The 57,671-nt window shown below is 59.8% G+C and carries 48 protein-coding genes and 2 pseudogenes (2 of these 50 running past the window's edge); 30 read left to right on the top strand and 20 right to left on the bottom strand.

Annotated features, from left to right (window positions below):
* On the top strand, window positions 1-1,423 hold the end of the coding sequence (locus RGR602_RS14795; protein ID WP_039845734.1) for an efflux RND transporter permease subunit. Its footprint begins 1,751 nt before the window's first position; 1,423 of the gene's 3,174 nt are visible here — the last part of the coding sequence; the start codon falls outside the window, past its left edge; its stop codon occupies window positions 1,421-1,423.
* A gap of 3 nt (window positions 1,424-1,426) precedes the next feature.
* Here the strand turns inward: RGR602_RS14795 and RGR602_RS14800 are convergent, their stop codons facing one another.
* From RGR602_RS14800 to RGR602_RS14815, 4 genes are all read right to left on the bottom strand, one after another.
* Window positions 1,427-2,434, bottom strand: a complete 1,008-nt coding sequence (locus tag RGR602_RS14800) for an acyltransferase family protein (protein ID WP_039845735.1) — start codon at window positions 2,432-2,434, stop codon at window positions 1,427-1,429.
* A 45-nt stretch (window positions 2,435-2,479) separates the two neighbouring features.
* Window positions 2,480-3,745, bottom strand: a complete 1,266-nt coding sequence (locus RGR602_RS14805; RefSeq protein WP_039845736.1) for an O-antigen ligase family protein — start codon at window positions 3,743-3,745, stop codon at window positions 2,480-2,482.
* Between the two features lie 11 nt (window positions 3,746-3,756).
* Window positions 3,757-5,022: a polysaccharide biosynthesis/export family protein gene (locus tag RGR602_RS14810; RefSeq protein WP_052451573.1), complete on the bottom strand. Its 1,266-nt coding sequence runs from the start codon at window positions 5,020-5,022 to the stop codon at window positions 3,757-3,759.
* A gap of 76 nt (window positions 5,023-5,098) precedes the next feature.
* The gene (locus RGR602_RS14815) at window positions 5,099-5,779 is read right to left on the bottom strand and encodes a sugar transferase (protein ID WP_039845737.1); all 681 of its coding nucleotides are present in this window, start codon (window positions 5,777-5,779) and stop codon (window positions 5,099-5,101) included.
* A gap of 769 nt (window positions 5,780-6,548) precedes the next feature.
* Here RGR602_RS14815 and RGR602_RS14820 point away from each other — a divergent pair.
* Complete coding sequence (locus RGR602_RS14820; RefSeq protein WP_039845738.1) at window positions 6,549-6,836, top strand: exopolysaccharide production repressor protein; 288 nt, start codon at window positions 6,549-6,551, stop codon at window positions 6,834-6,836.
* Between the two features lie 134 nt (window positions 6,837-6,970).
* Complete coding sequence (locus RGR602_RS14825) at window positions 6,971-7,972, top strand: glycosyltransferase family 2 protein (RefSeq protein ID WP_039845739.1); 1,002 nt, start codon at window positions 6,971-6,973, stop codon at window positions 7,970-7,972.
* Window positions 7,973-7,978: 6 nt separating this feature from the next.
* Here RGR602_RS14825 and RGR602_RS14830 read toward each other — a convergent pair whose 3' ends face one another.
* Window positions 7,979-8,938: a glycosyltransferase family 2 protein gene (locus RGR602_RS14830; protein ID WP_039845740.1), complete on the bottom strand. Its 960-nt coding sequence runs from the start codon at window positions 8,936-8,938 to the stop codon at window positions 7,979-7,981.
* 526 nt (window positions 8,939-9,464) lie between these two features.
* Between RGR602_RS14830 and RGR602_RS14835 the strand changes: the two genes are divergently transcribed.
* From RGR602_RS14835 to RGR602_RS14860, 7 genes and pseudogenes are all read left to right on the top strand, one after another.
* Window positions 9,465-10,583 carry an acyltransferase family protein gene (locus RGR602_RS14835; RefSeq protein WP_039846901.1) on the top strand — a complete coding sequence of 373 codons (1,119 nt, stop codon included), beginning with the start codon at window positions 9,465-9,467 and terminating at the stop codon, window positions 10,581-10,583.
* Between the two features lie 3 nt (window positions 10,584-10,586).
* Window positions 10,587-11,378 (top strand): endo-1,3-1,4-beta-glycanase ExoK, encoded by a 792-nt coding sequence (gene exoK, locus RGR602_RS14840; protein WP_039845741.1) that lies wholly within the window; start codon window positions 10,587-10,589, stop codon window positions 11,376-11,378.
* Between the two features lie 63 nt (window positions 11,379-11,441).
* A pseudogene (locus RGR602_RS37205) lies at window positions 11,442-12,593 on the top strand (glycosyltransferase); the annotation flags it as partial.
* Window positions 12,594-12,632: 39 nt separating this feature from the next.
* Entirely contained in the window at window positions 12,633-13,628 is a 996-nt protein-coding gene (locus tag RGR602_RS37210; protein WP_063856003.1) for a glycosyltransferase family 2 protein, read from the top strand.
* A gap of 14 nt (window positions 13,629-13,642) precedes the next feature.
* Window positions 13,643-14,554 carry a glycosyltransferase gene (locus tag RGR602_RS14850; RefSeq protein WP_407692030.1) on the top strand — a complete coding sequence of 304 codons (912 nt, stop codon included), beginning with the start codon at window positions 13,643-13,645 and terminating at the stop codon, window positions 14,552-14,554.
* Window positions 14,551-15,558 (top strand): glycosyltransferase family 2 protein, encoded by a 1,008-nt coding sequence (locus tag RGR602_RS14855; protein ID WP_039845744.1) that lies wholly within the window; start codon window positions 14,551-14,553, stop codon window positions 15,556-15,558. The genes RGR602_RS14850 and RGR602_RS14855 overlap by 4 nt, the downstream gene beginning before the upstream one ends.
* A gap of 4 nt (window positions 15,559-15,562) precedes the next feature.
* Window positions 15,563-17,911, top strand: coding sequence for a polysaccharide biosynthesis tyrosine autokinase (locus RGR602_RS14860; RefSeq protein ID WP_039845745.1), 2,349 nt, complete (start codon window positions 15,563-15,565; stop codon window positions 17,909-17,911).
* Here the strand turns inward: RGR602_RS14860 and RGR602_RS14865 are convergent, their stop codons facing one another.
* Window positions 17,912-18,652, bottom strand: a complete 741-nt coding sequence (locus RGR602_RS14865; RefSeq protein ID WP_052451574.1) for a metallophosphoesterase — start codon at window positions 18,650-18,652, stop codon at window positions 17,912-17,914.
* Between the two features lie 221 nt (window positions 18,653-18,873).
* Between RGR602_RS14865 and RGR602_RS14870 the strand changes: the two genes are divergently transcribed.
* The gene (locus tag RGR602_RS14870; protein WP_039845746.1) at window positions 18,874-19,953 is read left to right on the top strand and encodes an acyl-CoA dehydrogenase family protein; all 1,080 of its coding nucleotides are present in this window, start codon (window positions 18,874-18,876) and stop codon (window positions 19,951-19,953) included.
* A gap of 1 nt (window position 19,954) precedes the next feature.
* On the opposite strand, the gene RGR602_RS14875 is transcribed toward RGR602_RS14870, so the two are convergent.
* Window positions 19,955-20,422: an RrF2 family transcriptional regulator gene (locus RGR602_RS14875; RefSeq protein WP_039845747.1), complete on the bottom strand. Its 468-nt coding sequence runs from the start codon at window positions 20,420-20,422 to the stop codon at window positions 19,955-19,957.
* A gap of 924 nt (window positions 20,423-21,346) precedes the next feature.
* On the opposite strand from RGR602_RS14875, the gene RGR602_RS14885 reads away from it, so the two are divergent.
* From RGR602_RS14885 to RGR602_RS14940, 11 genes are all read left to right on the top strand, one after another.
* Entirely contained in the window at window positions 21,347-24,388 is a 3,042-nt protein-coding gene (locus RGR602_RS14885) for a GAF domain-containing protein (protein WP_223843946.1), read from the top strand.
* Window positions 24,385-24,774 carry a response regulator gene (locus RGR602_RS14890; RefSeq protein ID WP_039845750.1) on the top strand — a complete coding sequence of 130 codons (390 nt, stop codon included), beginning with the start codon at window positions 24,385-24,387 and terminating at the stop codon, window positions 24,772-24,774. The genes RGR602_RS14885 and RGR602_RS14890 overlap by 4 nt, the downstream gene beginning before the upstream one ends.
* Entirely contained in the window at window positions 24,771-26,018 is a 1,248-nt protein-coding gene (locus RGR602_RS14895) for an adenylate/guanylate cyclase domain-containing protein (RefSeq protein WP_039845751.1), read from the top strand. The genes RGR602_RS14890 and RGR602_RS14895 overlap by 4 nt, the downstream gene beginning before the upstream one ends.
* Before the next feature lie 392 nt (window positions 26,019-26,410).
* Window positions 26,411-27,142 carry a FadR/GntR family transcriptional regulator gene (locus RGR602_RS14905; RefSeq protein ID WP_039845753.1) on the top strand — a complete coding sequence of 244 codons (732 nt, stop codon included), beginning with the start codon at window positions 26,411-26,413 and terminating at the stop codon, window positions 27,140-27,142.
* Window positions 27,139-28,722, top strand: coding sequence for an ABC transporter substrate-binding protein (locus RGR602_RS14910; RefSeq protein ID WP_039845754.1), 1,584 nt, complete (start codon window positions 27,139-27,141; stop codon window positions 28,720-28,722). Before RGR602_RS14905 ends, RGR602_RS14910 begins: the two co-directional genes overlap by 4 nt.
* Before the next feature lie 58 nt (window positions 28,723-28,780).
* Window positions 28,781-29,740, top strand: a complete 960-nt coding sequence (locus RGR602_RS14915; RefSeq protein WP_039845755.1) for an ABC transporter permease — start codon at window positions 28,781-28,783, stop codon at window positions 29,738-29,740.
* A gap of 3 nt (window positions 29,741-29,743) precedes the next feature.
* Window positions 29,744-30,619 (top strand): ABC transporter permease, encoded by an 876-nt coding sequence (locus RGR602_RS14920; protein WP_039845756.1) that lies wholly within the window; start codon window positions 29,744-29,746, stop codon window positions 30,617-30,619.
* Window positions 30,620-30,638: 19 nt separating this feature from the next.
* Complete coding sequence (locus tag RGR602_RS14925; RefSeq protein ID WP_039845757.1) at window positions 30,639-31,556, top strand: dihydrodipicolinate synthase family protein; 918 nt, start codon at window positions 30,639-30,641, stop codon at window positions 31,554-31,556.
* Window positions 31,557-31,564: 8 nt separating this feature from the next.
* Entirely contained in the window at window positions 31,565-32,581 is a 1,017-nt protein-coding gene (locus RGR602_RS14930; protein WP_039846903.1) for an ABC transporter ATP-binding protein, read from the top strand.
* Window positions 32,582-33,535, top strand: coding sequence for an ABC transporter ATP-binding protein (locus RGR602_RS14935; protein ID WP_039845758.1), 954 nt, complete (start codon window positions 32,582-32,584; stop codon window positions 33,533-33,535).
* Window positions 33,536-33,554: 19 nt separating this feature from the next.
* A complete protein-coding gene (locus RGR602_RS14940; protein ID WP_039845759.1) occupies window positions 33,555-34,493 on the top strand; it encodes a dihydrodipicolinate synthase family protein in 939 nt (312 codons plus the stop codon).
* On the opposite strand, the gene RGR602_RS14945 is transcribed toward RGR602_RS14940, so the two are convergent.
* From RGR602_RS14945 to RGR602_RS14975, 7 genes are all read right to left on the bottom strand, one after another.
* Window positions 34,490-35,521, bottom strand: a complete 1,032-nt coding sequence (locus RGR602_RS14945) for an L-idonate 5-dehydrogenase (protein WP_039845760.1) — start codon at window positions 35,519-35,521, stop codon at window positions 34,490-34,492. The two genes, RGR602_RS14940 and RGR602_RS14945, sit on opposite strands and share 4 nt — an antisense overlap.
* A gap of 14 nt (window positions 35,522-35,535) precedes the next feature.
* Window positions 35,536-36,942 (bottom strand): TRAP transporter large permease, encoded by a 1,407-nt coding sequence (locus RGR602_RS14950; protein ID WP_039845761.1) that lies wholly within the window; start codon window positions 36,940-36,942, stop codon window positions 35,536-35,538.
* 4 nt (window positions 36,943-36,946) lie between these two features.
* Window positions 36,947-37,519 carry a TRAP transporter small permease gene (locus tag RGR602_RS14955; RefSeq protein WP_039845762.1) on the bottom strand — a complete coding sequence of 191 codons (573 nt, stop codon included), beginning with the start codon at window positions 37,517-37,519 and terminating at the stop codon, window positions 36,947-36,949.
* Window positions 37,520-37,582: 63 nt separating this feature from the next.
* Window positions 37,583-38,557 carry a sialic acid TRAP transporter substrate-binding protein SiaP gene (locus tag RGR602_RS14960; protein WP_039845763.1) on the bottom strand — a complete coding sequence of 325 codons (975 nt, stop codon included), beginning with the start codon at window positions 38,555-38,557 and terminating at the stop codon, window positions 37,583-37,585.
* Window positions 38,558-38,580: 23 nt separating this feature from the next.
* Window positions 38,581-39,333: a FadR/GntR family transcriptional regulator gene (locus RGR602_RS14965; protein ID WP_039845764.1), complete on the bottom strand. Its 753-nt coding sequence runs from the start codon at window positions 39,331-39,333 to the stop codon at window positions 38,581-38,583.
* Between the two features lie 113 nt (window positions 39,334-39,446).
* Window positions 39,447-40,523, bottom strand: a complete 1,077-nt coding sequence (locus RGR602_RS14970; protein WP_039845765.1) for an Ldh family oxidoreductase — start codon at window positions 40,521-40,523, stop codon at window positions 39,447-39,449.
* A 14-nt stretch (window positions 40,524-40,537) separates the two neighbouring features.
* On the bottom strand, window positions 40,538-40,969 hold the full coding sequence (locus tag RGR602_RS14975; protein WP_039845766.1) for a winged helix-turn-helix transcriptional regulator: 432 nt from the start codon (window positions 40,967-40,969) through the stop codon (window positions 40,538-40,540).
* 99 nt (window positions 40,970-41,068) lie between these two features.
* On the opposite strand from RGR602_RS14975, the gene RGR602_RS14980 reads away from it, so the two are divergent.
* Window positions 41,069-42,508: an MFS transporter gene (locus tag RGR602_RS14980; RefSeq protein ID WP_039845767.1), complete on the top strand. Its 1,440-nt coding sequence runs from the start codon at window positions 41,069-41,071 to the stop codon at window positions 42,506-42,508.
* 34 nt (window positions 42,509-42,542) lie between these two features.
* On the opposite strand, the gene RGR602_RS14985 is transcribed toward RGR602_RS14980, so the two are convergent.
* Together RGR602_RS14985 and RGR602_RS14990 are read right to left on the bottom strand one after the other, a co-directional pair.
* Window positions 42,543-44,378, bottom strand: coding sequence for a hypothetical protein (locus RGR602_RS14985; RefSeq protein WP_052451575.1), 1,836 nt, complete (start codon window positions 44,376-44,378; stop codon window positions 42,543-42,545).
* An 81-nt stretch (window positions 44,379-44,459) separates the two neighbouring features.
* Entirely contained in the window at window positions 44,460-45,080 is a 621-nt protein-coding gene (locus tag RGR602_RS14990; protein WP_170250802.1) for a nuclear transport factor 2 family protein, read from the bottom strand.
* A 325-nt stretch (window positions 45,081-45,405) separates the two neighbouring features.
* Here RGR602_RS14990 and RGR602_RS14995 point away from each other — a divergent pair, with 325 nt between their 5' ends.
* Together RGR602_RS14995 and RGR602_RS38355 are read left to right on the top strand one after the other, a co-directional pair.
* Window positions 45,406-48,681: an adenylate/guanylate cyclase domain-containing protein gene (locus RGR602_RS14995; RefSeq protein WP_407692031.1), complete on the top strand. Its 3,276-nt coding sequence runs from the start codon at window positions 45,406-45,408 to the stop codon at window positions 48,679-48,681.
* A 458-nt stretch (window positions 48,682-49,139) separates the two neighbouring features.
* A pseudogene (locus tag RGR602_RS38355) lies at window positions 49,140-49,326 on the top strand (ISNCY family transposase); the annotation flags it as partial.
* Window positions 49,327-49,393: 67 nt separating this feature from the next.
* Here the strand turns inward: RGR602_RS38355 and RGR602_RS15000 are convergent.
* From RGR602_RS15000 to RGR602_RS15015, 4 genes are all read right to left on the bottom strand, one after another.
* Complete coding sequence (locus RGR602_RS15000) at window positions 49,394-49,702, bottom strand: HigA family addiction module antitoxin (RefSeq protein WP_039845769.1); 309 nt, start codon at window positions 49,700-49,702, stop codon at window positions 49,394-49,396.
* A gap of 8 nt (window positions 49,703-49,710) precedes the next feature.
* Window positions 49,711-50,007: a type II toxin-antitoxin system RelE/ParE family toxin gene (locus RGR602_RS15005; RefSeq protein WP_039845770.1), complete on the bottom strand. Its 297-nt coding sequence runs from the start codon at window positions 50,005-50,007 to the stop codon at window positions 49,711-49,713.
* 740 nt (window positions 50,008-50,747) lie between these two features.
* On the bottom strand, window positions 50,748-50,939 hold the full coding sequence (locus RGR602_RS15010) for a DUF3008 family protein (RefSeq protein ID WP_022716877.1): 192 nt from the start codon (window positions 50,937-50,939) through the stop codon (window positions 50,748-50,750).
* A 114-nt stretch (window positions 50,940-51,053) separates the two neighbouring features.
* Window positions 51,054-52,073 (bottom strand): Gfo/Idh/MocA family protein, encoded by a 1,020-nt coding sequence (locus tag RGR602_RS15015; protein ID WP_039845771.1) that lies wholly within the window; start codon window positions 52,071-52,073, stop codon window positions 51,054-51,056.
* Between the two features lie 531 nt (window positions 52,074-52,604).
* Here RGR602_RS15015 and RGR602_RS15020 point away from each other — a divergent pair.
* The 5 genes from RGR602_RS15020 to RGR602_RS15040 form a co-directional block, all read left to right on the top strand.
* Complete coding sequence (locus RGR602_RS15020; RefSeq protein ID WP_039845772.1) at window positions 52,605-53,582, top strand: TRAP transporter substrate-binding protein; 978 nt, start codon at window positions 52,605-52,607, stop codon at window positions 53,580-53,582.
* A 145-nt stretch (window positions 53,583-53,727) separates the two neighbouring features.
* Window positions 53,728-54,306 carry a TRAP transporter small permease gene (locus RGR602_RS15025; RefSeq protein WP_039845773.1) on the top strand — a complete coding sequence of 193 codons (579 nt, stop codon included), beginning with the start codon at window positions 53,728-53,730 and terminating at the stop codon, window positions 54,304-54,306.
* 4 nt (window positions 54,307-54,310) lie between these two features.
* Entirely contained in the window at window positions 54,311-55,591 is a 1,281-nt protein-coding gene (locus tag RGR602_RS15030; RefSeq protein WP_039845774.1) for a TRAP transporter large permease, read from the top strand.
* Window positions 55,592-55,600: 9 nt separating this feature from the next.
* The gene (locus RGR602_RS15035; protein ID WP_039845775.1) at window positions 55,601-56,374 is read left to right on the top strand and encodes a FadR/GntR family transcriptional regulator; all 774 of its coding nucleotides are present in this window, start codon (window positions 55,601-55,603) and stop codon (window positions 56,372-56,374) included.
* Between the two features lie 189 nt (window positions 56,375-56,563).
* A protein-coding gene (locus RGR602_RS15040) for an adenylate/guanylate cyclase domain-containing protein (RefSeq protein WP_039846906.1) crosses the window boundary here: on the top strand, window positions 56,564-57,671 show its 5' portion. It continues 803 nt past the right edge of the window; only the first 1,108 of its 1,911 coding nucleotides appear in the window; it begins with the start codon at window positions 56,564-56,566; its stop codon lies off the right edge, out of view.

The raw sequence follows: 57,671 nt of genomic DNA on the forward strand, positions 1-57,671 counted from the left end.
CGTCGTCCTCCAATTGCCCGAGGGCGCCTCGCTCAACAGAACCGATGCCGTCGTGCAGCAGGCGGCGGAAGTCATCCGCAACACGCCCGGCGTCTCAAACGCGGTGGCCTTTGCAGGCTTCAGCGGCGCCACCTTCACCAACGCGTCCAATCAAGGCGTTGTCTTTGCACCCTTCGACACCTTCGAACACAGGCTTGAGCAGGGTCTGAGCGCTGGCCGGATCATCGGTCAGCTCTACCAAAACCTGCAGAGCATCCAGGAAGCCTTCATCATTGCCATCCCGCCGCCGTCGGTCAGGGGTATTGGCAATTCCGGCGGCTTCAAGATGCAGCTGATGGACCTGGAAAGCGGCGACATGCGGCGCGTTCTGGCCCTTGCCCAGCAGATGATGGGTACCGCCAATCAGACACCCGGGCTGACCGGCGTCTTCACGACCTTCTCCGAATCGAGCCCGCAATTTTTTCTCAATATCGATCGCGACAAGGCACGCATGCTGAACGTCCCGATCTCGAACATATTCGATACGCTCTCGATCAATCTGGGCACATCCTATGTCAACGACTTCAATGCTTTCGGCAGGGTCTATCAGGTGCGGGCGCAGGCCGATCAGGAATTCCGCCTCGAGCGGGACGACATCCTTGCCCTGAAGGTCCGCTCGGCGACGGGCGCGCTCGTGCCGTTGGGAACCCTCATCGAGGTTGAGGACCGGAGCGGTCCAGCGCTTGTCCAGCATTACAATATGTATGTTTCGGTACCGCTACAGGGCAATCCGGCGGCGGGTGTGTCGACCGGCACCGCCCTCGACAGCATGGAGAAGATCGCGGGTTCGCTACTGCCCTCGGGAACGACCTTCAACTGGACCGAGCTCGCCTTTCAGGAACGCGGCACAGGCAATACGGCCATCTATATTTTCGCGCTTTCGGTGATCTTCGTCTTTCTGGCGCTGTCGGCGCAATATGAAAGCTGGGTGCTGCCGCTTGCGATCATCCTGATCGTGCCGCTCGCGATCCTTGCGGCGCTCTTGGGCGTGCATCTTCGCGGGATGGACAACAACATCCTGACCCAGATCGGCCTCATCGTGCTGATCGGCCTTGCGGCAAAGAACGCGATCCTCATCGTTGAATTCGCGAGGCAAGCGGAAGAGGACGGTAAGACGCCGGTGGAGGCGGCGATCGAGGCCAGCCATCTGCGCCTGCGCCCGATCCTGATGACGGCATTCGCCTTCATCTTCGGCGTCGTGCCTCTGATGATCGCGACGGGGCCAGGCGCGGAAATGCGCCAATCGCTCGGTACTGCCGTCTTCTCGGGCATGCTTGGCGTTACGATCTTCGGCCTCTTCCTGACCCCTGTTTTCTACGTCGTGCTGCGCGCGCGCCGCCGCAAAGTGGCGCCGAAAGGACAACCGGTCGAAGAAACAGGTTGATCATTACGAAGGGCGCTGCTCAAGCGGGCGGCGCTTGGGTGCTTCGTTGGACAGGAGCTTGCGCAGCGGCTTCTCGACTATCTCATAGGCCGCAATTCCGAGCAACGTTCCACCGCAAATGGCCGCAAGCACGGCAATTCCGCCCGGAATTTTGAGAATTCCTGCAACCTTGATGGCAACCGATACCGCAAACGTATGCCACAGATAGATGGAATAGGACGCATCACCGAGATAGGTGAGCAGCGGCACGCGGCCGATGCTGCCGTCGGACTCCAGCGAGACCATGCCGAACACCAGCGCCATCGCCAGCGGTCCGCATATGAATTCGTCGAACCCGGCACCCATCAGGTGAATCGCCGCAAAACCGCACAGTGCGGCGCCGACGCAGCCAAGCCCGAGACTATTGCCGGCGGTCCAGCGCCGCAACCACAGTTCGGCAATGAAGACGCCGCCGAGGAACTCCAGGATCATTGGCCGCGTATAGGTGGCGAGCATCGGCGAAGACGGCTTCCAGATCAGGCCGACCACGAAGAAGAAGCCGAACGCAACGGAGAGGAAAGGCAGCCGCCATTGGCGCGGCAGGAACAAGGCGCCGGCAAATAGGACATAGAAGAACATCTCGAAATTGAGCGTCCAGCCCTGAACCAGGATCGGCCAGATCTCGCCGGTGCTCGGCGAGTGCATAGGAACAAAGACGAACGAGGCCAGGACGTGGCCTGCGTCGAGCTGCAGGTTCGGAAACAATCCTGCCATCGCTCCGCCGATCATGATGAGCGTCACCAGCCAGTATGAGGGTGCGATGCGGCGGATGCGGTCAATAAGGAAGCGATGCGGCGTCAGCGGCTTGCGGTCGCTAATCACCCACATGATGAAGCCGCTGATGACGAAGAAGACGTCGACGCCGGCAGCGCCGATCGTGAAGTGCCCGCCACTTCGTTCAGCCGCATGGAAAACGACGACGGCCAGTGCCGCAAAGGCACGCAAATATTGGATCCCGTAGAGGGTCTTCATGCATATCCCTCGTTGCGCCGCTTTTTTGCGGCGTACGTGCAAAAATCAGGAACGAACAGGCTTAGCAGATTGGTAATGGTGCAGGCCGGCCATCGCCGAGCGCTGGCGCGCGCCGACAAGCTTGCCCGCGGAAAAATAAAGAAGGAAGGTACCGACGTTATAGGGCGTCAAAACGTCGATCTCCACGAAAGAACGGATCAGAAGCAGCACGGTGATGCCGAAAAGGAAATAGGATTCATCGTTGCGCACATCCTCGATCAGCCGGCGCAGATGCCCCCAAAGCGTCGCGATGATCGTAACGGCAAGGATGAGCACGCCGATCAGACCGAGTTCAACGGCCGTCTCGATGTAGGTATTATGAAAATGGAAACCGGCTCGCGAGGCGATGAAGAATTCCTTCCATAGCCGCTCAGGCTCTGCGAAGCCCTGAACCCAATAAGCCTGATAGCCGATGCCAATGGCCGGGTTCTGCGCCGCAGCCCCAATACCTTGTTGCCAAAGATAGGTGCGGCCCGTCAGGGTCGAATCCTTGCCGAAGATGCCCAAGACCGCGTCGACAGCGCCTAGATAGACGCCCGCCACCACCAGGATGACAGCCGCGACGCCGCCGCCGACCACCAGCAGCTTGCGTTGTTGCGGCGACAGCATGAGCACGACACGAAACCCTATCAGCAGGGCAACGACCGCCGCCGTCGTGATGACTGAGGTGGCGGATTGGGAGGCAAGCAGGCAATAGGCCGCCATAAGGCCGACCATGCCCGACGTCATCAACCAGAAGCGCCGCTCGCCGTAAATGAAGACGGCGGCAAAGGCGAAGATGATGCCCAGTGAGGCATAAAAGCCGAGCTGGTTCTTCGATGCGAAGGCGCCAACGAAACTGTAGGTCCCGTCCAACACGTCATATTCGTAGTAGCCGAAGAGGATCGAAAACAGCAGCACGATCGCCGCGCCTGCCACGACGCCGAGCGTCAGGGTGCGGACATCAAGCACGCGCACGGCAATCAGCGCGCAGACCACCTGCGTCAGGTACTGGATGCTTGCCCTCAGCGACACGCTTGGCACGGCGGACCAGAAGACGGAGAGGAAGGCGAAAACGGCGAAGGCGAACAGCCAGATGAAGCGGCTATAGCTGCCGAGCACCTTGCGATAATTGACGGCGACGAGCGGCAGCCACAAGGCATAGTAAAACAGGATCGCCACCTGCCCGAAGCGGATCGAGTAAGCAAAGCAGAAGAGAGAAAGCGCAACCGCCGGAATGGCGTAAAGCTCGTTCTCACCTGGCTTTATCAGCACCGATTTGGCGATCCGCATGCGGGTCTCCGCTATCTCATCGCAACCCCGGCCGTGACCCTGATCAGGTCGCCCGGTTGCAATGTGCTATTTTCCGTGGCCGGAACTTCCTTCGACTGGCCGTCAACCTCGCGCACAAGGGAATAGCTGATGCTGGCGGCATTTTGAGGGTCGAAACGCGCTGCATCGTTCGATTGCGCCAATGCTTCCGACATCAGCGCGTCGCTGGTGGCAATCTTCAGGTTGAGCGTGTCGAGTTCGGATTCGGTGTCTTGCAGTTCCTGCGACAGCTTGGCGTCCCAGTCGTTGCGCAGGGTGATCTCGTCCTGATTGGCCTGGCTGATGTCCTGCTTGGCCTTCAAGATGTTCGTATCGATATCGAGAAGGGTAGCCTCGGTATCGGCGGCGCGCTGTTCGGCGGCCATTTTTCGGGCGCTGAGCGCAAGGCCCTTCTCGGCCAGGTTTTCGACCTTGTCGCGGTCCTCCTTGGCAAGCTCGAGCTGGCGCGTCTGTGTTTCTGTCTTCTTGCCGAGAGATTCGATTTCGGCCTGCAACAGCGATTTCAGGTCGTCGAGCGCCTGAAGCTGCAGCGTGAGCCGCTTCTTGCGCGTGTTCATCAACGCCATTTCGCTGGCGAGCAGGGCTTTTGCCTCGGGCAGATCCTTGAGCTCCTGCGGCATTTCGATCGTGTCGCTCTTGGAAGTTTCCGCCTGCAGCCGCGCCTTGCGGGCAATGAGCCGGTTGCGCTCCGTCGTATAGACGACGGCGTCGCCTTTGGCGTTGATAAAATCGCGGGCAAAGCGCTGGCCGGCATCGGCCCGGCGCAGGCCGCCAGCGATGCTGACGGCCTTCACGACTGTCAGATTGGGTGCGAAGGGATACTCGCCGGGGTTTTCCACATCGCCGGTCAGAAAGACCGGCCGGAACTGGGCAAGCTCGACGGACGCCGACGGCCGGTCCTTGAGGCCGAACTGCTTCTGCAGCGCGGCGCCGATTTCCTTGGCGATTGCATCCGTCGTCTTTCCGGAGGCCGGGAGGTCGCCGACGAACGGCAATGAAAGACTGCCTGAGGGGCCGATCGTGTAATCGCCGCTCACCACCGACCAGTCGCGGATCGCGCCTTCCGCCGTTTGCCATTCGGCAACGCGGATGCGCAGCTTGTCCATGGTGCCGAGCTGGTAGTCGGCAGCCCGGGCAAAGCCGGAGGACCCGATCAATATGCTAAGCCCCGCAACGAAAGCGAGGCCGTGCATAAAGGAATTTCCAAGCAGGTTGCGGCGCAACAGGATTTCTCTCATTCAGTCTTCCTCGTAAATCTGCACGGCAAGCCAAAAGCAGTACCGTACGTTACTTGGCGTATATGGAAGCGGCTTGTCAGTAGCTGCCACGCTGCATGCAGACGGCGGGGATCGTCTGTGCAATGATCTTCACATCGCGGATGAGCGACCAGTTTTCGACGTAGTGGGTGTCGAAAGCCACGCGGGCAGCATAGGACACGTCGTTGCGCCCGCTGATCTGCCAAAGTCCGGTAAGACCTGGACGCGCCTGTAGATAGTAGACGGCCGAAGACTCGTAGAGTTCCAGTTCATCAAGAACGACAGGCCGCGGCCCGACAACGCTCATTTCACCGCGAAGGATGTTGATGAGCTGTGGCAGTTCATCAAGGCTGAGCTTGCGAAGCACGCTTCCGACCGTGGTGACCCGCGGATCGTCTTGCAGTTTTCGCGTTAAACGCCATTCTTCCATCGCCTTTGGATTGTTGCGCAGGTGCTCCTGCAGGACCTTGTCGCCGTTGACGACCATGGTCCGGAACTTCAGGCAACGGAACTCCTGGCCGTTGTGGCCGATACGGCGATGCCCATAGAAAGCCGGCCCCTTGTCGGAGAGCTTTACAAGCAGCATCACCATCAGAAAAATCGGGCTCAGGAAAAGGAGCCCGAGCGAGGCAGCCGTGATATCGAATGCCCGCTTCATGATCCCGCCAGTCGGCGGAAACACATTCGCATGAACCACGCCAAAAAATGGCGTACTGTCCGATCTCGTCGCAGACTTCATAGAGTTAACTCCACTTATGTTTGCCGTTTGGTCGGTAAGCCCAGGCCGCTAAGCTAGCGCTGACGAATGAGGAGTGTATGGGCGGAATTTGTTTTTTTAAGCCACAATTTCATGGCGATTGTGTAACGGCCCGTTTCCGGCGTGTCTTTATCACATTTCTTTTTTTAAGGGTTCTCTAAACTACATATGCAAAGCATGCAATGTTTTTGAATAGACTCTGTGCGGCGCACTAAAGGTCTTGGTGTTTGCTTCGCGTCGCAAAAAGATTGAAGAATAAATCTTTCTACGCCTTTCGGGTGACATTTGCCTAAGCCATGCGGGCACTGCAGAGAGTAGGTCAACTATATTGTCTTATCGCTGAATTTATTGCATCGCACCATCAATTTTGCGCTGCACACTCAAATCGATTTAGATAAAAACTTTGTAATAAAAGTTGAACGCATTTGGCTTTCATGCGTTGGTTCAGTAGGCAAATGTGACGCAAAGTATCGCTTGCAATGTCATAATTGGTACAACCTGAGGTAAAATCGACACATTTGCACCCGAATCCCCGTCACGGCATTCCTTAACGAGGCTTCGTCGATTTTACCCAAAGCCGGAAGGAAACCTTAAACCGAATACTGTAGATAAACAGACGACGGATGAAAAAGAATGCTCTCGTTCGGTTGAAACAAAAGGCCTTCTAAAATATACAAGTAAAGGGTCCTTAGGGAGGACGCCCGATTCAATGACTGTTCATTGAACGAACCTCCCCAAGGGAGGCACGGTTATGTATGCACCTCGCGTTTTTATAAGCATGATCGGCGCTTTGGCCGTTTTTGCGGTTGCGACTTATTGGCTGAACGGCTCACTGACAACGACACTGATAGACACGGTGATCTGTGCCGTTCTACTGCAGTTGGGCTATTTCGGCGGCGTCCTGTTCCTCGTGTGGAAGGAAGCAAAGGCGCGCAACACCCAAGGCAGCACGGCGGCATCCAATATTCCGGCCCGCAGCGACGACAAGGAGAAGATTCCTGTCTCGCCCTTCAACGGTTCCGAGCCTTTGAATCGCTGAAAACAAGGCTTTCCGGGCGGCAACGATAACCGCCAGCCAACCCCGTAATATCTTTTGAAGGTCTTTTGCATTGCCGCAGAAGCGGCGACGTCCTAACTCTTGCGCGAGACAACGGAGGGTAAGACGTGGTTGAAATGGCTAAGGCAAGCGTTTGCGTGATCATCGCCGCCAAGAACGCGGCCGATACGATCAAATTGGCTGTCGCTTCGGCTTTACGGGAAAATGAAGTGGCTGAAGTCGTCGTCATCGACGACGGATCCGGCGATGAAACCGCCGCCGCGGCCAGAGCTGCCGATGACGGCAGCAATCGCCTGAATGTCGTTTCCTTCGAAAAGAACAGAGGGCCATCGGCCGCCCGCAATCACGCGATCGAAATCTCCACCGCCCCACTGATCAGCATACTCGATGCCGACGACTTCTTCTTTGAAGGCCGGTTCAGCCGGATGCTTGCGGACGACGACTGGGATTTCGTCGCCGACAATATCGCTTTCGTCGAGGCAGAGACCGTGACGCGTGCGCCCCAGCAACTCGATCATTTCCTGGACCGTCCGCTGTTTCTCGACCTGGTGGCCTTCGTCGACGGCAATATTTCCAAGCGCGGTGTCCGGCGCGGCGAAATCGGTTTCCTGAAGCCGGTGATGCGGCGCGCGTTTCTCGACGCTCACAGACTGCGCTACCGCGAGGAGATGCGTCTTGGGGAGGACTACGACCTCTACGTCCGGGCCCTGGCCAACGGCGCGCGCTACAAGGTGATCCATAGCTGCGGTTACGGTGCTGTCGTGCGTGGCAACTCGTTGAGCGGCAGCCACCGCACGGAGGACCTCCGCAAGCTCTACGAAGCCGACCAGGCGATCCTGGCGAACTGCAGCCTGACGGCGGAAGCCGCCGCTGCCGTGCGCCGCCACGAGAGCCATGCCCGCGGCAAATACGAACTTCGCCATTTCCTCGATATCAAGAAGCAGTCGGGCGCTGGTGCAGCCTTGCGCTACGCCCTCGCCCATCCTTTCGCCGTTCCGGCGATTGCCGGAGGCATCTTCATGGACAAGACGGAACGTTTCCGCAGCCCCGGCGGCGTCGAGATCGCCACCAGAGGTGCTGGCGGCCTCAGATATCTGCTGCCGTCGTCAGCCGAATAGGAAGCGCTACTTCGAAAGCTTGCCGCCGGCGATCTGCAGAGCACTTGCAAACAGGGCCGGATCACGCCACGCCCAGCGGGCCAGCATCTGGAAGTCCGGCAGGCGCCGCCGGCGCACCAGCCGCACCTGGCTCCAGAGCGCCTGCTTCCGCGCACGGATTTTGTAGGCCTTTATGGTCTCGATCTCCTGCGGACGCTTCAAAAAACGGCTTTCAAGCCGGTCGAGCGCCATCCAGGTGATGAACTGCTGCTTGAGAAACTGCGGTGAATCGTTGTCCACGCCGTGGAAGATGTTGATACCCTCTCCGCGCAAGGCGCCTGCCTCCACGCAAAGAAGCACGCGCCGCGCCGCAAGCATGCAATCGCAAAAGAACAGCACGTCCTCCGCCGCCAGCCGCAGTGCCGCGTCGAAGCGGACCTTGTCGATCAGCGGCCGGCCGATGACCATGCACGACATGTGGAGAAAGGCCCAGTTCTTGAGCATCACGCCGGCAATGTCGGGAATCTCGAGCAACAGCGGGTTCTCGCAAAGGCGCACCGCCTTTTCAGTGGCCTCTAGGTCGGCGATGCTGAAATGATAGTCGAATTCCTCACCTCCGTGGATCGACGCCCAATAGCAGTCGGCATCGAATGTCTGCAGCGCATCATAGGCGTTCTGCAGGTGTTTTGGCGTCCACAGGTCGTCTGAATCGAGGAAGGCTGCAAAGCGCGTTGCCGCCGGAACATTGTCGAGGCCAGTATTGCGCGCCCCGCCCGGTCCCGCATTCGCCTGTTTGACGACCGCAATCCGCGATCGCTGGCCTTCGGCAAGCGGCTCTAGCTCGTTTTCGGCGGGATAAGGCGACTGGTCATCGACGACGATCACATCGAAGTCCTGAAAGCTTTGCGCAAAGACAGAGGCCAACGCGCGGCGCAGAATGCCGTCCTCGCGCTGATAAAAAGGGATGATGATCGTGAAGGTCGCCATTCTTTCTCCTGAACAGTCCGGTGATAGGCACATAGGGTCAAGACTGCGCCCGAGCAAGTTGCTGCACTGCGAAATGATGTAGGTCATTCCGGCCGAAATTTTGTCAAAGCCCACCTGCGATTGTCAAACGGCGATGTGCCTAATAAACCCATGCGGGGAGCGATAGCCACATTTCAGCCACATTCAGACCCCCGGCACCGCGTGAAAACCAATGGATTCCTTCATCAAACGACAAAACTTTCCCATCGCGGCGGGTTTCATCGCCCCCCAGTTTGAATTTATGATGACTTTCCGATATACATTGCCCCATCGGCGTTTCAGTTCCTTCTCTTAGAGCCAAGCCCGATAAGAGCCGTCGCTGAACCGTTCGTATCAGCCGTCCCGAAACGGGATTGCCGATCATTTTTGCTGCAGTGCCATATTTTCTTCCGTAAAAACGCTCTAGCTTTTGGTCTGCGGGCTCGTGTCTGCTCTCGTTGAAAACGGTCGCAAGGGGGGGTGCGACCCAATAGGGGTGACTGATAACGTGAACGTTGACGCCAACGTATCCTCGCGGATCAACCTGATGCGCATCGTGCTCATTTCGGGCATCGTGTTCGTCCATATACCGTTTGACCCTGCCAATACGCCGTTCAACGGAAACTACGGTTTCTTCGACTGGCTGCGGGTCTTCCTGAGCGAAGCTCTCTTCCGTGTCGGGGTTCCCTGCCTCAGCGCCATTTCCGGCTACCTGCTGTTTCGCGGAGGGATGGAAGGCTTCAACTATGTGAAAACCGTGCGCACCAAAGCGCAGACCGTTTTCCTGCCGTTTCTCATCTGGAACACGGCATTCTTCATCGCCGCGCTTGCGATGCTGAGCGTCGGCATCGGTGACGGCTATGTCGTAAGCCCGTGGACCGCATCGGTGCGTGGCCTTCTCAGTCAGCTCTTTGCGGCCGAGGAATTTCCCACCAACATCCCGCTTTACTTCCTGCGCGACCTCTTCGTCTGCATCCTGCTTTCGCCGCTGCTCGCCTGGCTCATCCGGCGCATCCCCCTTTTGACATTGTCGACTTTGTTGCTGCTCGCGCTCATTCCGGAAATGTCGCTCTATATCGTGATCAAGCGCTCGATCCTCTTCAGCTTCGCTTTCGGCATATATGCGAGCCTCTACAACATCGACATCAAGGCGCTCGACCGCTTTGCACCACTTGGCGTGGCGCTGCTGCTTGGCGCTTCGGCGCTGCTTGCAACCGCGATCTACATGAGCGGCCCATCGATGCCGGACTGGGTGGAACTATGCCGCAATGCACTGGCAATCGGCGGGGCTGCCGGCTTCTGGATGCTCTCGGCACCGCTGATCAAGACCCCTCTCGGCCAGCGCCTGGCAAAGACCGGAAGCTTGAGCTTCTGGATCTTCTGCGCCCATTATCCGTTGCTCGTCCTATTCTTCATGATCTGGGGAAAGACAGGCATCGGCTTTTATCCGCTCTTCTTCTGCGGCTCGCTTCTGGTGCTCTTTCCAGTGCTTGCGCTTTCCAACAGCTTTGTGCGCACCAACGCGCCGCGCCTCTACGCCGTTTTGACCGGCGGCCGGACCAAGAAGAGCTCTCAATCCGCTTCCCGCCGGGAAGTCCCGGCAGAATTCGTTCCACAGCAAAGGTGAGACATGACGGCCAAAATCGCCCATGCGCGACTGTTTTGCCAGAGTTTGACGATCGGCGCCCTTATCCTCGGCGCCCTCCCCGCCCATGCCCAGCAGGCGACGGGCAAATCCTTCGTCGATGATTTCGATAAGATCGACCGCAGCGTCTGGTATGTTTCCGACGGCTGGAACAACGGCGCCCACCAGAACTGCACGTGGTCCAAGAACCAGGTGAAGGCTGAAGGCGGCATGCTGCAGCTGACCTTCGCCGAGGGTAAATCCAAGGACCGCAACTATCTCTGCGGCGAGATCCAGACGAAAAAACGCTTCAGCTACGGCACCTATGAAGCGCGGATCAAGTCTGCAACCGGCAAGGGCCTGAACTCCGCCTTCTTCACCTATATCGGCCCTGCCGATAAGCAGCAGCATGACGAAATCGACTTCGAGGTACTCGGCAAAGACACGTCGAGTGTCCAGGTGAACCAATACATCAAGGCCAAGGGTGGTAACGAAAAGCTCGTGCCCGTCGACCAAGGCGCCGATCAGGCCTTCAATGACTATGCATTCGTCTGGGAGCCGACCAGGCTTCGCTATTACCTGAACGGCAAGCTTGTCCAGGACGTTACAGACCCGTCCAAGATTCCTCAGAACGCGCAGAAAATCTTCTTCAGCCTCTGGGGAACGGATAAACTTTCAGACTGGATGGGCAAATTCGCCTACACCCAACCCACGACGATGGAAATCGATAGAGTGGCCTACACGGCGCCAGGTGACAAATGCCAGTTCAAGGATTCGATCGCCTGCACGCTCAATTAAGCCTTCTACACAGCACACCCGAAACGGACTCCGGTGACATCCGGGATAGCGCAAGGAGTATTGATGCTAAAAGTCCTCTATCTGGCGCATGATCTGGCCGATCCTGCCGTGCGCCGCCGCGTGCTGATGTTGACAGAAGGCGGCGCCTCGGTGACGCTTTCCGGCTTCCGGCGCGGCGAGAACGCGCTTGCCGCCGTCAACGGTCTCACGCCGATCGAACTTGGCCGGACCGCCGATGCCAAGTTCGGCCAGCGCATGGGCGCTGTCGCAAAGGCGGTCGCTGGCCTGCGGGGCCTGCTGAATGGTGTTGAACGGCCGGACGTGATCATCGGGCGCAATCTGGAATCGCTGGCAGTCGCCGAACGAGCCAGCCACCTCTTCGGCGGCGTGCCGATCGTCTACGAATGCCTCGATATCCATCGCTTTCTCGTGAATGACGGCATAGCCGGCAGGGCTGTGCGCCGTGCCGAAGCCTATTTCGGGCGAGATGCGAAACTGATCCTGACGAGTTCGCCCGCCTTTATCGCGAACTACTTCGTTCCGCGCTCGGCTCTCAAGGCGCCTATCATGCTTGTCGAGAACAAGGTGCTCGCGTTGAACGGCATGCCCGAAGCAACCCCGCTCCGCTTGCCGCCGAACGAGGGCGAGCCCTGGAAGATTGGCTGGTTCGGTGCGCTTCGCTGTCGCAAGTCGTTGCAACTGCTTGCCGATTTCTCCAGCCGGATGAACGGCCGTGTCCGCATCGTGCTGCGTGGCCGGCCGGCCTATTCCGAATTCGAGGATTTCGACGCCTTCGTCGCCAATGAGCCCTACCTGAGTTTCGAGGGACCGTATAAGAACCCGGAAGACCTGCCGGCGATCTACGGCGACGTCCACTTCTCCTGGGCGATCGACTTCTTCGAGGAGGGCCTCAATTCCAGCTGGCTGCTTCCCAACCGGATCTATGAAGGTTGCCTCCATGGCAGCGTCCCCATTGCGCTCGCAGGCACCGAGACGGCTCGCTTCCTCTCCCGCAAGGATATCGGCCTGACGCTGCACGACGCCTCTGTCGAAAGCCTCGAAGCGCTTTTCGACGGCCTGACCGGTGAACGTTACGGCACACTCGCTGCGGCAGTCGCCGCCGAGGATCGGAAGAGCTGGCTCGCCGACTGCAGCGATTGCCGCGCCTTGGTCGACAATCTGTCCCGCCTTGTACCGTCCGCCGCCGCCGGTGCCTCTAACCCCGCAACCGCAGTTCCAGAAGGGTCGACTGCAATGAAGACTGACGTTTCTTCCAGCGTCGCCAGCCTCATCATCATTCCTTGCCTGAACGAGGCAAAGCACATCAAACCCCTGATCGAAAAGCTCGGCCCGGCGCTTGATCAGTTGAACGCCCGCATCGTCGTCGCAGACGGCGGAAGCACCGACGGCACGCGTGAGATCGTCGGCCGTATCAGCGAGACCGACCCGCGTGTCATCCTGCTCGACAATCCCCGCCGCATTCAGAGCGCAGCCATCAATCTCGCGGTCAAGACCTTCGGCCGCGATTATGAATACCTGATCCGGATCGACGCCCACGGCGACTATCCGGCGGATTACTGCCAGAGGCTCGTCGAAGAGGCCGAGCTTACTCAGGCGGATTCGGTCGTCGTCGCCATGGAGACGATCGGATTCGGGATGTTCCAGAAGGCCACTGCTTTCGCGCAGAACTCCAAACTCGGCAATGGCGGCTCGAAGCATCGCGAGGGAGCCAAGGGCCATTGGACCGATCACGGCCACCATGCGCTGATGCGCGTCGCCGCCTTCGAGACCGTCGGAGGCTACGATGAAACGTTCAGCCATAATGAGGACGCGGAATTGGATTACCGTCTTAAAAAGGCGGGCTTTGGCATCTGGATGACAGACAAGACACGGATGATCTATTATCCAAGATCAACCGTTGGAACGCTTTTCCGGCAATATCTCGGCTACGGCCGGGGCCGTGCGAAGAACATCCTGAAGCACGGCAGCATGCCGAACCTTCGCCAGATGCTGCCGCTTGCGGTGGTTCCGGTCTTTATCGGCGCGTTTCTGGCCGTGCTGAGCTGGATTGCGGTCATTCCGTTTAGCCTCTGGGCCGTCGCCTGCGTCGGCTACGGCTTCTGGATGGCAGTCGGCCAGCGCAATCCATACGGGCCGCTTGCCGCGCTGTCGGCCATGGTGATGCATTTCGCCTGGTCGGCCGGTTTCTGGATGGAGCTTCTGAGCTTCCGCAACCGCAAGGCGTCTTGATGAAGGACCAACGCATGCAGATCGATATCGGCGTTTGCACCTATCGCCGCGCCTCGTTGAATGAGGCGCTGCTTTCGCTTGGCGTGCTTGCGGTTCCCGAAAACGTCACCCTGCGCATCATCGTTGCCGACAACGATGTGACGGCGAGCGCGCAGGAACGCGTCGACGCGCTCCGCTCGACGATCCCGCACGAGATCGCCTATGTGCATTGCCCTGCATCCAACATCTCGATTGCCCGCAACGCATGCCTCGAAAATGCCAGGGGCGATTTCCTGGCCTTCATCGACGACGACGAGGATGCCTCAGAAAACTGGCTGGTGGAACTTATGAATGCGGCGGAAAAGACCGGCGCCGATGCGATCCTCGGCCCGGTCCGCAGTGTCTATGCATCGACCGCTCCTGCCTGGATGCGCGAAGGTGATTTTCATTCGACGCTGCCGGTCTGGGTGGGCGAGGAAATCCGCACGGGCTACACCTGCAACGTGCTGCTGCGTCTCGGCTCCGAACATGTGAAGGGCCGCCGCTTCAACCTGGCCCTTGGAAAGACGGGCGGCGAAGACACCGAATTCTTCAGCCATATGCACCGGGACGGAGGACGCATCGCCTATGCTCCCGAAGCGCAGGTCTATGAGGCGGTGCCGGAAAAACGGGCGGAGCTTTCATGGCTCGTGAAACGCCGTTTCCGTTTCGGCCAGACGCATGGACGTCTATTGCAGGAGAGGTATCAGGGTCTCAACCGCCTGAAACAGATCGGACTTGCCACCGCCAAGGCCGGTTATTGCCTCGGCGTGGCGCTCGTCTGCATCCTGGTGCCCGTTCCACGCTATCGCTATGCACTTCGCGGCACGATGCATCTCGGCGTCGTCAGCGGCCTGCTCGGCGTGCGCGAGATACGCCAATATGGCGCAGCAGAGGGGACTGCATGACGAAAGAGCTGCCCGACATCAGCTTCATCATGGCTGCATATAACGCGGCCGAAACGCTTTCGAAGGCGATCGAAAGCGCGCTCGCGCAGACCGGCGTGACCGTCGAGGTCATTGTTGCAGACGATTGCTCGGGCGATGACACGCGCGAGGTGGCCAGCAGCTATTCGCACAGGAATGTCCGTCTGCTCGCGCTCGAAACGAACGGCGGACCGGCTGCAGCGCGCAACGCAGCCATTGCCGCAGCAACGGGCCGGTGGCTTGCCGTACTCGATTCCGACGATGCGATCGAACCGGGGCGGCTGGCCAGGCTGATTGCCCGCGCCGAAAAAGCGGGCGCGCAGATCGCAGTCGACAATCTGCGGGTGATCCGCGCCGATGGCACGCTGCCGGAAACCATGTTTTCCGAGAGCGCGCTGGCAGCCATGCCGGAACTGACGCTGGCCGATTTCATTCGCTCCAATGCGCTTTTCCAGACGACGCATAATTTTGGCTATCTCAAGCCTGTTTTCGAACGAGCCTTCATCGAGCAGCACACATTGCGCTTCGACGAAAATCTGCGGATCGGCGAGGACTATGTATTCCTCGCCTCCGCACTGGCGCTTGGCGCGCGCTGCGTGGTCGAGCCCGTTGCCGGCTATGACTACAATATCCGCGAGGGTTCCATCTCCCGGGTGCTGGAACTTAGGCATATCGAGGCGATGTTGGAGGGAGACAGGGTCTTCCTTGACAAGCATACGCTCGATGTGGAGGCCTCCTCCGCGCAGAAATTCCGGACACGCAGCCTGCAGCAGGCGAGATCGTTCCTTCTCCTTGTCGACAGCATGAAGAACAGATCGATCTCCGGCACGATCAAGGCGGCATGGAGCGATCCGATCGCGCTGCGCCACCTCAAGATGCCGATCGCTGTCCGCATCAACAGATTGGCCGCGGCATTGCGCAATCTCGCCGGCCTCAAGACAGACATTCCAACGTTCGGCGGCGCGCCGCGCTCGCCCAAAGGATGACCTCATGAACCAACGAAACCTGACCCTGCACAGCACGGTACCGAAAGCGTCCGACGATTCCGACAGCTTCATCGATATCGATCGGCTGATTGCGATCCTGTTTCGACGCGCCGGTTCGATCGCGCTTTGCGTCGTCGCGTTCGTGGCGCTTGCTGCCACCTATCTGATCCTTTCGACGCCCGTCTACACATCGATGACGCAGATCCTGCTCGATGACAGCATGACCAAATATGCCGAGGATGAGGCGCCTGCCGCCAGTGCCCAGCAGGTGGATATGCAGATCGCGAGCGCCGTCGAGATTCTGAAGTCGAACGAGTTGGCACTGAGCGTCGTCGATGCTCAAAACCTCTCCGAGAACGGTACCATCCTCGATCCTGGCCAGGGGGCCTTTGAACTGGTGAAATCCGGTGTGAACCTCATTGTCAGCGCCCTGACACCGGGGGGCCCGCCGACCTCGGAGGAGAATGCCCGCAATGGCCGCCGGCAGAAGGCCGCGGCCAAGCTGCAGCAGGCGCTGGCCGTGGAACGCGTTTCCCGCAGTTCTGTGATCGCCGTCGCCTTCCGCTCGACGGACAAGATGTTGGCGGCAAGGGTCACGAAGGCCTATGCCGACGCCTATCTGAGCGACCAGCTCAACGCGAATTTCGACGCAACCGAGCGCGCCTCCGTCTGGTTGCAGGAACGTCTGGCCGACCTGCGCGACCGTTCGCAGCAGGCTGCGCTCGAAGTCGCAAAGTTCAAGACCGAAAATGGCCTGACCTCGGCAAACGGCGAACTGATGTCCGAGCAGCAGCTTGCCGACCTCAACAAGCAGCTCATCGTCGCGCAGGCTGATGCGGCCAGCGCCTCGGCGCGTTACAACCAGTTCAAGTCGATTGTCGATCAGGGTCCGGAAGGTGCGGTCAACAACGCCGCAATTTCCTCCGGCCAGACCGACAATTCCGTGATCCAGGACCTGCGCACACGTTATATCGGGGTTACCCGCCGCGAGCAGGAGATCACCACCAATTTCGGCGCGGACCATCCGCAGGCGGTGCAGCTGCGCACGGAAAAGGAAGACCTGACGCGTCAGATCTTCCAAGAACTCCAGCAGCTTACCTCCAGCTACCGCAATGAGTTCGAGGTTGCGAAATCGCGTCAGGAGTCGCTGCAGGAAAACATCCGGCATCTGACCGGAAAGAACTCCGAATCCGACAAGTCGATCGTCAAGCTCAACGACCTCGAACAGCGGGCAACCGCGCTGAAGACGCTTTATGAAGCCTATCTCGGCCGTTACGAGGAGGCAGCACAGCAACAGTCCTTCCCGATCGCCAAGGCGCGTGTGATTTCCGAAGCCGGTATCCCGACGTCACCGTCGAGCCCCAAGAAGACGATGACGCTCGGTCTGGCGATCGTCCTCGGCCTGATGGCTGGCGGCGCGTTGACGGCATTCCAGGAATTCCGCGAGCGCTTCTTCCGCGTCGAGGGTGACGTTCGCTCCATCCTGGGCCTGAAGTTCCTCGGCTATCTGCCGCTGGTCGGCAAATTGCCGAAGGAGCGCAAGGTCTTCCAACCGCGCAAGACCCCGCTACCCGAGACCCAAGAAGTGCCAGAAGACGGCGCGAGTTTCGAGCGCATCATGCGTATCGTTCTCGAAGCGCCCCGCTCGGTCTTTGCCGAAACGCTACGTAACGCCAAGCTTGCAAGCGACGTCATGTTCCAGGGCAAGAGCGACCGCGTCATCGGTGTCGTCTCCGCCCTCCCCGGCGAAGGTAAGTCGACGACCGCGGCGAACTTCGCAGCACTGCTTGCCTCCAGCGGCAAGCGCACGTTGCTGATCGATGCGGACCTTCGCAACCCGGGCCTGACGCGCATGCTGAAGACCCCGCCGCAGCATGGTCTGGTCGAAGCAGTGCTTGGCGAAGTACCGTGGGCAAGCGCAGTCAGGGTGGACAGCCGCACCAAGCTTGCGATCCTGCCGGTCGTTTCGAACGACAACCTGATGCACACCAGCGAGCTTCTTGCCTCGCAGGGCATGTTCAACTTGATGGAACATGCCCGCAAGATGTTCGACTACATCGTCGTCGACCTTGCACCGCTCGGCCCGGTCATCGACGCAAAGGCCTTCGCGCCCCAGGTCGATGGCTTCCTGTTCGTGACGGAATGGGGCCAGACGCCGACCAGCATGGTCCGCGATATTGTGAATGCCGAACCGCAGATCAAGCAGAAGATCCTCGGCGTCATCCTCAACAAGACGGATATGACCGAACTCGGCAAATTCAGCAACTTCGGCGCAACGGAGCGCTACCACCACAAATATGTCAGCTACTACACGGAGGAAATTCCCCCGAAGCGGCAGTCTGCCGAAGCTTGATCAGGTGGAGAAGAGGTGAACCCGACCCTGCCACAGGCGGGCGACGGTCAGCCTCCCGCTCTTGAAGGCCCGCGTATCCAGGTTGAGCCGCCGCGGCTGGACGTCCGGCTCGCTGCAGGGCGTATGGCCATGAACGACAAGCTTCGGCAGCGCGATGCCGCTGTCGAGGAACCGCTCGCGGATGAAGACGAGGTCGTCGTCGCTCTGCTTGTCGATCGTAACATTTGGGTCGATGCCGGCATGGACGAACAAAACGTCCGGCGTATCGACGAGGATCGGCAGCGCCCGCAGGAAATCGATATGCTGGCGCGGCAGCGATTGGCGGATGAAGCCGTCAAGCTTGGAAGCCGTCGGAAAGATGAGCGGCAGATGCTCGGCGTCGAGACCATAGGAGCGTAGCAGCGAATCGGCGCCCATGCGCATCCATTCGGAAAACGAAATCTTCCCGTCGATATAGTCGAGCATCATGATTTCGTGGTTGCCAGTCAGGCAGATCCGGTCGAAACCTTCCGGCACTGGCCCCATCAGATGCGAAATCACCTGCGCAGATGAAGGGCCGCGGTCGATGTAATCGCCAAGCATGATGATGAGCTTGCGGCCGGGCAAGCGTGCTGCATCCTTGACGATGGTATGTTCGGCCATCTGCAGCAGATCATGCCGCCCATGGATGTCGCCGACGGCATAGATCGGCCTGTCGCCGGGATCGAGCTGAAGGCGTTGCCGGGCGGACGATAGTATCATGGGAACCCCTTGGTCATCTTCAATGGATGAGCCATAATCAATCCTGTGCCTGACTGAAAGCGGCGCCGTCGAGAAGTGAAATGTTTGTGGGATAGTCAGGCATGGACATCTCTATCAAGATGGTAAGAAAATTCAAACCATACTGACTTTGTAGAAAAACCGGCCTTATCATCCCGGTTGTGATCCATCACTCCTATCATCATCGAACAAGAGTACGATCGATGGGAACCGTATCGCAATTTCACGACCGGGCGCGACCGGTCGCACAGCGCATCGGAAGCGAGGAAGAGGCGATCAGCACAGCGCGCGCCCTTGCCGCCGCCTTTCAGCGGCAGTCGAGCGAGCGCGACATCAATCGCATCCTACCCTATCAGGAAATCGACGCCCTCTCGCAATCCGGCCTCGGCGCGATCACCGTTCCGCCCGAATATGAAGGACTGGACGTTACCAATTCGCTGCTCGCCGAAATCGTTGCGATCATCGCTGAGGGCGATCCTTCGATCGGCGAGTTTCTCGAAGTCCATTTTACAGTCCTGGACGGACTTCGGCAAAAGGCTGGCGAAGAGCTGCAGCGCGCCCTCTTTGCGCGAGCACTTGCCGGCGATCGTTTTGCCGCGGCCACTTTTGCGGATGCTGCGGCAGTCAGTTCCCGCGGTCTCGGGTATCGACTGAATGGCCGCAGCAGGTCTTCGCCGGCGGTGCTCTTTGCCGATTGGATCGTGGTCGGACACGATCAGACGGCGCTTTACCTGCCCTGCGACAGCGAAGGCCTTCAACTTGTCGATGATTGGGATGGCCTTGGCCAGCGCACCAACGGCACAGCCGCCATCGCAGCCAGCGACTTGCATGTCAACGCGGATGCAGTCGCGCTTGTCGCGCAGGCGCCATCGGCGATCGGCGAATTGCTGCATGCCGCCGTCGATCTCGGGATCGCGCGTGCGGTTCTTTCCGCCGATGCGGGTGGCGCACAGGCAAACGACGTTGGCAAGCTTGCGATCGGCATAGAGACGGTAGCCGCGCTTCTGGAAAGGGCGGGCCGCAAGCTCGACATCGCGCAGATCAATATGAGCGGCCCGGCGGCCGAAGATGCCTATTTCTCCGCGACTGCGGCGCGCGCCGTCGCAAGTAAGCTCGCCATAGATGCCTCGGGCCTTATTTTCGAACTGATGGGGGAAAACACCGCGAGTATCGGCCTCAATCTCGACCGGCATTGGCGCAACGCCCGCATCCGCGCGCTGAGAACATCCGCCGATGTTCTTCATCAGCGCGCCGCCCAGCATTTGCGTAAGGATCGCTACTAGATCAGCCCGCCGCGAAAACCGGCGACGTCTCGTCGTCTCCATCGCTGAGCTTGCCGCCCTTTTTGACGAATTGCTCGAGCGTCATGTTGTCGAGGATATCGGCGATCGCATCCCGCACTTCGGTCATCGACCGGCGCACATGACAGGTTTCCGGATCCGAACAGTCGTCGCAGGCTTCATAAGCCGTGCGGCTTGCGCAGCGAATGGGAGCGAGCGGCCCGTCAAGCGTGCGGATGACATGGCCGATGCGGATCTCCGACGCCGGCCGCGACAGCGAATAGCCGCCGCCCGGCCCCTTCTTGGAGCGAAGGATGCCGACATTGCGCAGCTCCAGCAGGATCGTATCGAGGAACTTCTTCGGGATATTGTTGCGTGCGGCGACATCGTTGATGAAGGCGGTTTCTCCCGGCGCCAGACGCGCCAGATCAACCAGTGCCTTCAATCCGTATTTTCCCTTTTTGGTCAGCATTTTCGATCGTCCCGCAGATCCCGCGCTGCTTTCTTTTATCCATGCAAATAGCGCCGAAAGCATGAACGCCCAATAAATAGCTATTATTTATATAGGTTAAGTTCAACTCTATGGCTCTCCCCAAAAATCATGATCTGCCTTGAGTTTTTGGCGGAATAATTTCTGGAGGCCGGCGAGCCGCCGCGATGGATGCCGCCAGCCGAAGGCGCTGTCAAAGGAGGACGCAAGGGCTGAGGCACAGCCCACCGTCGATCAGTGGTTCCCGAGCTGTTGTCGCGGGCCTATACCGACGCAGCCGGACGGGTTTGCGCACCTTGGCGCGTGCCCGCCGCCGGATCGCCGCTGAACCGCGCTCGAGAAGAAGAAGGACCTGGCGCAAAACCCAGCATATTGGCGCCAACAGATACGCTGACGCGATCGTCGTCGACGCCGGGCGAGAACTTCGGCCCGCCTGAGTTCGGGTTCATTTGTCATCATCCTACGATACCCATCCTCCCAACCCCTAAAGACGCGCGATGAGCGTCACTTCAGCTTTGCTCAGCGATGACCTTTCGCTCAGCGCTAAAATCTACTTCCAGCTGTATGACAAGTATTGCATTATCGAGCGTAGTTCGTGCGCAACGGCCGGAAGCGACACCCTAGAAGCATTCGCCAAGAGGGCCCCTGAACCAAGGCCAATAGCATTTGTTCATCCCTCGCCCTTAGCGGATTCTAGGAACCCCTTTATTGCGGCGAGGCTACCTGCCGCCTGCTTAATAAGCATCAGCTAATCCTCGCCACAAGTGGTCGGATAGCGTATTCTTCTTGTTCTGCCGTCACCGGCCAAGGCATTGAGGTATGGCGCGCCCGAACGGTCGACAGGGAGAGCTCGCCGCCTAAATAGGTCACCTGACGTGCGCTGCAGGGGGGCGCAACGTGGAGAAAATGAGCGTCAGTCTCAGTCGTCGGATCGAACTGTTGGAGCGGGAGCTTGGCGAGGTCCTGGAACAGCAGACGGCAACAAGCGAGATCCTGCGCGTCATTTCGACCTCACCCAACGACGTGCAGCCGGTCTTCGATGCGATAGCAGAAAACGCAGCGCGGCTGTGCGGGGCAGAATTCTGCTTCGTATTTCGCTTCGACGGAGAACTCCTGCACCCCGTTGCCTATCACGGCGTTTCGCGCGACGGGATCGAAGCGGTACGTGCGAATTTTCCGCAGCGTCCAAATAGAGGCAATGCCACGGGGCGAGCCTTTATCAGCGGTGCCATCGCGCAGATTCCCGACGTGTTTGCCGACCCCGATTATCGGATGCTCTCGCTGGCGACAATCATGTCCTACCGCAGCGCCATTGCCGTGCCGCTCGTGCGGAAAGGTCGTCCGATCGGCTCAATCGCCGTTACTCGACGCGCAGTCGGGTTCTTTCCAGAGCGGCAGGTCGAGCTGCTGCAAACATTCGCCGATCAGGCGGTGATCGCCATCGAGAACGTCCGCCTTTTCGAGGAGGCGCAGGCGCACAATAAAGAAATAACAGAGGCTCTCGAGCAGCAGACGGCAACAAGCGAAATTCTTCGCGCCATCTCGACCTCGCCGACGGACGTGCAGCCTGTGTTCGACACGATCGCCCTCCATGCAGCCCGGCTTTGCAGCGCGCAATTTTGCCACGTGTTCCGTTACGATGGGGAACTGCTCCACTTTGTGGCATATCACCGGCTGGAGCCGGAAGGCGTCGAAGCGGTCCGCGCTCTGTTTCCGGCCCCGCCCAATCGAGGCAGTGCCGCCGGACGCTCGATCCTTAGTCGGTCGGTGGAACAGATAGCGGACCGGCTAGTCGATCCTGAGTATCAGGCTCACACGACGCTTGGCGCCCAGTCCGCAAACTACCGAAGCCTGGTGGCGGTACCGATCATACGCAACAGTAGTCCGATCGGAACGATTGTTGTGGCACGAAACCGGCCCGGACTCTTCCCCGATCGGCAAGTTGAGCTCCTTAACACCTTCGCCGATCAGGCAGGGATAGCGATCGAGAATGTTCGGCTGTTCACCGATCTGGAGCTACGCAACCTCCAGCTGAAAGAGTCACTACAGCAGCAGACCGCAACAGCGGATGTTCTCAAAGTCATCAGCCGGTCCGCCTTCGACCTCCAAACCGTCCTCGACACTCTCGTCGAGTCCGCCGTGCGGCTCTGCGAGGGTTACGACGCGGCAATCTTCCTGAAGGAGGGAGACACGCTTTATCTGAGGGCGCATCATGGACCGATTCCGATCGATTTCGTTGGCTGGCCGGTATCACCGCGCTGGGCTACCGGGCGGGCCGTACTGGACCGAAAGCCGATTCATGTGCCCGACCTCACGGCCGCGCCCGACGAGTTTCCAGACGGCCACAGCATGGCCGTCCGTATGGGCCACCGCACCATCCTGGCAGCGCCCCTGCTGCGGCAGGAGGAAGCAATCGGTGGCCTTGTCATTCGCCGGACGGAAGTCAGGCCGTTCACCGAAAAGCAGATTGACCTCCTCCAGACCTTTGCCGACCAAGCGGTCATAGCGATTGAGAACGTGCGGCTATTCGACGAAGTGAAGGCGCGCACTGCCGAGCTGACGGACGCTCTGGAGCAGCAGACTGCAACAGCCGACGTGCTGAAAGTTATAAGCCGCTCCGCATTCGATCTGCAGGCGGTTCTCGACACCCTCGTAACATCCGCCGCCCGCCTCTGCGAGGCGGATATGGCAACAATGACCCGGCCGATGAGGGACGCGCACTATCCCGTCGCCAGCTACGGCTTCTCGCAAGAATTCGGTGAGTATCTTCGGAATCTCCCGCTCGAGCCGGGGCGTGGCACCATAGTCGGGCGAACCCTGCTGGAGGTTAGGCCCGTCCAGATCGCCGACGTGCTTGATGATCCAGAGTATTCGATGCGCGAGGGACAGAGACTTGGTGGGTTTCGCACAGTGCTCGGGGTGCCGCTCCTGCGCGAAGGGAGCCCGATCGGTGTGCTGGCATTGACCCGCTCGACCGTGCGTCCCTTCACAGAAAAACAGATCGAGTTGGCATCGACATTCGCCGATCAGGCAGTGATCGCGATCGAAAATGTGCGTCTCTTCCAGGAAGTGCAGGCGAGAACCGAGGAGTTGTCGCGCTCGCTCAAGGAACTGAGGATCGCGCAAGATAGATTGATCCAGACGGAGAAACTCGCCTCGCTCGGGCAGCTGACCGCCGGGATCGCGCACGAGATCAAGAACCCACTAAACTTCGTCAACAATTTCTCGGCGCTATCCCTCGAAATGATCGACGAGTTGCAGCAGGCGCTCGACGCCGCGACCGCCGAAGGTGCGGTTCGCGCCGAGATCGATGAGCTCACCGAGGTGCTCAGGGGTAACCTTGGAAAGATTGTCCAGCACGGCAAGCGCGCCGACTCCATCGTCAAGAATATGCTCCTGCACTCGCGCCAGGGGGCGGGCGAGCGGCGGTGTGCCGACATCAACGTCATTGTCGAGGAGAGCTTAAATCTCGCCTATCATGGTGCCCGCGCCGAGAAGCAGGGGTTCAATATAACGCTGGAGAAGTCACTCGACCCGACTGCCGGAAAGGTCGACTTGTATCCCCAGGAGATCACGCGCGTGCTTCTCAACCTCATCTCCAACGGCTTCTATGCGACGAGCAAGCGCGCGGCTTCGGAGTCCCGCGACAGTTATGAGCCGATGCTGGCGGCAGTGACCAGGAATCTCGGCGAGAGCGTTGAGATCATTATCCGAGACAACGGCCTCGGCATCCCGCCGGACGTGAGGGAAAAGATGTTCAACCCCTTCTTCACGACCAAGCCTGCCGGCGAAGGGACCGGCCTCGGCCTGTCTCTCAGTTACGATATTATCGTGAAGCAACATGCCGGTTCAATCGACGTGGACACAGAACTCGGTCACTACACCGAGTTTCGCATCCGACTGCCGCGGATCGCCGCCGGGATCGCAAATCCGGAGGGCAGATCATGAGTCTTCTTATCTTGGTGGTCGACGACGAGCCAGACATCGAGTTGCTCTTCCGACAGCAGTTTCGCCGAGACCTGCGCGCCGGCCGCTTCGTGATGGAGTTCGCCCAGTCGGCGCCAGCCGCACTCAAGCGGATCGCCGATGCCGCCGATGTCACGCTCATTCTCATTCTGTCGGATGTCAACATGCCAGGGATGAGCGGACTGGAGTTGCTGCCGAAAGCGAGGAGCATACGGCCTGATGTGCCGGTGATCATGATCACCGCTTATGGCGATCCGGACACGAAACAGAAGGCTCTGGAAAACGGCGCCGAAGCGCTTCTGACGAAACCGATCGACTTCGCCGCATTGCGAGAGGAAATCGACATGCGAGTTGGGCGCGCCGCATGATAAGCAGTATCCTCGTTGTTGACGACGAACCGGACCTGGAACTCCTCATTGTCCAAAAGTTCCGGACTCAGATTCGCGACGGCACAATGAGCTTTCTGTTTGCTCGCGACGGCGTCGAGGCATTGGCCGTGCTTGCCGGCAACCAGGACGTGGATATGGTGCTCAGCGACATTAACATGCCGCGCATGGATGGTTTGTTGCTTCTGGCGAAGCTTCAGGAGAGGGATGAGAACCTGTGCACGGTAATCGTTTCCGCCTACAGCGACATGGTCAACATCCGAACCGCGATGAACCGCGGCGCCTATGATTTCGTGACCAAACCGATAGATTTCGCCGATCTCGAGGCGACAATCGTCAAGACGATCCACCATGTGGAGGCAATGCGCGAGGCGCAGCGCCGGCAGGCGGCGGCCGAGCAGGCGCGTGCGTCGCTTTCCCGTTACTTTTCGCCTAATCTCGCCGAACGCTTAGCAAGCAGTGCCGACGCCCTCGACCTTGGCGGCGCGCGTCGGGAGGTTGCGTCCCTCTTTACCGATTTGACCGGTTTCACCACCCTCGTGGAGACGATCGACCCGGAAGTGCTCGGTCCGCTGCTCAACGACTACATTGTCGGCATGACCGACATTGTCTTCGCCCATGATGGTACGGTAGCAAAGATAATCGGCGATGCGCTCCACGTGCTTTTTGGCGCTCCTGCCGATCAGCCCGACCATGCCAGTCGGGCCGTCGCCTGTTCGCTCGCTCTTGACGCCTTCGCGCGGTCCTTCCAGGAAGATTGGAGCAGAAAAGGTGTGGCCCTTGGTGCCACCCGGATCGGTGCGCATGCCGGCACGGCTGTTGTCGGAAATTTCGGCGGAGGAAGGTTCTTCGACTACAGCGCCTATGGCGACACCATCAATGTTGCCGCGCGCCTGCAAGTAGCCAACAAGGCGCTGGGCACCCGTATTTGTGTAAGTAGCAGCGTCGCTGAAAAAGTGCCGCATTTTTGCGGTCGTCCCGTTGGCAACCTCTTCCTAAGAGGCAGAGTCGAGCCGATCCGCGCTTTCGAGCCCCTAGAAGCCGAAAAGTGTGCCAGTGCAGAAACACAGGCATACATGGATGCTTTTGAAGAGCTGGCGGCTGGCGATGTTCGAGCAGTCGCATCGTTCGCCGCGTTAGTGGTTCGAAACACTGAGGACCGGCTCGCCAGCTTTCACCTGAAGCGGCTATTAAACGGCGAGTCCAGCACGACAATAAACCTCTAGAAAATGCGGTTAAGCGTCAGCGGATTGCGGGTGCCTGCCGACTGTTTTCGAGCTGATGTGCTTTCTCATGACGTGTGGCGCCTTTTCTCAAGAAGGAGCCACTCTTGAGTCCTATGGCAAATTCAACGTGCAGCCGATGTTCGACACGATTGGCGCAGCCCGATCTGCTGTGGCATTCGTGAATCTCCTCACCGAGGAATTCAAGACGCGAAAGCTGGCCGCTCGCTTTGCAGCCGGTCCGACTGAACAATCACGCCGGGCTCTCTGCGATTTCCACAACAATGGATGCAACCGATGCCGCTATCCACAAGGCGCGTCCTATGTCCAATTGACAGATATCCTACAAGTGGATATGTCTGTCCTATTCTGAACTCATGCATGAACGAGAACGCATGACGCTTAAGACGATGAAGCCTTTGACGCGGGCGCCTCTGCTGCACGTCTCGGTGCAAGAGAGCCTTCGCGCTTATATCGCCGACAACGGCCTTGCGCCGGGAACGCTGCTGCCGGCCGAGGGAGAGCTTGCAAGCCAACTCGGCGTCAGCCGCAATTCGCTACGCGAGGGCATCAAGGCGCTGGAGTCGCTTGGCGTTCTGGAATCGCGGCGCGGTGTCGGCATCTTCGTCAAGGCCTTCTCCTTCGAGCCGCTGCTCGACAATCTGGCTTACGGCCTCGGCGGCGCGCTTCGCCAGATCGAGGAAGTCCTCGAGATCCGACGCACGCTCGAAGTCGGCCTCATCGGCAAGACGCTCGAGATGATCAGCGATGAGGATATCGCCGAGCTGCGTGCCACGGCGAACAGGATGCGCCTCCATGCCGAGCGCGGCGAATCCTTCGCGGAAGACGACCAGCTTTTTCACCGCCTGCTTTTCCGCTGCCAGAACAACGAGACGCTCGTGCGGCTGATCGATGTTTTCTGGCTGGCTTTCTACAAGGCGTCCGACTTCGTCAATCTCGACAATGTCGATCCCATGGCCACCTGGAGGGACCACGAGGCGATCGTCGATGCAGTGGAAGCGAAGAACCTGGAGGAGGCGCGCATACGCCTGGATCGCCATTATGCCGGCATCTCCCGGGTGATCGCAAATAACAAGACAAGTTCAAATGTGGGAGGAACACAATGAAACGACTGTCCAGATTATCGGCTATCGCGATCGCCGCGATGATGGCGACGACCGCCATTCCAGCCTTGACGACGCCGGCTGAAGCGGCAACGCTTTCCGGCGGCTTCGACGTCGGCCCCGGCGGCTTTCAGGGCAACTTCAATCCGCTGGCCGCGACCGCAGGCTTCACCTGGCTCAGCATCTATTATGAGCCGCTCGTCGCCTATGACGAAAAGCTGCAGAAGGTCGTCGGCGTCCTTGCCTCGTCTTATGAGGTCAGCGACGACCAGAAGACCTACACCTTCAAGCTCGCGGATGCGAAGTGGCATGACGGCAAGCCCTTCACGGCGAAGGATGCGAAATTCACCATCGAACTGGCGACGAACGCCAAGACGGGATCGGTGCTTGCCGCGCGCCTCAAGCCGGTCTCGGCGGTCGAGGCACCCGATGACCATACGCTCGTCGTCAAGCTGAGCGCACCGAGCGCCAGTATCCTGGATACGATGACCAAGGTGATGATGCTGCCCGAGCACGCGCTCGCCTCCACCCCCGCCGACCAGCTTGCAAAGAGCACCTGGTGGTCGACGTCGCCGATCGGTACCGGCCCGTTCAAGTTCACCAAATACGTCACCGACCAATATGTCGAGCTCGCTGCCAACATCGATTATCGCGGCGGCAAGCCGGCGCTGGAAAAGGTGATCAATCGATATTTCGCCGATCCGGCGGCAGCGATCGCCGCCCTGCGGTCCGGTGAAATCCAGTTCACCTATGTCGATTCCAACGACGTGCCGACCTTCAAGGACGACAAGTCCTTCAAAGTCATCGAAGGCAACTCCTTCGTCGTCAACTATCTGGGCTTCAACCACGATTCGCCGATCTGGAAGGATGTGCGCGTCCGCCAGGCGGTGATGTATGCCATCAATCGCGACGCCATCATCAAGAGCCTTTACGCCGGCGCTGCGACGCCGGCCAATTGCGCCTATATCGCCGATCGGCTGGTGCCGAAGGATATCGAAGCCTACGCCTACGATCCGCAAAAGGCAAAGGACCTGCTGAAGGAAGCCGGCTGGGATGAGATCAACGGCGCCAAGCCGATCACGCTTTTGACCTACTACACGACGCCGCTTGCGACCAACGTGCTCGCGGCCGTGCAGGCGATGCTCGCCCAGGTCGGCATCAATGTCGTGCCGCGCGCCGTCGATGCGCCGACCTACAACAGCATCGTGCTGAAGGCAGATGCCGACATCTCGCAGTTCCAGATGGTTTATGCCGGCCTGCAAAACGGCCCGGATGCCGGCAGCATCAATCCCGGCCTCAACGAAAAGCAGATACCGCCGGCAGGCCCGAACGTCGTGCGCGCCCGCATGCCGGATCTGACCTCAGCGCTCGATGCTGCCCTTGCCGAAACCGACAGCAGCAAGCGCGATGCCCGCTATCAGCAGGTCTGCAAGGTGATGAACACCGAGTTGCCCTGGGGGACACTTTGGGTCGCGAACCGCTACGGCGTGGTGTCGACCAAGGTCAAGGATTTCGTCTGGACGCCGGCTCCGGGCGGCGGGCCGTACCAGGCCAATCCGCAGCAGTGGTCGATCGCCGAATAAGGCGCTCTTCTTGAACGATCGAGGGTGGCTTCGGCCACCCTCACCGAATGGATTTCCAATGCTCAGATACAGCCTCCGGCGCGTTGTCATCGGGATGGGCATGCTCCTTGCCTTGAGCGCGCTGATCTTCCTGCTGCTGCGCCTTGCCCCCGGCGATCCGATCGATGCCTATATCGATCCCAACATCCCAATGTCGTCGTCTGATCTTGCTGACCTGCGCAGCCGGCTCGGGCTCGACCAGCCTTTGCCGGTTCAGTATCTCGCATGGCTGCAGCAGGCGCTGGCGGGCAATCTCGGCTATTCGATCAAGCGGCTGGACCAGCCGGTCCTTAACCTCGTGCTTTCGCGCATCGGCCCAACGGTGCTCCTCATGGGCACCGCGCTGGTGATCGCGATCGTCGCCGGGATTGCGATCGGCGTCATCAGCGCCGTGCGCCGCAATTCCCTCGCCGACATTTCCTTTTCGGTCTTCGCACTTGCCGGCATTTCCAGCCCGGCCTTTTTGAGCGCGCTGATCGGTCTTTACATTTTTTCCGTCCGGCTGAACTGGACGCCGTCTGGCGGCATGCTGACGCCGGGCGAGGAGTTCTCAATCCTCGATCTCCTGCGGCATCTGATCCTGCCTGCAGCATTGCTCGCCATCGCCCAGGCTGCCTTGATCATGCGCTACATGCGCGCCTCGATGCTCGAAGTCCTCAACCAGGATTACGTGCGAACGGCCCGCGCCAAGGGCGTCGTCGAGTTCTGGGTCATCACCAAGCATGCTCTTAGAAACGCGCTGCTGCCCGTCGTCACGCTGATCGGTTCGACCATCGGCCTTGCGATTGGCGGGGCGATCTTCATCGAAAGCGTCTTCAACTGGCCGGGCATGGGCCTGCTGCTCGTCGATGCCGTTGAGACGCGCGACTATCCCGTCATCATGGGTGCGACGCTTGTCATCGGCACCTGCGTCATCATCGTCAATCTGCTGACCGATATCGCCTATGCGGTCATCGATCCGCGCATCAAGGTGGGCTGAGTGATGCTGGCACGCACCGCAACCCGCAGCCCCGGCCCTCTCGCCCGCGCCTTTGACCGCTTCCTTCTCAATCGGGCAGCCGTCTTCGGGCTATGCGTCGCAGTCCCGATGCTGGCGATCATCCTCTCTTATCCGCTCTGGTGGCGTTTCCTGCCGAACGACATCGATCTTCTGGCGATGAACAGCGGCCCGACCGCGACGCATTGGTTCGGCACGGACGGCGTTGGCCGCGACGTCTTTGCCCGGGTTATGGAGGGCGGCCGCATCTCGCTTCTGGTCGCTGTCGCCTCGACTGCGATCTCGGCGATGATCGGTTTCCTCTTCGGCGCCGTCTCCGCCCTGGCCGGCCGTTGGGCTGATGCGCTTTCGATGCGCTTCGTCGACCTGGTAATGACGCTGCCGCCGGTCATCTTCCTGCTCGTGCTCGCCTCGATTGCCGGTACCGGCATCTGGCCGACGGTGCTGGTGATCTCGCTGCTCTCCTGGCCGCTGCTTGCCCGCATGATCCGCTCGCGACTGCTGGAACTGCGCGAACGCGATTTCGTCCTGGCGGCGCGCGGCATGGGTGCCGGCCTGCCGCACCTGCTCTTCCGTCACGGCCTGCCGAATTCGATCGATATCCTGATGGTCTATGCAACGCTGCAGATCGCCAATGCCATTCTTCTCGAGGCCGGCCTCTCCTTCCTCGGGCTCGGCATTGCGCCGCCGGCTGCAAGCTGGGGCAACATGTTGAATGCCGCCCGCTCCACCGCAGTTCTCGAACAATATCCATGGCAATGGCTCTTCCCCGGTGGGGCGCTGGTCCTTGCCGTGCTTGCGATCAATTTCATTGGCGATGGCCTGAGGGACGCCTTCGATCCTCGCGCCGAATTAAACTGACAATCGAAAGAAAGCGAAAATGAGCAAATTCAAGGGTGTGGTTCCTCCTGTCGTAACGCCGCTGAACGACGATCTCACCGTCGACTATCCCTCCTATACGCGCGTTCTGGAGCACCTGATCGGCGCCGGCTGCCACGGGGTCTTCGTGCTCGGCTCGACGAGCGAGGTGGTGTTTTACGACGACAAGACGCGGCGCGAGATCATCGAACATTCGGCGAAGGTGGTGAACGGCCGCGTGCCGCTCATCGTCGGCACCATCGATCCGACGACCGATCGGGTCATTTCGCATGCGAAGATCGCAAAGGCAGCGGGCGCCGACGCCGTTGTCGTGACAGCGCCCTTCTATACCGTTACCAGCCAGTCCGAGATCCTCGACCACTTCCGCTATATCCGCGACGCCGTCGATGTGCCGCTCATCGCCTATGACATTCCCGTCTGCGTCAACGTCAAGCTGCAACGCCAAACGACGGTGACGCTCGCCAAGGAAGGCACGATCATCGGCTTGAAGGATTCAAGCGGCGACGACGGCAATTTCCGCTATGCGCTTCTGGATCTCGCCGCGCACAAGGACATTTTCCTGATGACAGGCTCGGAAATCGTTGTTGATACGGCGCTGCTGATGGGGGCCCACGGCGTCGTTCCCGGCATCGCCAATGTCGACCCGCACGGTTATGTCCGCCTTTGGGATGCGGCGCAGCGTGGCGACTGGGCTCTCGCGAAGAAGGAGCAGGAACGTCTTTGCCGGCTCTTCGAAATCGTCTGGGTTGCGCAGGGCCGTGTCAGCGGCGGCGCCTCGGGCATCGGCGCCTTCAAGACCGCCATGAAGCAGCTTGGCATCATCGACACTGCCTTCATGCCGCGTCCGCGTGCTCCCCTCAACGAAGCCGAGACCGCCAAGATCGACGATATCCTGCGCGCGACCGGGCTGCTTGGCTGATGATCGCCATGCAACAGACCGCCGACCCCATTCTCGACATTCGCGGACTGCGGACGATCTTTCGCATCCGCGGCGGCGAGGTGACGGCGGTCAATGGCATCGACCTTGCCGTCGCCGCCGGCGAGACGCTGGCACTTGTCGGCGAATCCGGCTCGGGCAAGTCGGTAACGAGCCTTTCGGTCATGCGACTACTGACCCGCAATATCGGCGCGATCGCCGCCGGCAGCATTCGCCTGAAGCGGAAGAGCGGCACCGTCGCCGACCTCGTCCTGCTTGACGAGCATGACATGCGAAAGGTCCGCGGCGACGATATCGGCATGGTGTTTCAGGAGCCGATGTCGAGCCTCAATCCCGTCTTCACCATCGGCGACCAGATATCGGAGCCGATCCGCATTCATCGCGGGGCGGACCGGAAGGCCGCGATGAATGCGGCCATTGCCCTGCTCGAGAGCGTTGGCATTCCCGATGCGAAGCGCCGTGCCGGCCAATATCCGCATGAACTTTCCGGCGGCATGCGCCAGCGCGCGACGATCGCCATGGCGCTCGCCTGCGATCCGGCACTGCTGATTGCCGACGAGCCGACGACGGCGCTCGACGTGACGATCCAGGCGCAGATCCTCGACCTGCTCTTGAAGCTGCAGCGCGAGCGCGGCATGGCGATGCTCTTCGTCACCCATAATCTCGGCGTCGTCGCGGAAATCGCCCACCGCGTCGCGGTCATGTATGCCGGGCGGATCGTCGAGCAGGGGCCGGTCGGCGAGGTTTTCCGCAATCCGAAGCATCCCTATACGATCGGCCTGCTCGCCTCGATGCCGCGGCTCGGCGACGCAACCCGCATGAAGCTTGCCGGCGAAAAGCTCGCCGCCATTCCCGGCATGGTGCCGAGCCTGATGAAAATGCCCCAGGGCTGCGCCTTCCAGCCACGGTGCAAGTTCGCCATAGACGCGTGCCGCGCGGCTGTCCCGCCGCTCGAAGACGTCAATCCGCAGCATAAAAGCCGCTGCATCCGCTGGCGGGAGATCTAGATGAACGAGCCATTGCTTTCCGTTTCCGGTCTCGCGAAACATTATACGTCGCGCGGCACGAAACTTACCATCCTGCAGGATATCTCCTTCGATATCGGCAAGGGCGAGGTCGTCGGCCTCGTCGGCGAATCCGGCAGCGGCAAGACGACGATCGGCCGCTCGGTGCTGCGGCTGGTCGAGCCCTCCTCCGGAAGCGTGCGTTTTGACGGAACCGAACTCACCGCGCTATCCGCCTCCGCCATGCGGAGCGCCCGGCCGCGCATGCAGTATATTTTCCAGGACCCCTATGCCAGCCTCTCGCCGCGCATGACGATCGGCGAAATCCTGACCGAGGGGCTGAAGATCCAGGGCATCGGAAAGCACGAGGAAAGGCTCGACCGGGCGCGCTCCGCCCTTGAGCAGGTCGATCTTCCGGCCGACGCCCTCAATCGCTATGCACATGAATTTTCCGGCGGACAGCGCCAACGCATCGGTATTGCCCGCGCCTTGACGCTGTCGCCGGAATTCATCGTTGCCGACGAGCCCGTTTCGGCGCTCGACGTCTCCATCCAGGCCCAGGTCATCAACCTTCTGCGCGATCTGCAGCAGCGCCTCGGCCTCACCATGCTGTTCATTTCGCATGACCTGGCGGTGGTCGAATATATCTGCGACCGCGTGATCGTGCTCTATCTCGGGCGGATCATGGAGATCGCACCGAGCGCCGATCTCTATGCCAGGCCGCAGCATCCCTATACCCGCGCCCTGCTCTCGGCGATCCCCTCGCCTGACCCGGATGCCCGGCGTAACCGGCAGATATTGAAGGGCGACATTCCAAGCCCGGCCAATCCGCCAAGCGGCTGCGTCTTCCGGACGCGCTGTCCAAAGGCGCTGGATGCCTGCGCCCGGACCGTGCCGGAACTGCGCGAAGTGGCCCCTTCGCATTTCAAGGCCTGCATTCGAGACGACCTGAATTGATCGGCAAAAGGAGCATTCGGTGACAGCGAAAAGGCGGCATCCGATCGGCGGGAACTGGGCAAGCCTTCTTTTGCCGATCGAGACAGACGACAGCATAAATTTCGAAAAGCTCGGCGAGGAAATCGATATTCTGATCGCAGCCGGCGTCGACGGCATTTATTCGAACGGTACGGCGGGCGAATTCCATAACCAGACCGAAGCGGAATTCGACCGCATCCAGTCCATGCTCTGCGAGCGTTGCACGAAAGCCGGAATGCCCTTCGTCATCGGCGCATGCCAGCCGGATGCGATGATCCAGCTGGACCGCGTCCGGCGTGCAGCCTTCTTCAGGCCGCTTGCCATTCAGGTGATCCTGCCGGACTGGTGGCCGGTCAACGATCTCGAAGCTGCCGATTTCCTGGCGAGGGCATCTAAGGTCGCCGATGGGATTGCGCTGATCCTTTACAATCCGCCGCATGCCAAACGCGTTCTGACGCCGAGCGAGCTTGCAAATATCTGCATCCCCTGCCCTGATATCGTCGGCATCAAGCTTTCCGATGGCGGCGCGCACTGGTATGGCGAAGCGCGGAAATACCTCCAGGAATTCTCGCTCTTCGTACCCGGCCATCACCTGGCGACCGGCATGAGTAAAGGCGTGGCTGCAGGCGCATTTTCCAACGTCGCCTGCCTCAGCCCGCGCGGCGCGCAGCGATGGACCGATCTGATGAAGACCGACCTCGAGGCGTCATTGGAAGCCGAACGCCGGATCTGCAAATTCATGGACGAACATATCGTCCCCTTCCGCCAGAAGGCCGGTTATTCGAATGCTGCGCTCGATAAACTGCTGAGCGCAATCGGCAATTGGGGACCTGTCGGAACTCGGCTGCGGTGGCCCTACCGCGCCATCGACGAGGCGGAGGCGACGCGGCTCAGCGAGATCGCGCGCGACGAGCTGGGCGAGCTCTTTTTTGCTCCCTAAAACACCAGCTGCACCTTGCAGGCAGCCGAACGATCGCCGGCCTGTTCGAAAGCATCCAAAGCGCGTTCGAGGGGAAAGCTGTGGCTGATGACCGGACGGATGTCGATCTGCCGGCTGGCAATCAATGCCACCGCATCCTTGAATTCGCTGTGAAAGCGTTGCGAACCGTGGATATGCAGTTCCTTGCCGACCAGGGCGTTGAGCGGAATGGCTATGTCGCCGGTCACGCCCACCTGCACGATCGTGCCGCGCGGCTTGACCGACGCAATCGCAAAGCGGATTGCCGGTGCTGCGGCTGAGCATTCGAATGCAAGGTCGAAATAGCCTTTGCCGGCTTCGTAGGGCGCGAGCGCAGCCTGATCTTTTGCGTTGATCGTTTTGTCCGCTCCCATTGCGCTTGCGCGCCGGAGTGCTGCGTCAGCGAGGTCGGTGACGACGATTTCCGCAGCCTGATGATAACGCGCCGCGGCAACGGCAAGACATCCTATCGGGCCGGCGCCGGTAATCAGCACCTTTTTTCCCGCGACTTCGCCCGCGCGTGACGCTGCATGCAGGCAGACGGCAAGCGGTTCGGCGCATGCCGCTTCGGCCGCATCGACATCTCCTAAAACAGCAACGCATTGCACCGCCGGCACGACCAACCACTGGCGAAACATGCCTTGCTCATGGGGAAGCCGCATGGCGCTTCCCATGAAGCGCATGTCGAGGCAGTGGATCGGCTGCCCGCGCTGGCAATATTCGCACGATCCGCACGGCTGGCTCGGATTGATGGCGACCAGGGTGCCCTCAGGCAGGGCCACTCCGGCGCCCGCCGTCTCGACGAAGCCGGACGCCTCGTGTCCGGGAATGATCGGCTCGCGCACGCGCACCGGCCCGAAGCCGCCGTCCTGGTAGTAATGGAGGTCGGAGCCGCAAATCCCTGCAGCCGCCATGCGCAAGAGCACTTCGCCTTCGCCCGGTTCCTGCACGGAGCCTGCCTCGACCCTCAGGTCGCGTGCGCCGTAAAGCCGGGCAAATCGCGTCTGCATAGGCTTTCTCCCCATTACTTCAGCAAGCCGAGCTGCTGCGGCAGCCAGAGCGAGACCGACGGGATGAAGGTGATCAGGATCAGTGCGACGAACAGCGGAACGAGCCAGGGCAGGATCGCCATGGTCGTGCGCTCGACGGAGAGTTTTGCCACCCGTGAAAGGACGAACAATACCATTCCGAGCGGCGGATGAAGCAAGCCGATCATCAAATTGAGCGTCATGATCAGGCCGAACTGCACGGGATCGATCTGGAACTGCATCACGATCGGCAGCAGGATCGGAACAAGGATGGTGATCGCCGCGATCGTATCCAGGAAGCAGCCGACGAAAAGCATCAGCAGATTGACGAGGATCAGGAAAACCCACTTGTTGTCGGTGATCGACAGGATCGCCGTCGACAAGAGCTGCGCGGCCTGGCTGACTGTCAGCAGCCAGGCAAAGACCGAGGCCGCGGTGACGATGAAGAGGACCGAGGCCGTGGTCTCGATCGTATCGAAGCTCGCCTTGGCGAGCGTCGATAGCGTCATGGTGCGGTAGCGCACTAGCCCCAGGAAAAGCGACCAGAGCACCGCCGCGACTGCCGCTTCCGTCGGCGTAAACCAGCCCATTGTCATGCCGCCGATGAGAATGACCGGCGTCATCAGGGCCATGACCGCTGAAAAGGAGAAATACCAATCCAGTGCCAGAAGCGCGGCAAGCGCGATGCCGACCGACACGTTCATCGACAAGCCGGCAAGTATCATGAGGTAAATCGCGACGGGAACGAGCAGCACCACGACGATTTCCAGCGACGCCGACAGAAGCTGCTTGACATCGAAGGGCGCATCCGACCCCCAGCTCCGCGCATAGGCGAATCCGGCAACGGTCACCATCATCAGAACGGTCATGACGATGCCGGGCAGAATGCCGGCCATGAACAGGGCGCCGATCGAGACGTTCGCCATCATGCCGTAGATGACAAAGGGCAAAGACGGCGGGAAGATCGGTCCGAGCGTCGCCGAGGCCGCCGTGACGCCGACGGCTGCTTCAACCGGGTAGCCGTGGTCCTTCATCGCCTTGATCTCGATGGTGCCGATCCCGGCGGCATCCGCAAGCGCGGTTCCGGACATGCCGGAGAAGATCACAGAGCCTATGATGTTGACCTGCGCGAGGCCGCCCTTCATCCAGCCGACGAGGGCGACCGCAAACGAATATATACGTCCGGTCACCCCTGCCGAATTCATCAGGTTGCCGGCGAGAATGAAAAACGGGACGGCAAGCAGCGGAAAACTCTCGACGCCGGCAATCATTCGCTGGGCGACGATGATGTCGGGCGCGACACCGTAAAGGACGATATAGAGCACCGAGGCGGTCGCCATCGAGATCGCGACCGGCACGCCGATGACCATCAGCAGGAGAAACGAGCCGACAAGCAGGAGCATGTGATCAATCCTCGATTTTCTGGAATTCCTCGGGCCGCTCCAGGACGGAATAGCCGCGGCGCATATTGGCAACGAAGACCACGATGGCGCGCAGCAGCATCAGGACGAATGCGGCAAAGACGCTGTAAAAAACGATGTTGCGCGGCAGCGCGATGGTCACCATCTCCTCCCCGGCGACAATCTGCACATAGCGCCACATCAGATGGCAGCCGTAGGCAAAGAAGGCGATGCGGACGACATCGACGAAGCTGGCAAGGATCCTCGCCATCCGCTGCGGCATGTAGTGGTAGAACACGTCCACCTGTATGTGGCGCGAGGTTCGCACGCACATGACCGAACCGAGAAAGACGACGCCGATCAGGCAGTTGATGGCTATCTCTTCCGTCCAGGCATAGCTGTCGTTCAATACATAGCGCGTGAAGAACTGCAGAAAGACACAGCCGGTCATGAGCCAGAAGACGATCAGGGTGATCCAGTCCTCCGGGGCATAATCCGAGGCTTTTGCGATCGGAGCCGCGCCTTCGAACGTATGGGCAATCTCGTCTGGGGTGATCTGGGTGTGGACTTCTTGCGACATGGGGAACGTCCGTTTTCGCCGGAAAGGAGGATGCGGCGCTCAATGGCGCCGCGTCCTTTGCGATTACTGGATAGCGCGGATGGCTTCCCAGTCGGTCTTTTCGTAGCCGAAATCCTCGAAGGCCACTTTCTCGGCAACTGCCTTCTCGAAGTCGGCCTTGTCGACTTCCGTCACGTTGAGCCCCTTCTCCTTGAAGGTGGCGATGAGGCCCTTTTCCCGTCCTTCGATAGTCTTCGTGGTACGCTCTGCAGCTTCCCGCATCACGGTCTCGAAGATTGTCTTGTCCTCGTCGGACAGGCTCGACCACAGGGTCTTGGAAACCACGGTGTTCAGATGATCGACGATATGGCCGGTCAGGATGATGTTCTTCTGAACCTCGTAGAATTTCTTCGCCTCAATCGTCGTCAGCGGATTTTCCTGTGCCTCGACCGTGCCATTCTGAAGCGCAAGATAGACCTCGGCAAAGGCGATCGGCGTCGTGTTTGCGCCGCAGGCGCGGGGCATTGCAAGATAGGCAGGAACGTCGGGAACGCGGATTTTGAGACCCTGCATGTCGGCGCATTTGGCGATCGGCTTGTTCGAGGTCGTCTGGCGCGTGCCGTAATAGCTGACGGCAGTGATATGGTTGCCGGTCTTGTCTTCGTAGCCCTGTGCAAGGCGCTTGAAGACATCGCTCTTGGTGTAGGCGATCAGATGTTCCGGGCCGCGGAAGATATAGGGATAGTAGGTGACGCCGATCGGCTTGTAATCGCGCGCGGCAAAGCTCGAGCCGGAAATGATGATATCGACGGTGCCGAGCTTCAGTCCCTGGTTGATGTCCGCTTCCTTGCCGAGCTGCGAAGCGGGATAGACCTCGATCTTGTAGCGCCCGCCGGTGCGCTTGTTGATCTCCTCGGATGCCCAGACCGAATCCGTGTGGAAGGGTTCGGACGTTTCATAGACATGGGCCCATTTCAGGACCGTCTGTGCATGTGCGCCAACCGTCGTCGCCATGATGGCGGCTGCGGTGCAAACTATCGTAGCCAGTCTGATCTTCATCGCTCTTTCCTCCCGAGCTTGCGTTAGATCTTTGCATTCCTCCGGGCCGCAGCGCGGCCGCCTTCGTCTTCCCCGAAAAGCTCCTCCCCGAAGCTTTCGGAAAACCTCTTCTGCGATCGGTCGAGATGCGTCCGCATGGCCTGTTTGGCGGCAGCGGGGTCATTGGCGGCGATCGCATCTCTGATGGCGCGATGCTCCTCCATCGCGCGCGTCCACGAATCCGGTCCCTCGAAATGGCTCGCCAGCTTTTCGAAATACGGCGTCATGCGCTGATCGTAGATTTCGCCGGTGAAGCGGATGAGCACGGCATTTCCGACGATGCCGGCAATTGCCGTGTGAAAGGCGCGGTCGATTTCGAGCGCCGCATCGGTATCGTTCACAACGCTTGCCATCTGCTGCAGGTTCTCGTCGAGCAGTGCAATATGACCGGCGGTCGCGCGCTGCGCAGCCTCCTCGGCGATCGCGCATTCGATGATGGAGCGGGCCTGCAGCAGCTCGAAAGGCCCTTCGAACGGTTCGCGCTCCGGCTGAGCGGGCTGAACGGTGTGCTTGCGGGCGACATATATTCCCGAGCCCATGCGGATATGCACGAGCCCTTCCACTTCCAGCACGATCAATGCTTCACGAATGGTCGGACGCGAGACGCCCAGCTTTTCGGCAAGTTCGCGCTCCGGCGGGAGGCGCTGGCCAACGGCCAGTTCGCCAGTCGCGATCATCGAACGAATTTGGTCCGCCACCTGCCTGTAAAGGCGGCGCGATTCAACAGCCGAAAACATCTAGCCTCCCCGGCGCATTTCTCCTCAAACGCGCAATTGGCCAAGTGGCCTGACCAATTCATCCATTCGTAACATTGATCGTCTCGTGCGTCAATCCGACGCAAGGACGGGCTCTATGGATTAAACGGCGGTTGCAGAGCATAACGTGCGGCAAGTGCGGCAAAGGATTGCGCTGTCGCAGGGTCGAGTTCGACACCATTTTTCTCGCGGTCCTCGGCAACTTTCCATTCGCGGTCGCCTGGCGCCATGACGTTCAAGTCATCGCGGGCCGGCGAATTGCGCAGCGTCTCCAGATAACGCGTCATGGCAGCGTCGAACTGGTGTTTGTCCAGGAAAGCCTCAGGCTTCATCGCCAGGACGAAGGCGCCCAGTCCGCGCGGTGTCGAGAAGTCCGGACCGGGCATTGGCGCAATGTCGAAGCTCAATTTCATGCCGGTCAGGACGGCGCTGAGGATTTCGGAGATCCCGGCCAACCCGGCCCCCTTGAAGCCGAATTCACCGCCAAGCGGCGCCAGCATATTGGCCTCATCCGGGTCGGTGGTATCGTAGCCGCGGCTGTCCGAAGCCGTACCGGCGGGCAAACTCTTGCCAAGGCTCCTGTAAAGCTGAACGCGGTTATACGGCACCGCGCTGGTGGCCATATCGAAGAGCCAGGGATTGCCGTTCTCAACCGGCACCGCGCAGGCGATCGGATTGGTGCCGTGAAAGCGCATCGCGCCGTCATGCAAGCGAACAAAACTGTCGGAATTGCAGAACGCAAAACCGATGAAGCCCTGCCCGGCCGCCTGAAGCGCATAGGCGCCGGCCGGCCCGAAATGCGAGGAATTGCGGATGGCCACGGCGCCGATGCCATGGCGGTCCGCCAATTCGATCGCATGATCCATCGCCACGAAGGTCGCAAGCCCTCCATGGCCATTATCGGCGTCGAGCACACCGACCGCTCCGAATGCCGACGAAAGCGCCACTTTCGGCTGCGGGTTGATGCGGCCCTCGATCAAGCCTTTGACATAGTGCGGCAAAAGCCTGACGCCGTGGCTGTCGATGCCGAGCCGCGTCCCATGCATCATTGCCCGCGTCGCTCCATCGCTGGTAGCCTCGTCAGCACCCGCTGCCATGAAGACGGCGCGACAGAAGCTGTCGATGGAAGCAAGCGTGGCCCTTACCGGCGAAGTCGGATGTTCAGTCGGCATCGGCAAATCACCTTTCACCAGCGCTCGCTGGCCGCCTTGGCGTCGTAACGGGCTCGGGCCGCCAGAATTTCAGCCTGGTTCGATTCCGTCCACCCCACCAGCGCGCGGATGGTTTCGTGCAGAGTGCAGCCAAGCGGCGACAATGCATATTCCACACGCGGCGGCACGACGGGATAGACCGTTCTCTCGATAATTCCGTCGCGTTCGAGGTTGCGCAAGGTGGTCGTCAGCATGCGCTGGCTGATGCCTTCGATGCTGTTGCGCAATTGCGTGAAGCGGAGCGTGCGCTTTTCCAGAAGAGCGATCACCAGCAGCGACCATTTATCGGCGATCCGATCGAGGATCTGCCGCACCTCGCAGCCTTCGCGCACATCCCATTGCAGGACGTCGTAATCCGCCTCGCTGCTGCAAAGGTTACTCGGTGAGTTTAAAGTGCCTTCTTTCATGGGTCCGGAGCATGGCCTAATTGTTTGATGGTTACAAGAGGGAACTGACTGACGAAAAGTCACTCAAACTCTCTTCATCGTCAACGAAGGACCATGCTTATGTCCACGACCCTTTCTTCTTCCGAAGCAGGCGCTGCACCTATGACGCCGCGTGCTGCAGCGACGTTGATCGTCCTTTGCGGAGCCATTTTTCTTGAGGGCATCGATGTTGCCATGCTCAATATCGCGCTTCCGGCAATCCGGGCCGATCTAAATCTGACGACAACGACGCTGAGCGGCGTGGTGAGCGCCTATGTGCTGGGCTATGCCGGTTTCATGCTTCTTGGCGGCCGTGCTGCGGACATTTTCGGCAAGCGCCGGGTCTTCCTTTGCGCACTTGCCGTCTTCATTGCATTCTCCGGTCTCGGCGGCCTTGCGACGGAAGGCTGGATGCTGCTGTTGGCCCGCTTCGTCACGGGCGCTGCCTCCGCATTCATGACACCGGCGGGGCTGGCGCTCGTCGCGACGAATTTTCCGGAGGGTCCCCAGCGCAACCGCGCAGTGACCATCTACGCCTCCACGGCTTCCGCCGGTTTCTCGCTCGGGCTCGTGCTGGGCGGATTGCTTGCTGCAATCGACTGGCGCTGGGTGTTCTTTGCGCCGGTGATCCTGGCGCTCCTCATCTTTGTCGCCGCAATCAGGCTCATCGCCGACAGGCCGTCTAGAGCCACCAGGGAGCGCTTCGACATTCCAGGCGCCGTTACGCTCACCGCAGCGATGCTGCTTGCGGTTCATGGCGTGACCCGCCTCGAACATCCGGACCAGAACTTGGCATGGACGCTCGGCATATTCGGCGTGAGCGCGGCCCTGTGGCTTGCCTTCTTCCTGATCGAGCGCCTGTCCGCCGCGCCGCTCGTGCGTTTTTCAATATTCCGCTCCGGCTCCCTCGTCCGGTCGAACCTCGGAGCGCTGCTGTTTGCCGGGTCGTTCTTCGGCTTCCAGTTTATCGCGACCCTCTATCTCCAGGAGCTGCTTGGCTGGACGCCGATTGAGACCAGCATTGCGATGCTTGTGATCGGCATCGACGCGGTCGTCGCTCCCATCCTGACGCCCAGGCTTGTCGATCGCTTCGGAAACGACCGCGTGATCTTCGCAGGTTTCGTTCTTGCCGCCATCTCCTACGCATTGCTGTTGGGGATGGAGCTCGACTGGACATATGCCGCAATCTTCCCGAGCATGCTTTTGCTCGGACTGGCCTTCTCGATCGCCTACAGCCCGCTGACAATTGCCGCCACCGATGGCATTCATGAAGACGAACAGGGGCTGGCGGGCGGGCTGGTCAATACCGCCTTTCAGTTCGGCGCAGCGCTTGGCCTGTCGGGTGCAAGTGCGATCGGCGCCTATGTTCTTGGCGAAGCTACATCTGCAGAAGCCCGGCTGTTAGCGCTGCAAACGGCGCTGATCGTCCCGGTCGCAGCTGCCGTGGCTGGCGCACTGATCACTGCCATGGGCATCAGGCGCTGCCGCGATCTGTCCTGCGATCAGGTCATGCCATCCTGAACCCACGAGACGGCCGCGGCTCCAGTCGCGGCCATCAATCGCACCGCACATCCGCTAAGAGCAAATAGTCGTCCGAGCCAAAGGCAACATCGCTTTTGTCGAAGCAAAATCTCTTCGGAAGGATGCGGATCGCATAGCGGCGATTGCAGGCGCCAGGAAAATCCAGCCGGTATTGCCGGCGTTCCATTGAACTCGACGGTTCGGAATGTCTTGCGTGTCCGAGATAGGAGGCGTTCTCTATCAGCCGCACCGAACCGGACAACCCGACCTTCGGGCGAAGCGCCCGGAAATCTTTGCCCATCGTTTCATCCAAACTTGGATAGTCCTTCGCATTCGGCTTTTCGCCTGCCGCAGGAATGAGGCTTTCCCTGACGGCCATGTTGAAGCGCACGTCGTCTCTGCCGGGGACTTCGCCGTAGCTGTTGAGGTACTTCCAGCTCACACGAATACGCCGCTCCGTGGGGAGGCCGGGATCCGGCGGCAAAAAGGTGAGAGCGAGGTCGCCCGGAGCCGATCCGTCACCGCCCGCCCCTTTTCCCGGAGCGGGACAGGGCGTGTAGAGCGGGCGGTAGCCGCATTCCGGCCCGCCGCTGCCCCATAGGCAATCGCTGAGCTCGTGCCACGCGTTAACGCTGATCTGCGATGAGTGCCCGGAGACATCGTTACCGGTTGCCGGAACCATCCAGGGGTGAATCCTGCCGCCGCCCGAGCGCCGTGCCCATTCCGTCCGGTGCATATCCACCTGCCGGAAGTTTTCCTTCTCGGCGCGAAGCTGCAGAAGCTGTGCCCAACTGGGATTGGAAATGAACGGCTCACGCCCAACTGCGTCAGGCACGAGACGCTGCCCGGTCGCCTGTGTCGTCAGCGTGTGGCACTCCGTGCAGTCGCCGTTCGGATCGCGTACCGTGCTTGCGTTCTTCAGTTCGGCCGCATAGGTGCTGGTATAGCCGGACCCAATCACGCGAAAGGGCGTCCTCTCATTGCGGGGTAGTCTTGGAAGATAGGCGCCGAGGCTGAAGGCCCGGGCTCTCGGATCACTTCTGCCGTCCCGATAGCCAATTCTTGCCTGTCCGATATGCGGATTGATGACGTAGGGATTCTTGTTGTCATGGCATGCCGAACATTCAATTTGAAAAGTCGGATCGTAAAGCGCTTCTGCCTCCACCCGCCCGGCTGTGTCGGAATATGACCGACCGCCCGGCGGAACGAACGGCTTCGACCAGTCGAACACCTCCTGGTCCTTACGGCCGTCGAAGAACACGATCTCGCCGGTGCCCCTGTTGAACCCGATCGAGCCGAAGCGCGAGAATTTCGGATTTGATCGCTGCCAATAAGGGTCGGGCTCAACCTCCAGGCTGGCATTGGATTTGCGGCACAAGAAGAGCCATTCCACATTGCCTTTCACGACGCGGTTCAGACGCGAGTTCAAGCCGCAATAAGTGACGTTGCCGGCAAGCGACGGCTTATCGCATTTTGCAATGCTTGCCGTCCGTTTGACCACGGCGCCGTCCGCATCCCGGTGTTCGAATTCCAGCGGATTGCCCGCCTTGTTGGGGTTTGGTTGCAGGTCGACGATATTGCCGTCGACTTCGAGCGGGATCGTTTTGGCACCCCCACCGGCGCAATCTGCGTCCGGGATCGTCCCGAAAACCGCGCGAGCCTCGTCGCCGAACCGGGTCGTGATGTTGGTGCTGGCCGATGCCGGCTCCCACAGGAAGGCACCGTTCCACCGATCAACGGTTTCGGCGAACTTTTCCTCGGTCAACTCTGGATCGGGAACGTCATCCGCCTTCGGCCGATCCAGGGCATTGGCCGAGGCAAGCGCTGCAGCCCCGATGATGAATGCGAAGCCGACACCCTTCACACCCATTTCCGCACTCCTCCGGCCCAGATGCTTCGCCCGGTTGGCCGCGCCCAAACACGCGAAATCTTAAACCGTCAGAAACCTGATTTACCGCGCCCGCGTCATAACCTTCGGCTCGTCGGTAATGAGCGTAAGCATTTTAAATTTCCAGGCACCGTTCTCCTTGACGAAAACCGCCCTTAAAACCGCGGCATAGTCGAGGGTTGGCACTTCGGTGTCAGCCCGCTGGATGACTGCCAGCATGGCGGACTTTGCTTCGACCGTCCCCGGGGCATTCGGATCGACAATGTTCAGGAGCGTATTGCTTTCAAAGTGGCGGACACGCGATTGCGCGTCATCGAGCTTGAGAAAAAGGCCTTTGAAATAGTTCAACAATTGATCAGGATCATCACTCTTGTCACCTTTGAGCGCTCCGCCTCCGCTGCAGACCTGATAGATGGCATCGCTCGTAAACATCTCGGCGATGACGGATGCATTCTTTTCGTCCAGCGCCCAGAAGTAGCGATGGATCAGATCCATAATTGCTTGGCGTTCGGCCGGTTCGGGATTCGTAATCGGGTATGTCCAGTTCTTGGCGGTGGGGTCGTCACAGACTGGGTCCACTGCCAACGCCGGTCGATCGGATACCAGCCAGATAGCGCAAACCGCCGCCAGCATGAATGCAGCAGGTATATTTGTCGCCCATTTCTCTTTTCGAAGAATAGCCACTTTCCCCTCCTGTTGATCGCGCCTCGATTGAAGATCGGCAGATGCCTTGGACACTGGACTTTGCGGGGTTATTGCCGAACGGCTTTTCTCTCCCAATCACCATAGGTCGTTCGATTGGAATAGAAGCCGCCGCACGCGCGATGCACTGTTTGATGAAGTCCCCAACTGACGGTAAAGTACATTATATCGAAATACTAAGAAAGAAATTGCTAAATTTAGAAGATATGCGTGTTTCGCTTTGCTCAGTGCTCCATGTAACATGGGTCGGACGCGGGACGACGAGACCGGCGGCGTGATTGCGATTATCCTCAGCAGATCACCGTGAATGCCGAAGAACGGATTTCTGGCAGAAAATATGGACGAGGTGGTTTCAAAATGGTTGAACACGCTTGGCCTCAGTCGGCTTGGGGAAGCTTTTGCGCAGGCGCAAATCGATTTCGACACGCTTCGTCTCTTGTCCGACGATGACCTCAAAGAGCTTGGAATCCCCCTCGGTCCGCGCCGAAAAATCCTCTCCGCCATCGCACAGCTGGACGATGCCCACGAACCGCGTCAACGGCCGATGGTGCCTGTGGAACGGAGGCCGCTGACCATCCTGTTCTGCGACCTGGTCGGTTCGACGGAATATGCCTCGCGCCTCGATCCCGAAGACTTCAGCAAGCTGACGCAAACCTATCTCAACCGGTGTGCCGCACTCGTGCATGCGCATGGCGGGTTCACCGCCAACTATATCGGCGACGCGCTGCAGGCATTGTTCGGCTATCCGACAGCGGAAGAGGATGACGCAGAACGGGCGATCAGGCTCGGCTTCAGCCTCATACAGGCGATGCCGCAGATTGAAACGCCTGACGGATCGCGGTTGCAGATCCGCATCGGAATCGCAAGCGGGCTCGTGGTTGTCGGCGATTTCGCTGGAGCGCCCGCGGGCGTGTCGACTGTCGCCTTCGGACCGGTGCCGAACCTCGCCCAGAGGCTGCAGACATTGGCAGCCGCTCAGACAATTCTTGCCGACCAGAAGACACGCGAGGCCGCCAACGGAGCCTTCGATTTTGTCGATCTTGGTGCAAAATCGTTGAAGGGGTTCAGCGATCCGGTGCGAATCTGGCGTGTCGACAAGGCCAGAACGCTGGAAAACCGGTTTGCAAAAAGAACCCACTTGACGAAGCTTGTCGGCAGGCGCGCCGAACTCGACCGCCTGCGTGAGCTTGCAGATGGGATCGTGGCCGAAAAGAGCGGACGGGCGATCCTCATTTCGGGCGAAGCGGGCATCGGCAAATCGCGGCTGATTTTCGAGGCGCGCTCGCGCGCTCCGCACTTTAAGGCTTTGACGCTTCAATGCGCGCCTGCTTATTCCAACAGCGCCTTGTATCCGTTTCTGGATCTGGTTAAGCGTCATGCGGGGATCAACGATGCCGCGCCGGCAACGGCGAATTCGGAACTGTTGGAGGCGATCCTTGTCTCCAGCGATATTCCGCTTTTCCAAACGCTGCCCGTGTTTTCGCGACTGCTGGCAATCGAGCAAACGGATTATCCCTTGCCGGACCTGACATCGAAAGAACAGCAGACGATCGTGCGCCGCTTTTTTGTCGAATGGCTGCAGGGCATGTCGCAGGCAAACCCGTTGTGGCTGACGATCGAGGACGAACAATGGATCGACCCCTCCTCCGGTGACGTGCTGAAAGCGCTGATCGATGAAGTGCGGTTCGCGCCCATGCTGGTCGTCGTCACCTCGCGTGAGGCGACGCTGCAGGCACCTATGAAAAATCCATCGCTGCATGGGCTCCGCCTAAAGCGGCTGACCCGCTTCGAAGCCCAGGCACTTTGCCGCGAGCTGGCGAAGGGCAGCACTATGACCGATGACGCCAACGATTTCGTTCTCGCCAGGGCCGAAGGCGTGCCGCTCTACGTCGAGGAGCTGTGCCGCGCGGTCGCCGACGGCCATGCTGCCCGCATATTGAAGGAAGAACCGGGTGCGACGGCGGACATACCGGTGACATTGCAGTCTTTCCTGCTCTCGCGCCTCGACAAGCTGGGGACCGGCAAGATGATCGCGCAAATGGCGGCGGTCATCGGCAGAGTGTTCAACATCGGCATGCTTTCGCATCTTTCCGGCCTGTCCGAGGAGGCTCTGGTTTCGATCCTGGATCGCCTGATCCAAGCCGGGTTGATCGCGCCGCAACCGGCGATCAACTGGCCGAGTTACAGTTTTACCCATGCCCTCCTGCAAGAGGCAGCCCAGGCTACCCTCCTGCGCGAACGCCGCCGACAATTGCACCATCTTGTCGCCGAAGGTATCGAAAAGCTCTATCCAAGACAGGCCGCCGAGCATCCGGAAGTCCTTGCGCAACATCTCGCTGCGGCCGGGCTCTACCAGCGGGCAGCTGATTGCTGGCTCACCGCCGGCCTCAAGACGGGCGCCACCTGGGCAAAGGTCGAGGCCGCCAATATGTTCACAAACGGGCTGGAGTGCCTTCAAAAATTGCCGCCATCGCGGGAACGCGACCAAAAATGCCTCAAGCTCGAACTCGAACGCGGCGACGTGCTTTATGCCACGTTCGGCTACGTCACACCCGAAGGAAGCGCGGCCTATCGCAATGTCATGTCTTTGAGCGAGAGCCTCGGCGATCCGGAAGCGGGTATCCGCGCCCTCGACGGGCTGTTTGGTACCGCCTTGAATTCAGCGCGGTTCGCCGATGCGGAATGGGCAAGCGACCAGCTACTCGATATGGGGCGTCAGCAACTGAATTTGAAAGCCCTGGTCCTCGGCATGCAATTCAAGGGCATGTGCCTCTTTTCGCAGGGCAGGCTCGAAGAAGCCCGGCAATATCTGGAGGAGGCTCTCGAGTATCGCGCGAAGGCAGACGAGGTCGGCAGCGATTTTCCGAACATGACGATGATCTATCTGTCATGGACACTGCATCTGCTTGGACATCACGAGCGCGCCATCATGCTTTATCACGAGGCCGAGCAGGATGCGCGCCAGCAATCCGATTACGGGTTGGCGGGCTGGCTTGGAAACGGCTGCGTTCTGATGGCCCTGCGCAAGAACGTGGGCGCCTTGCAGGCAATGGTGGACGAGTTGGGGCCGCTCGCCAAGGCGAATGGCTTTCAGCTATGGGCGAATCTTGCATCATTCTTCCAGGGCTGGGCGATGGTTCATGCCCATCACGACGGCCGGGGCTTGCAGCAGATGCGCGCCACCTGCGACAACCTCGGCGAACAGCAGATAGACAAGCCCTGCTATCTCGGCCTGCTGGCAGAAGCGAGCCTCGCGCTCGGCGAATTCGAAGCTGCCGCCCGTCTCATCGATGAGGCGCTGGCGCTGACCAAGAAGACAGGCGAGCATTATTTTACAGCGGAACTGCTCCGGCTCGCAGGCGTGGCGAGCCTATATCTTAAAGGCGATGCTCACTCCGCCGAGCGCGCGTTCCGCAAGTCGGCAGCCTTCGCTCAAAAACAGGGCGCAAAGACCTGGGAATTGAAGGCCACGCAAAGCCTTGCCGAACTCCACCGCTCGACCGGCCGGAAAACCAGAGTGGAACGGCGCCTAGACGCCATTACCGGATGGTTCGAAGGGCAGAATAAAACGGCAAGGATGTAATCCGTCGGCTACAACGTGGTGGCGATCTGTTGCGGCAGATGAGTTATTCTGCGGGCCAACCGCAGGGCCCGCGAGGGAATAAACCACCCCGCTTGCGATGCGCAGGTAAGGCCATATGCCAAAAGCAGCGCGACATATACGGCAATGCTGGTTGAAGGCTTACCCTTCGGCGTCTCAATCCACGCGCCTGATGACACCGATCTTTTCAACGACCTCCTGAAACGTGAGATTTCTAAGAAGGCGAGCTGTCTTGAGGTTTGCCCCAAGGACGTTCAGTGAGCACTCTACAGCGTTAAGGGGTGCCAAAAGTAATTCGCTTTTCCATGATACCTTGAGAGCTCCTTATGTGCCGTAAAGTAACCTCAAGAGAACATTTGCAGCATGTCAACCGATGTCAGCTCCAGGTGCCGTCAAGGTAAAGCACACAAACCGCGGAAGAAGGAACGGTCCTTGTGGCAACCGAGAACAAGCGGCTTTCCATGTTCCGGTCTACATCGAGGAGCGACAGGAGCAGCTACCGACGCCCAAGGTCAAGATCAACAGCGAGAAGAATGGTTACAAGCCGCGGGGTCGCAAGCCAGTCGGAAGACTGATCTCGTCAATGATACCGATGTCATTGCAAAACAGCAGAAGGCGCTCTACCGCCCGCCGAGTGATGCGCTGCCATGGCGGATTCCCTCAAGCACAAAGCCTGGTCTACAGGTGCTTCGGGCTATGCCGCTGTCACTAGCGGCTTCGCGCGCTCGATCCGGGCCAGTTCCTTGGGGCTATGCATGGCATCCCATAAGTCGCTGCGCCGCTGCACGTTGAGCCAGAAATCCGGGCTGTTACCAAACACGCGCGCCAGGATCAGCGCGGTTGCCGCCGTCACGTTACGCCGGTCGTTGCACAATTCGTTCACATGCTTGCGCTGGACGCCCATTGCCTCGGCCAAGGCCGCCTGCGTCAGGTCGAGCGGCTGCATGAATTCTTCCCTCAGGATTTCGCCGACGGTCGCCGGCTTCCGCTTGGTCATCAACATCTGTCACCTCATCGATAGCTATGGCCGTCAAGATCGACCTCGGACGCCTCGCCACGACTGCCATCCCATCGAAAAACAACCCGCCATTGTCTGTTGACGTGGATTGAATGCAAACCCTCGAGATTGCCGCGTAGTTTCTCGAAATAGTTACTGGGCGGCACACGCAAGTCCTGATCGGTCGTCGCGTCGTCGATCATTTGGAGTTTGCGGAACAACCGGCTTTCGAGGTCGGCTGGAATGTTCCGGGAGTGGACATCCTCCACAAAGCAGGCCCGCAACCATTCGTCCCGAAAACCGACGATCATTCATGTCTCCAGATTCGAGTGAATGTACCACTCCACGGGTCATTCTGCAAGCGCGGGAAATAATCGTGTACGCTTTGCCGGTCTTTATGAAGGTCACTAATCTGAACTTCGCAGTTGCCCCTGTCGCCTGATGCAAGGGAATGAGCGACTGATCTGACACCCTCAAAACTTGAGCCGTGGCGCGTCTCACCCGCCCCCGCCCCCTTGCAACCCGGCCCAGCCGCTCAGGCCGGGGGCTTTCGTCAGCGCAAGCGGAGAGGTCGAGTGTCGCATTTCTAAATGGATGAAGACGCTGGATGTGACGTTCTACTTTGCGCCCAAACGGACATTCCAACCTCGCCGCCACACGGGCCATCTACGGAAAGCACGGACGTCGTGCGCTCTGCAAAGGCTCGAGCGTCATCACGAGCAAGGCGGTTCGACTTCACCTGGCCGTCAAGCAGGCCATATCCGACGATGGCTACCGAACGGCGAACTGGCGGAAAAGCGTGCCGGACATCCCGGGGATGAAGGCCACCGGCACTGCTCGACGGCAACACCGGCAGCCGCAGCGCAGAAAACATGGCCCAGGGACGAAAATAGAGCCCGATCGGATATTTTTGCGTGGAGGCCGTATTTTGGAAAGGCTTCGTTACCGGGCCAGAGACAACGGCAGTCACGGCACCAGTTTCATAGCGCTCGCGAGTTCGAGCCTTTTACCGATTGCGTTCTGACCGATGGTCGTCTTTGACGCAGTTATCCTACCCCTTCCGGGAGGCGTGTTCTGGCTTTCCTTTGGTCTTGGTCGCGGCAAACTCTTCGAGCTGTTTCTCGCTCATGGATTTGACCATCTGCTTGGAAGCCCCCTTGAGTTCGCTTTTCGGCGTTTCGCCTCGCTTTGCGGAAAGGGCTGCTCCAGCCGCCTTCTGCTGTGCCTTGGATTTTGCTGGCATGTCGGTTCTCCTTTTCACGCTCAACTCCGGCGAAGAAGGATAGTTCCTGAGCCCGTGCCAAGTAGAACCCCGACGGATCTTACCGATGCCGGCTTGGTTGCTCGCGGGATCTTTTTACGGACGTTCCGGCTGGCCGCTTTGGGCGGCGGCGAGAATGGCGTCGATGAGACGGTGCACCTTCAGTGCCTCGCGCCCGCTGACGCACGGCTCGCGTCCATCCTCGATAGCATCGAGAAAATCGGCAAGCACGGAGCGATGATGGTCGTGCGGGAAGGCCATAGGATCGGCGCCGGCACCGCCGGCTGCTTCGTCTTCGATTGAGATTTCGGTTCCATCGTGGAAGGAAGCGGCAAGACGTCGCCCGTCAAGGCGGGCCATGCCGCGCGTGCCGATGACGTCGATCTCGTCCGGATAACCGGGGTAGGCACAGGTGGTAGCGCTGACCGTGCCTATTGCTCCGCTTGTAAAGCGAATGGCCGCCATCGCCAGATCTTCCGTCTCCATGCGGTGCACCTTGCTGGTTGTCGTATAGGCTCTGACCTCCTCTGGAAGGCCGGCGAGCGAAACCAGAAGATCAAGTGTGTGGATGGCCTGGGTGAGAAGCACGCCGCCGCCATCGCGAGCACGCGTGCCGCGTCCCGGCTGGTCATAATAGCTTTGCGGCCGCCAGTTGTGGAGACGCGCCGAAGCGCTGACGATCTCGCCGAGGCGCCCTTCATGGATCAGTGCGGCAAGTGCAATACTGACCGGTCGAAAGCGATGCTGAAGCACGATACCAAGCTTTATGCCGGCATGCTCCGTCACCTCGACCAGCGCCCTCGCCCGCTCCTGTGTGATCTCCAGCGGCTTTTCGAGAAGCACATGCTTGTTTGCTTCGGCTGCCCGCCGCACCAGCTCAAGATGCGTATTGGGCGGCGTCAGGATCATGACCGCGGCTATCGACGGGTCGGCCAATATTGTCTCGGCGTCCTCGCAAGTCGCAAAACCGTAAGTTTCTGAAAATGCTTGCCGCCTGGCAGGCGTCGGGCTGAAGGCGGCAGCGACCTCCACCCTATCTTTAAGATCAAGCAGCCCTTTGGCATGCGGCGCTGCTGCCATGCCGAGACCGATCAGCCCGATGCGCAATTTTGCCATCTCAGTCCCTCCGTCAGCCCTTCAGTCGGTCGATACAGGAATGCCCGCATTCACCTGCTTGTCAATGTCTTCGATATGGCCGCGTCTCCAACTTCCTCTGCCTGTTTTGTCCCGCGCCTTGACGATGGGAAATCAGCGCGGCGGTGCCAAGAAATTCATCATACAAGTACGTCGGTTTTGTATGTTGACATTACACCTTGCTGGTTCTAGCCATAATGGGCCGGTTGGAGGAGCGGCAAGAATGAGGGGGCTTTTCGATCCAAATCTTCTTTTTCCAGGAGGCCAGCGCGCGCGCCTTTATGCAGAGGTAAGCAGCGCGCGCCATCGTGAGCCTATGGGGCCCGAGATGTGTCGGTATCCCCTCGATGAGCCCTTTTCTAATTTCGTGAAGCTTCTCAAACGTGCCGGACCAGCAGCGTCCGGTTGCGAAAGAGCCCCGGCAGGAGGACGAAAGCTTGCGAAGGCCTTAGGCTCGCAAAAAAGCGTTACCTGGTCTGAAAAATTAATCGTCATGCAAAACGGGAGGAGAGCATGAAAAACTTAGTTAAACTGGCGGCGGGTCTTATGGTTGCCGCCTCGTTCATGAGCAGCGCGGCCAGCGCCCAAACGGTGCTGAAATCGTCCGATACCCATCCGGACGGCTATCCGACCGTCGAGGGCGTCAAATATTTCGGCGAGCTGGTGAAGGAGCGCACAAAGGGCCGCTATTCGGTCGAAGTCTATCATTCCGCCCAGCTCGGCGAGGAAAAGGACACGATCGAGCAGGTGCGTTCGGGCGTGATCGAGCTGAACCGCATCTCGATGGCGCCGTTCAACGGGACGGTGAAGGAAACCATCGTTCCGGCGCTGCCCTATATCTTCCGTTCAGAAGACCACATGCACAAGGTCATGGACGGCGCGATCGGCGACCAGATCAAGAAGGCGTTCGAACCGGCCGGCCTCGTGGTGCTGGCATATTATGACGCCGGCGCGCGGTCGTTCTACAACAAGACCAAGCCGATCAGCACGGTTGCCGACATGAAAGGCCTGAAGTTCCGCGTTATCCAGTCCGACATCTTCGTGGACATGGTGGCGGCGCTGGGCGCCAACGCCACGCCGATGCCTTATGGCGAAGTCTACTCGGCGATCGAAACGGGCGTCATCGACGGCGCGGAAAACAACTTCCCGAGCTACGACACCGCCAAGCACGCCGAAGTGGCGAAGAACTACTCGCTCGACGAGCACACGATCCTGCCGGAGGTGTTCGTCATGAACAAGGTCGCGTTCGACAAGCTGACGCCGGAGGATCAGGAGATCTTCAAGCAGGCGGCCAAGGACAGCGTCGCAAAGCAGCGCGAGCTCTGGGCAGCCAAGGTCTCTGAATCGCGCGCCAATGTCGAAAAGCTCGGCGCGCAGATCACCACGCCGGAAAAGCAGGGCTTCATCGACGCCATGGCCCCGGTTTACGAGAAGCACGTCAAAGACGACGTGCTGAAGAAGATGGTCGAGGACGTAAAGGCGGTGCAGTAGCCTTCCTTGCCTCCGCTTTTTGGAAGGCGACGTAAGCTACCGGGGTGGGCGGTCATCCCCACCCCGGTTCATTCGCCGTTTCGCGCACATTTCCACCGATCCTCCCGATAAGGGAGAGTGAACGCCCAATTCGACGAGGTCCTTTATGTCGAATAGCCTGACACCCACCGTCAACTTCCTGGCCCGCCTGAGCAACGCCGCCTTATGGCTCGCCGGCGCCGGCCTAGTGCTGATGACGGCCTTCGTCGCCTGGCAGGTATTTTGCCGCTACGTGCTGAACGATTCGCCGAGTTGGACGGAGCCGGGCTCCGTCATGCTGATGAGTTGGTTCATCTTCCTCGGCGCTGCCGTCGGCATCCGGGAGAACAACCACCTTGGTTTCGACGTGCTGCTCTACGTGCTGCCGAAATCCGGCAAGCGCGTCCTGCGCATGATCTCCGACGTGGTCATTCTCGCCTTCGGCGCCGGCATGATCTGGTACGGCGGTGCGCTCATGAGCCTGACCTGGAACACCACCTTGCCGTCGTTGGGTATTTCCGGCGCGTTCGACTATCTGCCGCTCGCCGGCGGCGGCGTGCTTGCCGTGATCTTCTCGCTGGAGCGCATCGTGCTCCGCCTTGCCGGCGAACCGATCGACGACGCGCTGGATGAGGTTTTGCCGGCCGAGATCGCCGTCGAGATCGAAAACATCAACGCCGACCCGAACGTCAATTTGAAAGTATAGCGCGATGGAACTCTGGATTCTGTTCGGTGTCTTCACCACTCTGATGCTGATAGGCACGCCAATCGCCTTTTGCCTCGGCGTCGCCAGCTTCGCCACGGTGGTCTATATGGGCCTGCCGCCGCTGGTCGTCTTCCAGCGGCTCAATTCCGGCATGAGCGTGTTTTCGCTGCTTGCCATCCCCTTCTTCATCTACGCCGGCGACCTGATGGTGCGCGGTGGCATCGCGAGCCGCATCGTCTCCTTTGCTGCTTCCCTCGTCGGCCACGTGCGCGGCGGCCTTGGCCAGGTCAACATCGTCACTGCGACCTTGTTCGGCGGGATTTCCGGTTCGGCGGTGGCGGAAGCCGCAGCTGTCGGTGGCCTGATGATCCCGCAGATGAAGCAGCGCGGCTATGGTGCGGACTACGCCGTCAACGTCACCTCGATGGCGGCGCTGATCGCGCTGCTTCTGCCGCCCTCCCACAACATGATCATCTATTCGATCTCTGCCGGCGGCAAGATATCCATCGCCGACCTGTTCACCGCCGGCATACTGCCCGGCCTTTTGCTTGCAGTCGCACTCATGGTGACTGCTTATATCGTCGCTCGCTCGCGCGGCTATCCGACGGAGCCGTTCCCCGGCTTTACCATGGTCGCGCATCTGCTTGCTGTCGCGTTGCCCGGGCTTTTTTTGATCGCAATCATCTTCGGCGGGGTCAGGTCCGGCATCTTCACGGCGACGGAAAGCTCATGCATCGCTGTGCTCTACGCGCTGCTGGTAACCGTCTTCGTCTACCGGCAGATGAGCTGGAAAGACTTCGTCCACGCCACGCAAGGCGCCGTGCGCACAACGGCTATGGTGCTTTTGATCATCGGCACCGCGGCTGCTTTTTCCTGGCTGATGGCCTTCCTCAAGGTGCCTGCCTCGCTGGTTGCCTGGATGAAGGCCGTGGCTGACGATCCACTGACTGTGCTGCTCCTGCTCAATGTTTTGATGCTTGTGCTCGGCACCTTCATGGACATGGGACCAACGATCATCATCTGCACGCCGATCTTTCTGCCGGTGGCGCAGGCCTACGGCGTTGATCCGGTGCATTTCGGCGTGATCATGATCCTGAATTTCGGCATCGGGCTGAACACGCCCCCAGTCGGCGCGGTGCAATTCGTGGCTTGTGCGGTCGGCAAGATTTCCGTCTGGGAGGCTATGCGCTCGATCTGGCCGTTCTACGGCGCAGGCATCGTTGTGCTCGGACTGGTCACCTACATCCCGGCCATTTCGCTGTGGCTACCGGCTGCGTTCAAATAGGAGAGCGACATGGCGGCCGATACAGCGGTTGATTTGAGGATCGAGCGAAGGCCGAAACTCTCCGAAAGCGTGGTTTCGGCCATCCGCGCACAGGTCTTGTCTGGGGAATACGCGCCCGGCCAGAAACTGCCGACGGAGAGCCGGATGGGCGAGCTCTTCGGCGTCAGCCGCACCGTTGTTCGCGAGGCGATTGCGACCCTTGCCGCCGATGGACTCGTCGAGGCGCGGCAAGGCGCCGGCGTCTTCGTCAAGGACCACCCGACGCTTGCCTTCGGTTCGATCACGCTTGACGTCGGCAACAAGATCTCCCATGCGCTTAACGTGATCGAGGTGCGCATGGGGCTCGAGATCGAAAGTGCGGGGCTTGCTGCGCTCCGTCGCAATGGCGCCCAGGAGGCACAGATCCACGAAGCTTTCTTCGAATTCGACCGGCTGCTTGAGCGTGGCGAGGCAACAGGCAAGAGCGACTTCGCTTTCCACCGCGCAATTGCGGCTGCCACGAACAACTCCTATTATGTCGAGGTCCTCGATGCACTCGGCATGCGGGCAATCCCCTGCGATGTCGCTTCGCCCTGGGGTACCGACAGCATGCTTTCGCGCAACTATCAGGAAGGACTGCAGCGCGAGCATCTTTCAATCCTGAAGGCGATTTCCGCAAGCGACCCGGAAGCCGCCCGCGCCGCCATGCGCGCCCACCTGACCGCCAGCCAGGAACGCTATCGCGCCCTTTTGAGCGGCCAGCAGGCAAAATGGATTTCAGGAACCGCCAAGCGCAAGGGCTGATCCTTTACTTCCAACCCGAAGGCAGCCTGTATTTGGCAGAGGCACGCTCGCACGCAGCTCAGAAACTGGCGTCTGTTCCAAAAGGGCATGCAGATCGCATCCACGGCTGAAACCTTGTGCGCACTCAACTGTGAATGGCTGAAATCACGCCCATGCTGTAATCTTCAGCCGGAGTAACGAGGAGTGAACGTGGAAAGAAAGCTCGCTGCGATCATGGCCGGCGACATCGCCGGATATAGCCGCCTCATGGCCGATGATGAGGCAACGACCTATGCAGAGCTGCGTTCAGTTTTCGACGATATAATCAAACCGTCGGTCGAGCGCCACGGAGGCCGGATTTTCAAGAGCGCCGGCGACGGGTTCCTTGCCGCATTTCCAAGCGTGAATGAGGCGCTTGATGCGGCTATAGGCATCCAGCTCGGCTTTGCCGAAAGTCCTTTCAATCTGCGTCTCGGTATAAATCTTGGAGATGTCATCGAGGATGATGGCGACATGTTTGGTGATGGCGTCAACGTCGCGTCGCGGCTTGAAGCCATGGCCGAGCCAGGCAGCATATTTGTGAGCGCTGCGGTCGTACGGAGCGCCGACCGCGGTCGTAGTGACCTTTTCCACAGAATCGGATTACGGCAAGTCAAAAACATCCCCGAGCAACTTGAGGTCTATGCGGTCAGGTTAGACGGCGCCAGCGGTAGCGGATTGAGGTGGCTTACGCGCGCCCTGCACCGGTCGCGCGGGGCGGTGCCCTATGCGATTGGCCTAAGCGTCGTCCTCCTTGTCATCGCAGCAACCCAGGTTCCTGGATTGAAAGCGATGACAGAAACGATCGCCGACAGGGTTACTTGGCTGACCGGCGTCGGAGATATGGATCGGCGTCCCTCAGTTGCCGTGCTTCCCTTCGACAATATGAGTGGCGATACGGGACAGAACTATTTTGCCGATGGACTGACGGAAGACATCATCACGGAACTGGCACGCAATCCCGAGCTTCAGGTGATTGCTCGCAATTCCACATTCGCATTGCGCGGAGAGGCGGCCGATATCCGCGACGTCGGCGAAAAGTTGGATGCCGGCTATATTGTGGAAGGCAGCGCGCGGCGAGTGGGTGATCAGCTTCGCGTCGTCGCGCAGCTGATTGATACGCGCAGCGGCGCCCATCTGTGGTCGAAAAGCTATGATCGCCGTGTCGCAGACGTCTTTGCCGTACAGACGGAACTCACGACCGAGATTGTTTCGCACCTCGTATCGTATGTTCGCGAATCTGAAGTTGCCGACGCCTCAAAACGGCCAACCGAAAACC

This window comes from Rhizobium gallicum bv. gallicum R602sp (assembly GCF_000816845.1).
GTDB classification, from domain to species: Bacteria; Pseudomonadota; Alphaproteobacteria; order Rhizobiales; family Rhizobiaceae; genus Rhizobium; species Rhizobium gallicum.

Excerpts from the sequence above, each read along its gene's own strand:
- RGR602_RS14910 (WP_039845754.1), top strand. The coding sequence starts at position 27,139 with ATGAAACGACTGTCCAGATTATCGGCTATCGCGATCGCCGCGATGATG.
- RGR602_RS14945 (WP_039845760.1), bottom strand. The coding sequence starts at position 35,521 with ATGCAGACGCGATTTGCCCGGCTTTACGGCGCACGCGACCTGAGGGTC.
- RGR602_RS14915 (WP_039845755.1), top strand. The coding sequence starts at position 28,781 with ATGCTCAGATACAGCCTCCGGCGCGTTGTCATCGGGATGGGCATGCTC.
- RGR602_RS14825 (WP_039845739.1), top strand. The coding sequence starts at position 6,971 with ATGGCTAAGGCAAGCGTTTGCGTGATCATCGCCGCCAAGAACGCGGCC.
- RGR602_RS14970 (WP_039845765.1), bottom strand. The coding sequence starts at position 40,523 with ATGCCGACTGAACATCCGACTTCGCCGGTAAGGGCCACGCTTGCTTCC.
- RGR602_RS14920 (WP_039845756.1), top strand. The coding sequence starts at position 29,744 with ATGCTGGCACGCACCGCAACCCGCAGCCCCGGCCCTCTCGCCCGCGCC.
- RGR602_RS15000 (WP_039845769.1), bottom strand. The coding sequence starts at position 49,702 with ATGTTGATGACCAAGCGGAAGCCGGCGACCGTCGGCGAAATCCTGAGG.
- RGR602_RS15030 (WP_039845774.1), top strand. The coding sequence starts at position 54,311 with ATGGAACTCTGGATTCTGTTCGGTGTCTTCACCACTCTGATGCTGATA.
- RGR602_RS14810 (WP_052451573.1), bottom strand. The coding sequence starts at position 5,022 with ATGAGAGAAATCCTGTTGCGCCGCAACCTGCTTGGAAATTCCTTTATG.
- RGR602_RS14830 (WP_039845740.1), bottom strand. The coding sequence starts at position 8,938 with ATGGCGACCTTCACGATCATCATCCCTTTTTATCAGCGCGAGGACGGC.
- RGR602_RS14955 (WP_039845762.1), bottom strand. The coding sequence starts at position 37,519 with ATGTCGCAAGAAGTCCACACCCAGATCACCCCAGACGAGATTGCCCAT.
- RGR602_RS14885 (WP_223843946.1), top strand. The coding sequence starts at position 21,347 with ATGAGCGTCAGTCTCAGTCGTCGGATCGAACTGTTGGAGCGGGAGCTT.
- RGR602_RS14935 (WP_039845758.1), top strand. The coding sequence starts at position 32,582 with ATGAACGAGCCATTGCTTTCCGTTTCCGGTCTCGCGAAACATTATACG.
- RGR602_RS14815 (WP_039845737.1), bottom strand. The coding sequence starts at position 5,779 with ATGAAGTCTGCGACGAGATCGGACAGTACGCCATTTTTTGGCGTGGTT.
- RGR602_RS14820 (WP_039845738.1), top strand. The coding sequence starts at position 6,549 with ATGTATGCACCTCGCGTTTTTATAAGCATGATCGGCGCTTTGGCCGTT.
- RGR602_RS14850 (WP_407692030.1), top strand. The coding sequence starts at position 13,643 with ATGCAGATCGATATCGGCGTTTGCACCTATCGCCGCGCCTCGTTGAAT.
- RGR602_RS15015 (WP_039845771.1), bottom strand. The coding sequence starts at position 52,073 with ATGGCAAAATTGCGCATCGGGCTGATCGGTCTCGGCATGGCAGCAGCG.
- RGR602_RS14865 (WP_052451574.1), bottom strand. The coding sequence starts at position 18,652 with ATGATACTATCGTCCGCCCGGCAACGCCTTCAGCTCGATCCCGGCGAC.
- RGR602_RS14985 (WP_052451575.1), bottom strand. The coding sequence starts at position 44,378 with ATGGGTGTGAAGGGTGTCGGCTTCGCATTCATCATCGGGGCTGCAGCG.
- RGR602_RS14960 (WP_039845763.1), bottom strand. The coding sequence starts at position 38,557 with ATGAAGATCAGACTGGCTACGATAGTTTGCACCGCAGCCGCCATCATG.
- RGR602_RS37210 (WP_063856003.1), top strand. The coding sequence starts at position 12,633 with ATGAAGACTGACGTTTCTTCCAGCGTCGCCAGCCTCATCATCATTCCT.
- RGR602_RS14855 (WP_039845744.1), top strand. The coding sequence starts at position 14,551 with ATGACGAAAGAGCTGCCCGACATCAGCTTCATCATGGCTGCATATAAC.
- RGR602_RS15010 (WP_022716877.1), bottom strand. The coding sequence starts at position 50,939 with ATGCCAGCAAAATCCAAGGCACAGCAGAAGGCGGCTGGAGCAGCCCTT.
- RGR602_RS15035 (WP_039845775.1), top strand. The coding sequence starts at position 55,601 with ATGGCGGCCGATACAGCGGTTGATTTGAGGATCGAGCGAAGGCCGAAA.
- RGR602_RS14800 (WP_039845735.1), bottom strand. The coding sequence starts at position 2,434 with ATGAAGACCCTCTACGGGATCCAATATTTGCGTGCCTTTGCGGCACTG.
- RGR602_RS14995 (WP_407692031.1), top strand. The coding sequence starts at position 45,406 with ATGCCGAAGAACGGATTTCTGGCAGAAAATATGGACGAGGTGGTTTCA.
- RGR602_RS15025 (WP_039845773.1), top strand. The coding sequence starts at position 53,728 with ATGTCGAATAGCCTGACACCCACCGTCAACTTCCTGGCCCGCCTGAGC.
- RGR602_RS14980 (WP_039845767.1), top strand. The coding sequence starts at position 41,069 with ATGTCCACGACCCTTTCTTCTTCCGAAGCAGGCGCTGCACCTATGACG.
- RGR602_RS14925 (WP_039845757.1), top strand. The coding sequence starts at position 30,639 with ATGAGCAAATTCAAGGGTGTGGTTCCTCCTGTCGTAACGCCGCTGAAC.
- RGR602_RS15005 (WP_039845770.1), bottom strand. The coding sequence starts at position 50,007 with ATGATCGTCGGTTTTCGGGACGAATGGTTGCGGGCCTGCTTTGTGGAG.
- RGR602_RS14905 (WP_039845753.1), top strand. The coding sequence starts at position 26,411 with ATGACGCTTAAGACGATGAAGCCTTTGACGCGGGCGCCTCTGCTGCAC.
- RGR602_RS14870 (WP_039845746.1), top strand. The coding sequence starts at position 18,874 with ATGGGAACCGTATCGCAATTTCACGACCGGGCGCGACCGGTCGCACAG.
- RGR602_RS14875 (WP_039845747.1), bottom strand. The coding sequence starts at position 20,422 with ATGCTGACCAAAAAGGGAAAATACGGATTGAAGGCACTGGTTGATCTG.
- RGR602_RS15020 (WP_039845772.1), top strand. The coding sequence starts at position 52,605 with ATGAAAAACTTAGTTAAACTGGCGGCGGGTCTTATGGTTGCCGCCTCG.
- RGR602_RS14860 (WP_039845745.1), top strand. The coding sequence starts at position 15,563 with ATGAACCAACGAAACCTGACCCTGCACAGCACGGTACCGAAAGCGTCC.
- RGR602_RS14950 (WP_039845761.1), bottom strand. The coding sequence starts at position 36,942 with ATGCTCCTGCTTGTCGGCTCGTTTCTCCTGCTGATGGTCATCGGCGTG.
- RGR602_RS14965 (WP_039845764.1), bottom strand. The coding sequence starts at position 39,333 with ATGTTTTCGGCTGTTGAATCGCGCCGCCTTTACAGGCAGGTGGCGGAC.
- exoK (WP_039845741.1), top strand. The coding sequence starts at position 10,587 with ATGACGGCCAAAATCGCCCATGCGCGACTGTTTTGCCAGAGTTTGACG.
- RGR602_RS14930 (WP_039846903.1), top strand. The coding sequence starts at position 31,565 with ATGCAACAGACCGCCGACCCCATTCTCGACATTCGCGGACTGCGGACG.
- RGR602_RS14895 (WP_039845751.1), top strand. The coding sequence starts at position 24,771 with ATGATAAGCAGTATCCTCGTTGTTGACGACGAACCGGACCTGGAACTC.
- RGR602_RS14805 (WP_039845736.1), bottom strand. The coding sequence starts at position 3,745 with ATGCGGATCGCCAAATCGGTGCTGATAAAGCCAGGTGAGAACGAGCTT.
- RGR602_RS14890 (WP_039845750.1), top strand. The coding sequence starts at position 24,385 with ATGAGTCTTCTTATCTTGGTGGTCGACGACGAGCCAGACATCGAGTTG.
- RGR602_RS14975 (WP_039845766.1), bottom strand. The coding sequence starts at position 40,969 with ATGAAAGAAGGCACTTTAAACTCACCGAGTAACCTTTGCAGCAGCGAG.